Below are 45,182 nucleotides of genomic sequence, written 5' to 3'. Positions count from 1 at the left end.
CGAAGCGATAACTTCCTCGCTGCCATCAAGCTCTTCTGCACACGCCTATGGATCGCCGCTAATGAGTCTACGCCCTAGGCCTGTTCGTCATCCGGTTTCAGCAACCGGTTGATCAGATCCAGCGAGCGGTCGCGGTCATTGGCGGCGAGCGCGTCGAGGATTCCCTGCGGCGTCGGGCGGTCATCACGATCCGGCGTAATGGCATGGCCACGAAACAGCACCGGCAGCATCACGATCCGGGCCTCGGGCAGCCTGTCTTCCAGCACCAGTTGCCGCCCCAGCATCAGCCGGTATTCGAAATCCATGCCTGCGTGATCGAGCGCCTGCTCCAGCGCGAGGATGGCGCTTTCGGGGGGCTGGCCGTCCGTTTCATCGTAATAGGTGCGGTAATAGAGGATCATTGCGCGCGGATCCTCGTCATCCATCTGCACCGCCGCCGCCAGATGCCCGCGCGCCGCTGCCAGATAGGCAGGCTCGTCCTTGGCCATTTCGATCGCGGCCATCGCGCGGTAGAGCAGGGCATCCACATTGCGTGGATCGAGCGCCAGCGCGCGCGCGGCGGACTCGTCGGCTGCGGTGTAGTTCTTGGCGTCATATTCCGCTTCGGCCAGCCACCGCTGCACGGCGGCACTGTCGGGGAAGCGGCCAGCAAGATTGCGCAGATCGCGCGCGAGGGTGCGGGCCGCACTTTCGGTCACGCCTACCTGCAACCGCATTTCGTGGGTAATCAACGCCACTTCGTCCGCGCCCAGTTGACGCATGGCGACCTGCGGTTCGCTGGTCAGGTTTGGCCGCACGGTATAGCCGGGGAAGGGCCCACCCTTGTAGCGGTCAAGCTCGCGCTCCAGCGCGCGCAGATCGCCGAACATTTCGCGCGCGGTGGCCAGCGAATCCGCGCCATTGCCCAGCGCAACAAGGTAATTGCGCAGCACCTGCTCGCGTTCCGGGTTGAAGCTGAGATAATGCGTCAGCAGCCAGCCCGTGCCATATTGCTGGAACGCGTCGCGCCGGCTCATCCGGTGGTTGGAATCGAGCATTTCGTGCAGGCGAAAGCTCTGCATCTGGAAAATCTGGAATGCGCGGCTCTGCGGCGGATCGCCAATGTGGAACGCCCCGCCATCGAGGAAGCGCATGGTCGAGAGCATCTCGGCATAGCCTTCCGAATACCAGCCGGGATAGGCCGCCGGGAAATTCTGCATCATGAAATAATGCGTGTATTCGTGGAACAGCACCTCGGCCGGGTTATCGCGCACCGGGCCGCGCCGTTCGCGCGAATTGTTGGTGGTGAAGCCGCGCGTGGGCACGAATGCCACCGCGCGTCCAGCCCGGCTGATGAAGAAGCCGGCAATACCTGATCCCGGCGCGCCGGCCATGCGTGCCATGTCGTTGTAATCGCCAAAGCGGTAGATCACCGGCTTGTTCGCCCGGCTGACCTGCACGTGGTTTTCATCCAGTCCGTTCAAGAAACGCAGGCCGCGATCGAACCGTTCGACCTGCGCCGCAAATTCGCGCGTGGCCGCCTCGCTGTCGCGCGATTTGATGATGAAATGCGCCGTTTCGGCCTCCCACCATGTCTGCGCCTGGGCAGGAAGGGCAAGACAGAACAGCGCAAGGGCCGCCAGGATCAGACGCATGGAAATATGTCCTTAAAACTGCTGCGATTCGAAGCGGTGCCAGCTTGGCGGATACCGGCCGGCTTGTGAACGGGTGATTGCGGCTGAAATCATTATTCTGCGCGGGCAGGGGCCAGTTCGTCCACAAAGGCCTGCGCACTTGCCAGATAATCGGCGCGCTTGCCCGCATCCATCCGGTCCCATGTCGCATAGATGCGGCCAATGCGCGGATTCGCTTCCAGTGCAGGCCGGTTGCGGTGCAGGAAATGCCAGTAAAGCGGGTTGAACGGGCAGGCATCCGGCCCGGTCTTTGCCGACACCTTGTAACGGCATTTGCCGCAGTAATCCGACATCCGGTTGATATAGGCGCCGCTGGCGGCATAGGGCTTGGAAGCCAGCATCCCGCCATCGGCATAGAGCGCCATGGCCGCGACATTGGGCAGTTCCACCCATTCGAGCGCATCGGCATACACGGCCAGAAACCATTCCTGCACGTGCTGAGGGCGGATGCCGGCCAGAAGGGCGAAATTGCCCAGCACCATCAGCCGCTGTATATGGTGCGCGTGCGCGTTGTCATGCGTGGATCGGATGCTGTCCGCAAGGCAGCGCATATCGGTTTGGCCTGTCCACCAGAAGGCGGGAAGCGGGCGATTGGCGGCCAGTTCGTTCGCCTGCGCCAGCCCCGGCATTGTCAGCCAGTAGAAGCCGCGCACATATTCGCGCCAGCCGATCAACTGGCGGATGAACCCCTCCACCGAATTGAGCGGGGCGCGCCCGGCGCGGTATTCGGCTTCCGCCCGGCGGCACAATGCCAGCGGGTCGAGCAGGCCGAGATTGATGCTGGTCGACAACATGGAGTGGAACAGATCGTCCTGCCCGTGCAGCATCGCGTCCTGATACTGCCCGAAATCGGCCAGCCGCTCGGCAAAGAAGGCGTGGGCGGCGGTTTGCGCCTGTGCGGCTGTCACCGGCCAGTGGAAGCTGCCCAGATTGCCGAAATTGCCGGGAAAGCGCGCTTCGACAAGCGCGATAACTTCGCGCGTGATGGTATCGGGCGCGAATAGCGGGCGGGGCGGGGCGGAAAGACCATTCTTCGGCGGTTCGCGGTTGTCGTGGTCGTAATTCCACTGCCCGCCCACCGGCTCCCCGTCGTCCATCAACAGGCCGGTCTTGCGGCGCATTTCGCGGTAGAAATATTCCATGCGCAGCGCTTTGCGCCCATCGGCCCAGTCGCGGAATTCGGTCAGGCTGGCGATGAAGCGGTCGTCGGGAAGGATTTCCACCGGGCAGGCGAACTTGTCTGCCCATTTCTCCATCGCGGCCCGCACGCGCCATTCGCCCGGTTCCACGACGCGGATCGCGCTGGGGTTGTGCCGCTCCACCGCGCGCGCCACTTCGCCGGTAAAGCTGCCTGCATTTGCGGGATCGTCCAGCTTCACATAATCCACCTGCCAGCCATCGGCGCGCAGTTCGGCGGCGAAGTGGCGCATGGCGGAAAAGAACAGCACCAGCTTCTGCTTGTGATGGGGGACATAGGTCGCCTCCTCGGCCACCTCCATCATCAGCACGCGCGTGTGCGCCTTGTCACGGCCGCGCAAGCTGGCAAGCGAATGGCTGAGCTGGTCGCCCAGCACGGGAACGAGAACGGTTCCGGTCATGGCACGCGGCTCTAAGTGCACCCTCACACGAAGCTATACGGATCAATGTCCACGCTCACCCGCACGCCTTGCGGATGGCTCAGCGCGCCCAGCCATTGGCGGATCACCTCCTGCACCTTCGCGCTGCGCCGGGCGTTGAGCAGCAGGCGGTAGCGGTAGCGCCCGCGCAGCAGCGCCATGGGGGCGGGCGCAGGGCCAAGGATCTGCACGTCTGCCAGCATGGGGCGGGTTGCGCCGATCCGGTTTGCCGCCTCGCGCGCTTCGGCATCATCCTCGCTCGATACGATGATCGCGGCCCAGCGGCCAAAGGGCGGCGCGCCTGCATCGCGGCGCGCCTCAGTTTCGGCGGCATAGAAGGCGTCGCGGTCCCCCGCAGCAAGCGCGGCGATCACGGGCGCTTGCGGATGGCGCGTCTGGATCAGCACTTCGCCCGGCTTGGCCCCGCGACCCGCGCGGCCCGCGACCTGCGCCACTTGCTGATAGGTCCGCTCCGCTGCGCGCAGATCGCCGCCTTCCAGCCCCAGATCCGCATCGATCACGCCCACCAGCGTCAGTTCGGGGAAGTGGAACCCCTTGGTTACAAGCTGCGTGCCCACGATCACGTCGATCGCGCCGCTTGTCGCCATCGCGATGAACTCCGCCGCCTTTTCGGGTGAGTTGATCGTGTCGGATGTGACCACGGCAATGCGCGCATCGGGCAGGATTTCGGCCACTTCATCCGCAATCCGCTCCACGCCGGGGCCACACGCGACCAGGCAATCGCCTTCGCCGCATTCGGGGCAAGTGTCGGGCGTGGCGGTTTCCAGCCCGCAATGGTGGCAGGCCAGCCGCGCGGAGAGGCGATGCTCCACCAGCCATGCGCTGCAATTGGGGCATTTGAAGCGGTGGCCGCAATGCCGGCACAGCGTCAGCGGGGCATAGCCGCGCCGGTTGAGGAACAAGAGCGATTGCTCGCCCTTGGCCAGCCGATCCTTCAGCGCCTCCACCAGCGGCGGGGCCAGCCAGTGCTGGCGCGGCGGCTTCTCCTTGGTCAGATCGACCGTGGCGATGGCGGGCATCTGCGCCCCGCCAAAGCGGGCATCGAGCACCAGCCTTTCGTAAACGCCCTGTTCGGCCATCGCCAGGCTTTCCAGCGCCGGCGTGGCGCTGGCCAGCACCACGGGCAGGCTTTCGAACCGCGCGCGCATCACCGCCACATCGCGCGCGTTGTAGCGCACCCCGTCATCCTGCTTGAAGCTGACTTCGTGCGCTTCGTCCACCACGATCAGGCCGAGGTCGGCGTAGGGCAGGAACAGGGCGGAGCGCGCCCCCACCACCACCTGCGCCCCACCATCTCTTGGCCCGCTGGCAATTGCCCGCCACGCCCGCCGCCGCTCGGTGCTCTTGAGCGAGGAATGCCACAAGACGGGCGGCGCACCGAACCGGCCCTCAAAGCGCTTGAGGAAGGCTTCGGTCAGCGCGATTTCGGGCAGCAGGACCAGAACCTGCCGTCCGGCCTGCAACGCCGCAGCGACCGCCTCGAAATAGGTCTCGGTCTTGCCCGATCCGGTTACACCATCAAGCAGGAAGGGCTGGAACTGCCTAGCCCGAACCGCTCCTGCCAAGCGCTTCGCAACTTCGGCCTGCTGCGGGTTCAATTCAGGCGGAGCGAAGGCCGGGTTGGCACGAGGGTAGGGGCGGTCGCAATCGACCTCCACCGGTTCCAGCACGCCCTGATTCACAAGGCCGCGCAGCACGCCTTCGGACACTCCGGCTATTCCCGCCAGTTCGCGGATCGTCGCCTGTTCGCCTTCCAGTGCCTCCATCGCGGCCTGCCTTTGCGGAGTCAGCCGTTCGGGCAGCCCGCCCGACAGGCGGTATTCGGTAAGGGTGGACGGGCCGCGCAGCGCGCCGCCGCTGGCGATCACCATCCGCGCGACCGATGCAAGCGGGGCGCAATAATAATCCGCCGTCCATTCGATCAGCCGCATCAGTTCCGGCTTCAGCGGCGGCACCGGAACCAGCCCCAGCAGCGGGCGCAGCTTGGCATCGGGCACCGATTCGGCCGGCAGGCGTTCGGGTTCCCAGACAATGCCCAGCACTTGCCGAGGGCCCAGCGGGGCAATTACGACCGAGCCGGGGCGCACAATCATGCCATCGGGCACGCGGTAATCCAGCGGGCCCAGCGCGGCATTGAAGATGAGCAGGCGAACACGGTTCATGGTAAGGCCAGCTATGAACGGCGATGTGGGTGGGCCGCAAGGATGGGGAAGGAGAAAAGGCGATGACGAATCGGGAAAATGGGGCTCTGGAAAAGATCGGCCTTGATCGCCGCAGGATGATTGGCGGCCTGTTGGCGGGCGGCGCCGTGCTGACCTTGCCCGCCTGCGCCACCACGCAGAGGTGGAGCCTTGTTGATGCGATCCGCCAGCTTCTGTTCTTGTCCAGCATGAACGCCTTTGCCCGGCTGACCGCGCCGGGCGGGTACTGGGATGCCAATGTCGCGCAGCTGGGCCTTGAAGGGTTCCTGGGCAATCGCGGCAATGTGCTGACTTCGATCCTCACCTCCGCCCTGTTCAAGACCCGGCTGGAACGCGCCTTTGCCGGATTTGCCCGCGATGCCAGCGATCGCGCTGCGCCACTGGTCACAGACGCGGTGCGCGTGATCGGGTTCGAAAACGCGGTGGCGCTGGTGCGCGGCGGACCAACGGCGGCCACCGGCTTCCTGCGGCAGCAAATGGGCAACGCGCTGATTGAAGCGATGGTGCCCGAAGTGGGGCGGGCCATGCGCATCGCCCAGGAACCGCTGGTGGGCCAGATGCTCTCCGCGCTGACCGGTGTCGATGTGCCGGGGGTGGCCACCACCTTCTCCACCCGCGTGAACGATGTGATCTGGCAGGAAATCGGGGTGGAGGAAGCCGCGATCCGCGCCAATCCGCGCGCCACCAACGATCCGCTGCTGATCGGGGTGTTCGGGGCGGCCAGCTACCTTTGATCGCCTCAGCGCAAGGTCAGCCGGATCTGGGGCACGTGCGACAGGCGGTCAGCACCGGCAGGTCCGGGGCCGGGGCGCGGGGCATAGATCGCCAGATAACCTGCGCCCAGTTCGGCACGGGGTGAAAGGCGGTAATTGGCCATCAGATTAAGCCGCCAGCTGTCCACCCGTGCCGATTGCACGCGGTTTTCCGGAACCGCGATATAAAACAGCTCGGCATTGGCAACGCCCCGCAGGCGCGCTGCCACCGGCAAAGTCAACTGCACGCGCTGACGCAGGCGCAATTGGGCACGGTCTGCGCCGGCGAAAAAGCGCTGCTCCACGCGTGTGCGCAATTGCAGCGGGCCGTCCGTCCATTGCATCTGCTGGTGGACGCGGAATTCGTGCCCGCCTGCCTGTTCGACCCATGCGGCGCCTCCACCTGCATCCAGCCCTTGGGCCACGCGCACATCCACATGGCCGCGAAGCAGAAGCTGGTCGGCATTCTCGCGCAGCCGGGGTGATGCCTCCAGCGTGGCGCTCACCCCGTCATCCAGCGGCACCACGCCCGACAGAATGAACCAGAGCTGGCCGTCATCCCGCGTCGCCAGCGCAGGTGCAGGATAAAGCAGGGCAAGCAGCCCCGCGGCGATGCGGGCGAGCGATCGAGTGAACACGGGCCGGATTGTCCCCCATGTGGCGACGGGAAATCCGGCCCATAATGGCAGGCACCCGCAATGGCAATCTGCAAGCGGAGGCAGTCATGCCTTGCACCGCGCCTGCTGCGTCCTCTACGGACAAGCGCGTTGTCATGAGCCAAGAATCACCCCTCGACCGTTTCAAGCAGGCGCTTACCGGTGCCGCCCGCGCGATCGGGCGTGACGCGGAGACCGAGGTGACATGGACGGCCGAAGCGCCCAATCTGCAAGGCAACACGATCCGTGTGCCGATGCCGCCGCGCACTCTGCCCGCCGCCGAAGCGCAGGAGGCGCGCGGCTTTGCCGACAGCTTCGCGCTGCGCCAGCGGCACCATAATGAGCGGTTGCACGCGCGCAACGCGCCCGCTGAACCTGCCGCGCGCGCCTGTTACGACGCGGTGGAAACAGTCCGCTACGAAGCGCTGGGGGCCAATAACTACGCCGGGATGCGGGGGAATCTGGATGCCGCCATGCAAATGCGCGTGGCCGCCGATCCCATCACGCGCGCAACCAATGCCGACGAGGTCCCGGTGCAGTCCGCGCTGGCCCTGCTGCTGCGTGAAAAGCTGACCGGGCAGCCCGTGCCCGAACCCGCGCGCGCCGGCGTGGAGATGCTGCGCGACTGGATCGAGGAAAAGGCGGGCGGCGATTTCGAACGGCTGGCCCATTCGCTCGATGATCAGCGGGCGTTCCAGACGCTCAGTCTCGATATGCTGCGCCATCTCGAACTGGTGCAGACCCAAGACGATCACGACCATGACGAACCCGAAGGCCACGAGGACAAGACCGACGATGGCGAGGAGCAGGACAGCCCCGATGCCAACGAAGGCTCTGACCAGCAGCAGACGCAGGTAGCCGCGGAACAGACCGAGGGCGAAGGCGAGACCGAGGAGAGCGAAGCCGCAGGGCAAGAACAGGAAATGACCGAGGGCGATCCCGGCGACGAGGGCGAGGAGGGCATGATGCCCGTGCGCCCCAACCGCCCGTGGACCGATCTGCCCGATACCTTCGACTATCGCATATACACCACCGCCTTTGACGAAGTGGTGGAGGCGCAGGATCTGTGCGATTTCGAGGAACTCGATCGGCTGCGTGCCTATCTCGACAGCCAGCTTGCCGGGCTTGGCGCGGTGGTAACGCGGCTGGCCAACCGGCTGCAACGCCGCCTGATGGCGCAGCAGAACCGCAGTTGGGATTTCGATCAGGAAGAAGGGTTGCTGGATGCCGCGCGGCTGGCGCGCGTGGTCGTGTCGCCCGGCCATTCGCTGTCCTACAAGGTCGAACAGGATATCGAGTTCAAGGACACGGTCGTCACGCTGCTGATCGACAATTCCGGTTCGATGCGCGGGCGCCCCATTTCCATCGCCGCGATCAGCGCGGACATTCTGGCGCGCACGCTGGAGCGGTGCGGGGTGAAGGTGGAAATCCTGGGCTTCACCACCCGCGCGTGGAAAGGCGGGCAGAGCCGCGAACGCTGGCTGGCCGATGGCAAGCCGCCCGATCCCGGCCGCCTGAACGATCTGCGCCACATCATCTACAAGAAGGCGGACGAACCCTATCGCCGTGCGCGCAAGAATCTGGGCCTGATGATGCGCGAGGGATTGCTCAAGGAAAACATCGACGGCGAGGCGCTGCTCTGGGCGCATGAGCGGATGCTGGGGAGGCGCGAGGATCGCCGCATCCTGATGGTGATTTCCGATGGCGCGCCGGTGGATGATTCAACGCTGAGCGTGAATAATGCAGGCTACCTCGAAACGCATTTGCGCAAGGTGATCGACTGGATCGAGAAGCAATCGCCGGTGCAACTGGTCGCCATCGGCATCGGCCATGATGTGACGCGCTATTACAAGCGCGCGGTCACGATCATGGATGTGGAGCAGCTGGGCGGCACCATCATCGAACAACTGGCGGGCCTGTTCGAGGTAGAGTGATGCGTGGACTGCTCAAACTGGCGCTGCTTGCCGCGCTCCTCCTTGGCGGCTGGTATGCCGCATCGCCGTGGTATGCGATGTGGCGCATCGTCAATGCGGCACAGGACGGCAATGGCGACGAACTGCGCGCCCGGATCGATTTTGACCGTGTGCGCGGCCAGATGAAGGCCGATCTTTCCGCCAGCCGCGACGATGGCGATACCGGCCTGTTCGACCGGATTGGCGACGGCATCGTCAAAAATATCGGCGGCGCGGCGATCGATACGCTGGTGACGCCGGGCGGCATGGCCGTGCTGCTCGATGTCAGCCCCGCCATGCCGGGGCAGGATTTGTCATGGGGCGTTGCCTATGACGGGCCGAACCAGGTGCGCGGCGTCTCCACATACGAGGACGGGACGCCGGGGCCGCAACTGGTGTTCGAGCGGCAGGGGCTTGGCTGGCAGATGGTGGGCCTGAGGCTCTAATTGCGTCTTTAGCGCCCGCCGCTTGACCGGGGCGCGGCTTGTCCCCCAAAGGCCTATGCCATGACCACGCCGCTTCACCTGTTCAATTCGCTCACCCGCCAGCGGGAAATGTTCCAGCCTGTCCATCCGGGGGAAGCGCGCGTCTATTCCTGCGGGCCGACCGTGTATAATTACCCGCATATCGGCAATATGCGCGCCTATGTCTTTGCCGATCTGCTGGGCCGGACGCTGAGCTGGAAGGGCTATAAGCTCACCCACATCATCAACATCACCGATGTCGGGCACCTGACCGATGATGCCGACGCGGGTGAGGACAAGATGGAGAAGATGGCCGCCGAAAAGGCGCAATCCATCTGGGACATCGCGCAGCATTATACGCAAGCCTATTGGGCCGATGTAAAGGCGCTCAATATCCGCCAGCCCAAAGAATGGACAATCGCCACCAAGTTCGTGCCGCAAATGATTGAATTTGCGCAAAGCATTGCGGACAAGCACTGCTACGAACTCGACAGCGGGCTGTATTTCGATGTTTCGACCGTGGCCGATTACGGCCGTCTTGCCCGCGCGCAGACCGAAGAAGGGGAGGGCCGGATCGAGGCGGTGGAAGGCAAGCGCAACGCGGCTGATTTCGCGATCTGGCGCAAGACACCGCCGGGCGAGACGCGGCAGATGGAATGGGACAGCCCCTGGGGCCGCGGCGCGCCGGGCTGGCATCTGGAATGCAGCGTGATGAGCGGGGCGCTGCTGGGCTTCCCCTTCGACATTCACACCGGCGGCATTGACCACCGCGAAATCCACCACCCCAACGAAATCGCGCAGAACCAGGCGTTCTGCGGCTGCGGCAGCCTAGCCGAACCCAGCAATTCGGGCGCGAAGCTGTGGATGCACAACAACTTCCTCGTCGAACGCTCTGGCAAGATGAGCAAATCTTCGGGCGAGTTCCTGCGCCTGCAATTGCTGATCGACAAGGGCTTCCACCCGCTCGCCTACCGGCTGATGTGCCTTCAGGCGCATTACCGCAGCGAGCTGGAATTCAGCTGGGAAGGGCTGGAAGCGGCGCTGACGCGGCTCAAGCGGATGCTGATCGCGGTGGAGAATGCCAAGGCGCGCGCCGAAACCCTGCCCGCCGAGCCGGAAGGCGGCTGGACGCTGGACGGCGCGCGGGGCGAAATCGGCGGTGCGCTGCTGCCGCTGCTTGCCCGGTTTGACGAGGCGATTTCGGATGACTTGAACTCGCCCCAGGCGCTGACCGTGCTGGAGGAGGTGCTGGGCATGAAGAAGCTCGATCCGGAGCATCGCCTGCAAGCCATTGCGGCGATGGATGCGGTGTTGGGGCTGGGGCTGCTCTCACTGGATCGCGCCGACTTGCGGATTCGGCCCAAGGCTGCCGTGATGGATGCCGATGAGGTCGAAGCCATAATTGCCCAGCGCAAGGATGCGCGCGCCGCCAAGGACTTTTCCCGCTCCGATGCTTTGCGCGATGAACTGGCCGCGAAGGGCGTGGAAGTGATGGACGGCGATCCGCTGGGGTGGGAATGGAAATTGTGACTACCGCCCTTATCACCGCGCAGGCGCGCCCTCTGCTTGAAGGACGCTTGCCGCCGCAGATCACCCCGCTGTGGTGGGAGACCGGCGAGGAACTGGTGGCGCTCGCCCCGCAGGCGGAGATCGGCTGGTTCGATATGTTCGACAAATCCGCGCCGCTGGAAGCCATCCGCCGTGCGCGCGACCTCAAATGGCTCAATTCCTTCTTTGCCGGGGTGGACTGGCTGCCGCTGGATGATCTCAAGGCGCGCGGCGTGCGGCTCACCAACGGGTCGGGTCTCAACGCCAATACCGTGGCCGAATTCGCGGTGATGGCGATGCTCGCCTTTGCGCGCGGCCATGCCGATATTGTCCGCGCGGGCGACCGGCACGAATGGCTCGCCCCGCGGATGGAGGGCAACCGTGAACTGGCAGGAGCCAAGGTCCTGATCCTGGGCTATGGCGAAATCGGGCAGGCGATTGCGCGGATGCTTTCGGGCTTTCGGGTGGAAGTGGTGCCGGTGCGCCGGTCGGGCGCAGATGGCGCGCTGGGGCCGCAGGAATGGCAGGCGCGCGTGGGCGAATTTGACTGGGTGGTCATGGCCATGCCCGGCACACCCGAAACGCGCGGGGTCGTCAGCGCCGATGTGCTCGCCCGCATGAAGCCCGGCGCTGTGCTGGTGAATATGGGGCGGGCCGATGCGCTGGATCAGGGCGCGCTGATTGCCGCGCTTAATGCCCGCAAGCTGGGCGGGGCGATCCTCGATCTGACCGATCCCGAACCGCTGCCACCCGATCACCCGCTGTGGGATGCGCCCGGCGCGCAGATTACCATGCACATGGCGGGTCTGCCCACGCTGGCCAGCAAGGTTGCCGCCGCCCAGCGCTTCCTCGCCAATTGCGAGGCCTATCTGAGCGGTGCGCCGCTGGTGTCCGAGGTTGATCTGGCGCTGGGCTATTGAATGCGGGCCAGCCCCCCTCCCGCAATCGGGAAGGGGGCAAATGGGGTCAGCTTTCTTCCAGCAGCAGCAATTCGCACGTGACACGCAGCAGCGGCGGATGGGCGCTGTGATCGACTTCCACCACCGCCGCATCGGCTACCAATTGCCCTGGAATGGCAAATTCGTGTTCGGGCAGGAAGGCCAGGAAACATTCGCCCGCTTCCACGGCGGCATCGCCGGCAAATTCCAGTTCCACCCGGTGCCGCGTGCCGGCAAAGGTGATGCTGGCCCAACCCGCCTCGCTGTGCCGGGTGACGGTGGCGTGTCCGCCTGCCAGCGCCAGCAGGGCCTCGTTCAGGCGGTCCGCCGTGCTGCGCCGCTTCTTGGGAGCGGTGCGCGGGGCAAGGGGGGCGCTTTTCACTTCAATATGCATGGGTCCGCTCCCGGTATTCGTTCATGAAATGTTCCACCTTTTTTTCGGTCTCGGATCGGGGTGTGCGCCCGTTGCGCAGATCCAGCACAAAGCGCGGATCCTGCGTGGCAAGGCGGCCGAAGCGCGTGGCGGGCATCCCCGTCCTTCGCAGGAAGACTTCGATTTTGCGGATCAGCATCGCGGGTTCCCCTTCTCGTGTTCGTTCATGCTGCAGGCCAGACTGGCGGTGCGCCAGGTGAGCCGGAGGCGCCGAATCGCCCCTCTCTCTTTGCTGTCGCTGGAAATCCTACTTGTCTAGGAAAAATACATTATGTAGGATGCTGAACGACGCCACAGCGGGGACACAGACCATGGAAGCACGCGAGACATTGGCGCGATTGGCGCGCGAGAGGGGCAGCAGCCTCGCTTCGCTTTCCAGGATGTTGGGCCGTAATACTACCTATTTGCAGCAATATATCTCGAAAGGCAGCCCGCGAAAGCTGGAGGAGGACGACCGGCGCAAACTGGCCCGTTTCTTTGGTGTGTCCGAAATCCTGCTCGGGGCGGTGGAGGAAAAATCCTATACCGACACGGGTGACTGGGTCGATGTGCCGCGCCTTCTGGTGGAAGCTTCGGCTGGGCCGGGCGCGGCGGCGGCCGCGGAAACCGCGTTCGACGCCTTCCGCTTCAGCCGGAAATGGCTGCGTGAGCAGGGGCTGGAAGCAGGTAAGCTGTCCGCTGTCCGCGTGATCGGCGATTCGATGGAGCCTTTGCTGCGGGAAGGGGACGATCTGCTGGTTGATACCCGCGCGCAGCCGTTCCGCGATGGCATCTATGTCCTGCGGCTGGATGGCAATCTGCTGGTCAAGCGGGTGACCGCGCAGGGGGCGGGCCGCTTCTCCCTCCTCAGCCAGAATCTTGCTTATCCTCCCTTGTCGGTGGAGGCACAGGATTTCGAACTGCTGGGCCGCGTGGTGTGGAAGAGCGGGCGGGTCTAGGCCAGAGGTTGCCTTTGGCCGCAGCGCTTGCCACTTAACCCCCATGCAGGAATCCCCGCTCAAGGCCGCCATCATCCCCGTGACCGCGTTCGAGCAGAATTGCTCGCTCGTCTGGTGTTCCAAAACGATGAAAGGGGCGCTGATCGATCCGGGCGGCGATCTGGCGCGGCTGAAGGATGCGGTTGCCCGCGCAGGCGTGACGCTGGAAAGGATTTTCCTCACCCACGGCCATGCCGATCATTGCGGGCAGGCAGGTATGCTGGCCGAAGAACTGGGCCTTCCGATCGAAGGCCCGCACGAAGCGGACCGGTTCTGGATTGCGCGTCTTGACGAGGATGGCCCCCGCTTTGGCATGGAAGCGCGCGTGTTCGAGCCGACGCGCTGGCTGAAGGATGGCGACAGCGTTTCCTTTGGCGAAATCACGCTGGAGGTGATCCATTGCCCTGGCCACACGCCGGGCCATGTGGTGTTTTTCCATGCCCCCACACGCTTTGCCTTTGTGGGTGATGTGCTGTTTGCCGGCAGCATCGGCCGCACCGATTTCCCGATGGGCAATCATCAGGATCTGCTCGACGCGATTACCGGCAAATTGTGGCCGCTGGGCAATGATGTCACCTTTGTGCCCGGCCATGGCCCTACCAGCACATTCGGGCAGGAGCGGCGCACCAACGCCTTTGTCAGCGATGCGGCGCTGGCGCGCGGCTAGACCACGCCGAACGCGGCCAGCGCCGCCCAGATCGCCCACAGCAGAAGCAGCGGAAAGGTCAGCATCATGCCAATCATGCGCGGTTTCACCGGCCCTTCGGCATCCATGCCCAGCGCGTGCAGCACGCGCCCGGCCATGAAGGCCAGCGCGGTAAGGCCCAGCAGCCACCCGTCCTGATCGGCCAGATCGAGCACGAGAATCAGCACCAGCGCGATCGGGGTATATTCGGTGAAATTGCTTTGCGCCCGCATCCGGCGGTGCAGCAGCGCATGGCCGCCGTCGCCGTGGACGATCTTTTCGGAGATGCGCACCTTGCCGCAGCGCCACCCCAGCCATCCGGCGATCAGGGCGGCCAGTGCCGCGGACAGAAGCGAAATATGCAGGTCGTCCATAATGCTGTCCCCTCGTTCCCGCGATTGGCATAGGGCCAAGCATCTTGGCTTGCAACGCGGGCAGAATGGTCTATAGCGCGCGCCTTCGCCGCATCCCCGAGGGACAGCAAACGGCGCGCTTGCGCCGGTGTTGTGCTTGCCCTAGGGCGGCTGCCAACAGGTCTTATTGATTTCAAGGAACAGGTGCCGAGATGGCTGTCCCTAAGAGAAAAACGTCGCCGCATCGTCGCGGCAACCGCCGTGCCCACGATGCGCTGAAGGTGGAAGCTTTCCACGAATGCGGCAATTGCGGCGAATTGAAGCGCCCGCACAATCTGTGTCCGGCGTGCGGCCACTATAACGGCCGCCAGATTCTCGAGCCCAAGGGCATCTAAGCTCTAGGGCTTCCGGGGGAAATGCGCTTATGAGCCTGCCGCGTATCGCGATCGATGCGATGGGCGGCGATGAAGGCGTGCGCGTGATGGTATCAGGCGCGGCGCTCGCTCGCCGTCGGCACGACCGGTTCAAGTTCCTGCTTGTGGGTGACGAAACGCGGATCAAGTCCGCGCTCGACAGTCATCCCAATATGCGCGGCGCATCCGAAATCCTGCATTGCGATGATGTGGTGGCGGGCGATGAAAAGCCCACTGCTGCGCTGCGCCGTGCCAAGACCACCAGCATGGGCCTTGCCATCAACGCCGTGAAAACCGGCGATTGCGGCGCGGCTGTCAGCGCGGGGAATACCGGTGCACTGATGGCGATGAGCAAGCTGGCGCTGCGCACCATGCCGGGAATCGACCGGCCGGCGCTCGCTGCGCTGATGCCCAGCCTTGGCGACAACGATGTCGTCATGCTGGATCTGGGCGCCAATACCGAATGCGATACGCGCAATCTGGTGCAGTTTGCCATCATGGGCGCGGCCTATTCGCGCATCGTGACCGGCAAGGAAGCGCCGCGCGTGCGCCTGCTCAATATCGGCACCGAAGACATCAAGGGCACTGACAGCGTGCAGGAAGCGGCCCGCGCGTTGCGCGCGGCGACGGGTCTTGCCATGTCGTTCGAAGGTTTTGTGGAAGCCGACAAGATCAACCGCGGCGAAGTGGACGTGGTGGTGACCGACGGCTTTTCGGGCAATATCGCGCTCAAGGCCATCGAGGGATCGGCGCGTTTCGTCACCGACCTCCTGCGCAACGCCTTCACCTCCTCCTTGCGGTCGAAAATCGGGTTTCTGGTCTCGCGCCCGGCGACCGAGCTGCTGCGCCATCACCTCGATCCAAACAACCACAATGGCGGCGTCTTTCTGGGCCTCAACGGCGTGATCGTGAAATCGCATGGCAGCGCCAATACGCAGGGCGTTGCCAATGCTGTGGCCGTGGCCGCGCGCCTGCTGGAAGAAAGCCTGACCGAGCGGATCACCGCTGATCTCGCTGAACTGGGCACCGAAAAGCTGCGCGACAAGGGAAGCGCCACCAAATGATCCGTTCCGTCTTTCTCGGCTCCGGCTCCGCCCTGCCGTCGCGCTGCGTGACCAATGACGATCTGGCACAGACGGTGGATACCAGCGACGAATGGATTCGCGAGCGCACCGGCATCGGCCAGCGCTATTTCGCGGGCGAGGGCGAAACCACCTCCACGCTGGCAATTGCTGCCGCCCGCGCCGCGCTGGAAAATGCCGGTATCACGATTGCCGACATCGACCTGATCGTGCTGGGCACCTGCACGCCCGATCTGACCTTTCCCTCCACCGCCACGATCGTGCAGCACGCGCTGGGCGGGAGCGGTTTTCCCGCTTTTGATGTGGCGGCGGTGTGTTCGGGCTTCCTCTATGCGCTGACCACGGCCGATGCGATGATCCGCGCAGGCATGGCGAAAAAGGCACTGGTGATCGGCGCCGAGACCCTCAGCCGGCTGATCGATTGGGAAGACCGCACCACCTGCGTGCTGTTTGGCGACGGGGCGGGAGCTTTCGTGCTGGGCGCGGAAGATGCCACAGAAGGCGAAGAGCGCGGAATCCTGTTCAGCCAGCTCCACGCCGATGGGTCGCACCGCGATTTGCTGTATACGGATGGCGGCCCCTCCACCACGCAGACTGTGGGATTGATGCGGATGAAGGGGCGCGAAGTGTTCCGCCATGCCGTGAACAACCTCGCGCAAGTGCTTGAAGATGTGCTGGAAAAATCCGGCCATGTGCCCGCCGATATTGATTGGGTGGTGCCGCACCAGGCCAATTTCCGCATACTGGATGCCACCGCGCGCAAGCTGGGCCTGCCGATGGAGCGGGTGATCGTGACGGTGGACCGGCACGCCAACACATCTGCCGCGTCGGTGCCGCTTGCCTTTGATGCCGCCTGGCGCGACGGGCGCATCAAGCGCGGCGATCTGGTGGTGCTGGAAGCGATGGGCGGCGGCTTCACCTGGGGTGCCAGCCTGATGCGGGTCTGACGCTTGTGCAAATTATCCGGACAAACCTGCGCGCAACAAATTTGTAATCCTTGTCAAGCTGCTCTTATTGCTGCAATAAGAGGCATGGGTCGCGCCATATTGCAAGGGGAGAGGACGCATGGACGCTATGCGATCCGTGGGCACGCTGACACGTGCCGATCTGGCTGAAACCATCAACCGCAAGCTGGGGTTTTCGCGCGCCGAAAGCCTTGACCTTGTCGAGGCTGTCCTCGCCAAGATGAGCGACGCGCTGGCCGCCGGCGAGAATGTGAAGATTTCCGGCTTCGGCAGCTTTGTCCTGCGTGACAAGAAGCAGCGCATCGGTCGCAATCCCAAGACCGGCGTCGAAGTGCCGATCACGCCGCGCCGGGTGATGACGTTCCGCGCCAGCCACAAGCTGAAGGACCGGATCGCCCAAGGCTCCTGACATGACCACGCCGCCCGCTTCCCCGTTTGCTGACAGCAAGGCACCCGGTGCCATGCGCACCATCGGGGAAGTGGCGGCTGCTCTTGGCATTCGCCAGCACATCCTGCGCTATTGGGAACAGCAATTCCCTATGCTGAAGCCGCTCAAGCGGAGCGGGGGACGCCGGCTTTACCGGCCTGAGGATGTGGCGCTGGTTGCTACGATTGACCGGTTGGTCAACCGCGAAGGCTATACGCTGAAAGGGGCGCGCACGGTGCTGGAAGGCAAGGCGCAGGCGCCATCTGCGGACCATCGGCAGGAAAATGCGGCGGATGCCGCGCCATCCCCTGCCACCGAAACCGTGGCCGAAGTGCGCAGTCGCCTGCGGCAATTGCGCCAGCGTCTGGCCAGCGCGCTCGACGCTGCCTGACCTCAATCGCGCCCCTGCGGCCCCAATGCGGGATCGAGATCGCGTGGCCGCACAAAATGGGTCAGCCTGCCGCAGCCCGGCGTGATACCGGCCCAATCGGCTGTATCCAGTTCGAACACCGCCAGCGCGGCCGTGGGAAACTTGGCCATCACCTCGTCAAACAGCGCGTTTTCCCCTTCGGGCGGGACGAGTTTGAGCGCCAGTTCCTGCAAGCCGGGATTGTGTGCGGCCAGCAGTAGCGCCTCATCCTTGCCGCCTTGGCTGCGCAGCAGTTCCAGCAGCGTATCCGCATCGGCCATATAGGCGTTGTCGCACCAGCTTACCGGCAGGCCCAGCCCTGATGCCTCCAGCGTGCAGCGCACCCGCTCCGCCGGGCTGGCGATGATCCGCTGCCAGGGCAGGCCCAAAGCGGAAATATGCGCACCCATCAGCGCCGCGCCCTTGCGCCCGCGATTGTTGAGGCCGCGGTCGAAATCGCGCAGCGATAGGTCGTCCCAATCGGACTTGGCATGACGCAACAGACCCAGGAGTTTCATTGGGCAGGGTCTCCCTGCGCCACAGCGGCGCTTTCTGCCTCTAGCAGATTCGGGCGCGCCACGCGATGCAAAGCCTCCTCCAGCGTGACGCGCAAAACCGGCGTGCCGGGCGGGAAGGCACTGGCGAGGCGGGTGGGGAAGGCGGGCGAAAGGACGATGAAATGGCCCCGGTCATCCTTGCTGCGGATCAGGCGGCCAAAGGCCTGCGCCAGCCGCGCACGGATGATCCGGTCATCATGCGCCGATCCGCCGTTTGCCGCCCGCCGCGCGCGGTGCAGGATGGATGGCTTGGGCCAGGGAACCTGCTCCATCACCACGCAGCGCAGGCTTTCGCCGGGCACATCCACACCGTCGCGCAGGGCATCGGTGCCCAGCAGGCTGGCGGCAGGATCGTCGCGGAAGATATCGACCAGCGTGCCGGTATCGATGGGATCGACGTGCTGGGCGTAAAGCGGCAATCCGGCACGCGACAGCCGGTCGGCAATGCGGCCATGGACGGCCCGCAGTCGGCGAATCGCGGTGAACAGGCCGAGCACGCCGCCACCGCAGGCATCGATTATCGCGGCATAGGCCCCCGCCAGCGCGGCCAGATCGCCCTTGGGCACATCGGTCACGATCAGAACTTCGGCGGCTTTTGCGTAATCGAAGGGGCTGGCCGCTTGCGCCAGTTGCGGCGCGATGTCGAGGTGCGCGGCGCCCGACCGGGCAATCGCGCCTGCCCAATCGGGCCCCTCCGTGCCGCGATCGCACAGGGTGGCGCTGGTCAACATCACGCCGTGAGTGCCCGCCAGCACGGTATGGGCAAAGGGCTTCATCGGGTCGAGGTAATGGCGGTGCAGCCCCACATCGTAATCGCGCGCCTCCGACCGGTCGACCGCCAGCCAATCGACAAAGTCGGGATCGGCTGGCCCGCCCATCCGGCCCAGCAAGGCTTCCCATGCGGCCAGCAGATCGATGCGCCAGGCGAGCGATCCGCGCGCGCCCTCGATCCGGGCGCGGCCTTGCCGGTCGAGCCAGTCCGGCCCTTCCGCCAGCAGCGCTTCCAGCCGCATACCCAGCCGGATCAGCGGCAGGCGGATTTCGGCAAGGGCCGCCGCCGCGCTTCCCGCCAGCTCCACGAAGGCGCCGTCAAGCTGCGCGGCCTCCGTCTCTATGGCATAGCCTGCATCCTGCCCGCTCTCGTCGCGCGCATAGGTGAGGGCGCGCACGGCCGCGAACAATTCCTCCAGCGGGCCGGAGGGTTGCCCTTCCGCCAGCCGTTGCAGCCAGCCTTGCGAGGGGAGGGCTTCGGCAGCGTGGCAGGCCGCAGCCACGGCCTTGCCGCCCGCTTCATCATAACTCGCCACATCGGCCAGCCGTGCAGCGAGGCCCCGGCGGCGCCCTTTTGATCCGCGTTCCGGCCCCAGCAGCCAGCGTTTCAGTTCCACCGCCTCCGCGCCCGTGAGCGCGGCCGAAAAGGTGCTGTCGGCCGCATCGAACACGTGGTGGCCTTCGTCGAAGATGATGCGTGTGGGGCGCTGCGCGTGATCTCTGCCTCTGGCGGCGTTCACCATGACCAGCGCGTGGTTGGCGATCACCAGATCGGCCCCGGCGCTGGCGCGGGCAGCGCGCTCGATGAAGCATTTGCGGTAATGCGGGCAGCCGGCATAGATGCATTCGCCGCGCTGGTCGGTCAGGCTGCGGATGGCACGTTGGCGGAACAGCGTTCCCAGCCAGCCGGGCAGGTCGCCGCCGATCATGTCGCCATCCTGCGAATAGGCGGCCCAGCGCGCGACCAATTGCGCCAGAATGGCCGCCCGCCCGCCAAAGCCGCCTTGCAGCGCGTCTTCCAGATTGAGGAGGCACAGATAATTTTCACGCCCCTTGCGGATCACCACCGGGCGGCTGCCATCGGCGCGCCTTTCGGGCCAGGCGCGGGCGCTTTCGGCGCGCAGCTGGCGTTGCAGGTTCTTGGTATAGGTTGACACCCATACCGTGCCGCCGGATGCCTCGGCCCATAGCGAGGCAGGTGCGAGATAGCCCAGCGTCTTGCCGATGCCCGTGCCCGCCTGCGCCAGCAGCATATTGGGCGCATCGCGCCGGGTGCGGGGTGCAAAGATCTGCGCGGCGGCGCGGGCAAAGGCGCGCTGCCCTTCGCGCCGTTCGGCCCCGTCGCCCGTCAGCGCGGCGAGGCGCGCATCCACCGCGGCATCCTCCAGCCTTATCTGCGCAGGCTGGGGCCGTTCGCCTGCCTCCTCCCATTCGGGCAGCCGGGAAAACAGCCATTTTTCGGCGCGGTCAGGCCGGGCCAGATGCGGGGCGATCACGCCCGCCCAGCTCCAGCGCAAGCGGGCGAGCGATTGCAGCGCGCTCCACGCCCCCTCACGTTCCGGCCAGCCCGCATCGCTGAGCCGCGCGAGCAGTGCAGCGCCAGCCATTTGCAGGAAGCGCGGAACATCATCGTCGCCCGCCGGCTCTTCCAGATCAAGCGCATGGGCAAGGCCGCGCGGCGTGGGGACGCAAAAGCGCGCCGGATGGATGAAGGCGAACAGTTCCAGCAGATCCAGACCCGACAGATCGGGATAGCCCAGCCGCGTTGCCAGCAGGGGCGCATTGCACATCAGCAGCGGGGAGTCGGCGGCTGCCATCACCGCCTCGCCTTTGCCCACGCCCTCGGTGCGGTCGGTGCGGCGCAGCCAGCATCCGGCATGGCTGGCATGGATCGCCGGCAGGGCAAGCGGCGGGGGGCAGGGGGCGGTTTCGGCCATTACGCCCCACTATCGCCAGCCGGAACGAAAAGTAAACGCAGCGCGGGCGGCATTTTGCACGGGAACCGGGGGCGGCTTTTGGCGTTGGCGAAGTATTCCTCGCGTCCATTCCACTGTTATCCCCGGTGGGGGGAAGGCGAGGTGGGGCAGCGTTTCCTTGTGGAGCGCTGCCCCTTCACCTGCCGATCAACTGCGCGCCACGCATTGCCAGCTTGCCGGATCGTTCGCATCGCCCGACCCGGAAAAGCGCGCGACATTGGGCCAGGCGCAATGCGGGCGGGTGAGCGATCCGTCCTGCTTCGTGCCGATCAGCCGATCGGGTGCGCGGCCGCTTTCCACCCAATCATCCATGGCCGATACGTAATCCACCAGATCGGCGCCCGGCCCGCCGCGGCAATGGCCGACGCCCGGCAGCGTGACATAGCGGAACTGGTTCGCCGCAGCCGGATTGGCCGCCATCACGGCTTGGGCATAATCGAGCGAGAGCACCGGGCTGGGGCCGGCATCGTTTTCGCCATGCCACAGCAGCAGCCGCCCGCCATTGCCGAAAAAGGCGGAGAGGTCGGGGTTCTTCGCCTCATACATCTCGGCAAAGGGGCTGGAGCGAACGGTCAGGTAATTGGCATCGTTGAAATTGGCCAATGTCACCGCATTGCCCGGCCCGAAGAACAGCGGGAACAGATTGCCGAGGCCGCCTCCGCCCGTGGGATCGGCCCCTGTGCCGCTGGTGCCGACAAAGAAGCCCCAGCTTGCCTCGCCCCCGCGCCGCATCGGGTGCATGGCCCAGCTGCCATCGGAGGCGCGTATGCCGTCATAAGCGGTTTGCAGCGCGGTCACTTGCGGCGCGGAAAGGCACTGGTCGGTCTTGGCGCCGGTGCATTGCAGGCTACGCGGTTGCCAGCTGCACGCGGCCGGATCGTTCACGATGCCATCGGCCAACCCGTCCGCTGCATCGCATTGCGCCAGAACCGCCGCCTGCACCAGTTGCAAATCGCCTTCGGAAAAGCCCGCCGCGCCGCCATTGGCGGCAAAGGTCTGATTGCGGAACACCGCGCTGGTCTGCACTTGCAGCGTGTAAACGGGTGCGCCTGCGATAATCGCGTCGTAATCGGTGGGGTAACGCTGCGCTTCCATCAACGCCATGCGCCCGCCGGTGGAACAGCCCTGGAAATAGGCACGGCGGTGCGGCTGGCCGTAGAAGGCGGCAGCCAGCGCCTTGCCCGCCACGGTCATTTCGTGGATCGCGCGGTGGCTGAAATCGGCCGCGCTTTCGGGCCGTTCGACCACCCAGCTGTTGGCCCAGACATCGGTGCCCGGATTGCCGCCATCGGTTTGCAGCGTGGCATAGCCTTTGGCGAGGCCGTCGCTGGCGGCCTGAATGGTCACATTGCCAGCCCAGCCGCCGCCGCCCAGGCCCAACAACTTGCCGTTCCATGTCGCTGGCAGGCGGTAGACCACGCCGATGGCGGAACCTTCCACAGGGGTCAGTGTGGCGGTGATTTCGCAATAGGCTGGCGCACCCTCCGCCGCTTCCACCCAGCGCGTGCTGGCATCCTGCGCGCCCAGGATGGCTGTGTCGAAATCGGCGCATTGCTGCGGCGTTGCGGCAAGCGTTGCGGGGGCATTGCTGCCCTCGCTGGTGCAGGCGGCCAGCGCCCCGGTGGCAAGAATCGCTGTCAGGCTGACAGCGGCAAGGCTTTTCATATGTCTCTCCCGGATCGTTGTTCTGTCAGGCCAGATGGAGGCGGCGGATTGTCCAGCTATCCGCCGTGCGCCGCATCTCGGCCACCAGTGTCACCGCGCTTTCGCTCTGCACGGCGGGGTTCCCTTGAAAGCGGGCCATGCGTTCCGCCGTGCTGTCGCCGTCAAAGGCGTATTCGCGCACCGCTGTGGCCGGGTGCGACCAGTGCGCGGTGACCTGATCATCGGCAAGCGCGACCTCAGGCTCGGCCTCTCCGGCAAGGCGCAAGGCGCGGATATCGCCGGGCAGGTCGAGGACGCCGCCGCAGCTTGTGAGGCCCGCACAGGCAGCGACACCGCCCGCGTTGTAGCGGCGCACCGCCTCGCGCATCAGTGCGGCGATCTGCGCCTGTTCTGCCGCGGGATTGGCCGCAGCCTGCGCCGCCAGAGCCCCTGCCGGAGCCAGCGCGGCGAGCGGAACCGCCGCCAGCGCGCCCAGCTTCAGCATATCGCGCCGATTTGTCGCCAGGGTGCTCATACCGCGTATCCTCCCCGCTTGGTGCCCAGATATTTCGCGACGTCCCAGCGCCCCGCAAGCCGGGCATAGGCGCCCACCGGGCTCATGCTGAGGCCGTTCTTGCCGCAATGATAGCCAATGCCGCTATCATGCATGGTGCGCATATTGATGAGGATTGTGCCCAGCGTGCCGTTGCACGCCTCCTCCTGCCAGCGCACGAAATAGAGCTGGTCGCGGATCTTCACGTAATCGCCGCTGCCGCTCCATTGCGCACCGCCGTGGCCCGACGGGGTGAAGATCACCCAGCTCACCGTATTGGGGCTGGAATAGACGTGCATCGAAGTAAGCCCCGGCGAATAGGACCAGGTAAAGGCGCTGCCCAAGAGGTCGGTTGTGCGTTCGTGCCGCGCGCTGCCGGGGTCGGGGATGCCGTCGCCTACCAGCTTTCCGAACATGGTCTGCGCGCCGGCCTCATTGGCGAAGTAGGGCGTGTTGAGATAGCCGCGAAAGCAGGTGGCCTTGCCGCTGTCCAGATCAGCCACGACCACGTGCCCGTCATGATCGGGCTTGCCCGCCAGCAAATGCCCGAAGATGAAAACGCCCGGCATATTCTCCCACGCGTTGTAGCGCGCCGTTGTCCATTCGCCGCCGCCTTCGCGCCATTGCAGTTCATCATGCGCGGTAAAGCGATATGCGATCACCGGCCCGCCATCGTAATGCACGGCAAAGGCTTTGCCGGCCAGCGCGGCGGTGGGGGGCAGGCCGTGCCCCGCCATCGCGCTGGCCCGGTCGAATATATGCGTGCTGGCGGCGACTGCTTCGTTCACCTCGGCAGGCGTCATCTTGTCCATGGTTTCGAGCGGGCGATAGACCCGCCGCGCCCCCTTCGGCCCATCGGGCATGGCGAGCGGATCGCCGCTCACATCCTCGAACTTCATGAAATTGGCAATCTGGCCCAGCCATTCACCCGTGCCGCGGAACATATAATATTCGAGGTTGTCGAGCCCGTCGAAACCCAGCCGCAGACCGGCACATTGCAACCGGTTCGCGTCCATCACCAGCATATGCCACAGTCCCGAAAATTCGGCTTCGGTGCGGGTGTAGAGATACAGATCCTCGGTCAGCTTGATGTAATCGGACGGGCCGGAATAGCCGCGCCCCTCGTCACTGCGGTCCAGTTCCACCCAGTGCGAGAAGGCGGAGGAGGCGTAATAATCGACCGTGCGGTTGCCGGTATCCTCCGCCCACATGATCGCGCGGCCCTGCACCCTTCCGGTGGGGGCGTGCAGTTCGCCTGTCGGCGGCGTGCCGCCCTCGATATGTCCGTGCCAGATCGCACGATTGACCTCGCGCGGCTGCGGGGCCGGGCCGGGCGCGCCGAACCACAGTTCGAACACCGTGGCGCGGTTGTCGTGCCGGTCCCACGCCAGCGCATAGCCGCGCCGTGTGCCGGGAACGAGATGCGCAATCAGCGTGATGTGATCGACTGTCAGCGCGCCATATCCGCTGCCGCGCTCCCCCTGCAGCGCCACTTGCCGGCCTTCGCTGAACTGCCAGTCAAGGCGTGTTCCATCGCTCGCCACGAAGGAGAGGCGTTGCGGCGGCAATTCCTCCAGCGCGCCGATGCTTTGCGGCCCCGCCATGGCGGCCGGCGCCAGCTTCTGTGCCACGTCTGCCTCGCTCAGCGCCGTGTAGGCATACCGAAACAGCGGTATGTCGGGATAGGCTTTGCGCGCCATCCTCCTTGTCTCCCCCCAGTTCTCTCCACTGCGCAGACTGCCACAGATGCGGGGGAAGGCAACCGGCGAAAATGTCGCAAACTGCACCTTGCGCGCGCAGGCGGCGCTTGCAAGCTTCCCGCTTTGGCGCAATAGCCCCGGCCCATGTTCGATGAAGCGCTGATCTCTGCCGCCCGTGTGTCCAAGGCCTGGCCGATGCAGGAGGCGATGAAACTGGTGAAACGCTTCGGCGGGGCCAAGCCGAACGGTGTGCCTGCCCTGTTCGAAACCGGTTACGGCCCCAGCGGCCTGCCGCATATCGGCACCTTTCAGGAAGTGCTGCGCACCACGCTGGTGCGGCGCGCCTACGAAATCGTGGCAAGCGAGGGCGGGGCACCTGCCCCCACGCGCCTGGTCGCGTTCAGCGACGATATGGACGGCCTGCGCAAGGTGCCCGACAATGTGCCCGACAAGGATATGCTGGCAAGCCATCTGGGCAAGCCGTTGAGCCGCATCCCCGACCCCTTCGGCACGCATGAAAGCTTTGCCCACCACAACAATGCGCGGCTGCGCGAATTTCTCGACCAGTTCGGCTTCGATTACGAATTCGTTTCGGCCTCCGACCGCTACAATTCGGGCGCGTTTGACGAGGCGCTGCGGCAGGTTCTGCGCAAGTATGATGCAATCATGGCGATCATGCTGCCCACCTTGCGCGAGGAGCGCCGCCGCACCTATTCGCCCGTCCTGCCGGTAAGCCCCACCAGCGGCGTGGTGCTGCAAGTGCCGGTGGTCGTGGTCGATGCCGAGGCCGGGATCGTTCGTTTCACCGATGAACACGGCGACACGGTTGAACAGTGCATCTTCGGCGGGCAGGCCAAGCTGCAATGGAAGGTCGACTGGGCCATGCGCTGGTATGCGCTGGGTGTCGATTACGAAATGTGCGGCAAGGATCTTACCGACAGCGTCACCCAGTCGGGCCGCATTGTCGAGGTGCTGGGCGGGAAGAAGCCCGAAGGCATGATCTACGAGCTGTTCCTCGACGCCAATGGCGAGAAAATCTCCAAGTCCAAGGGCAATGGCCTCAGCATTGAGGAATGGCTGACCTATGGCAGCGAGGAGAGCCTGGGCCATTACCTCTACGCCAATCCCAAGAGCGCGAAGCAGCTTCACGTGGGCGTGATCCCGCGCGCGGTGGACGAATACTGGCAGTTCCGCGCCGCCATTCCGGGGCAGGAATGGGACAAGCGGCTGGGCAATCCGGCCTGGCACCTGCTCCACGCAATGGGCCATGATGATGGGGCAGGTGACAGCCTGCCGGTCAGCTTTGGCCTGCTGCTCAATCTGGTGGGCGTGCTGGGGGCAGGGGCCACCCACGCGCAGGTCTGGAATTATCTCGGCAATTACATCGGTGATGCCGACCCGGACGATCATCCTGACCTTTACCGGCTGGTGGAAAAGGCGCTCGCCTATAACCGTGACTTCGTGGCCCCCACGCTGAAGCGCCGCGCGCCTTCGGCTAACGAGGCGGCGGCCCTGCGCGAATTGGATGCATGGCTGGCAAGTGTGCCCGAAGATACCAGTGCCGAGGATTTGCAGACGCAGGTCTACGAAATCGGCAAGAAGCCAGAATATGGCTTTGAATCGCTGCGCGACTGGTTCCGCGCCCTGTATGAGACGCTGCTGGGCAGCGAGCAGGGGCCGCGCATGGGCAGCTTCATCGCCTTGTATGGCATCGCCAACACCCGCCGCCTGATCGCCGAGGCGTTGGCAGGGTGATGTGCCGCCGCTGATCGACCAGGACGGCTCCGCCGCGCAGCCGCCATCATGGCGGGCGCGGCTGGGGCGGCTGATGGGACCGGGCCTCATAACCGGCGCGGCGGACGATGATCCCAGCGGGATTGCCACCTACAGCCAGGCGGGCGCACAATTCGGCTTTGGCATTGGCTGGACGATGCTGTTCACCTATCCGCTGATGGCGGCGATCCAGATGATCAGCGCGCGGATCGGGCGCACGACGGGACAGGGCATCGCGGCCAATCTGCGCCAGCATTATTCCCGCTGGCTGGTTGTCGTCGCGGTCTTGCTGCTGCTGGTGGCGAACACGGTGAATATCGGGGCCGACCTGGGCGCAATGGCCGATGCGACTGCGCTGGTGTTCGGCGGGCCGAGCCTTGCCTATCTGATCCTCTATGCAGCTTTCTGCGTGGTTGCGCAGACGCTGATCCCGTTTCGCCGCTATATCCAGGTTCTCAAATGGCTGACACTGGCCTTGCTGGCTTATGTCGCCACGCTGTTCATTGTTTCGGTTCCGTGGGCAACGGCGCTGCGCGATCTGCTCTTGCCGCAGATTTCGTGGGATGTGGAATATTTCGCCATCATCGTCGCCGTGTTCGGCACCACGATCAGCCCCTATCTGTTTTTCTGGCAGGCGTCCGAGGAAGCCGAAGAAGCCAGCCCGTCCGCTGGCGGCGAAGCTTTGGCCGATCCGGCGGAAATGGGAGATGCGGAAATCGCCCGCATCCGGTTCGACACGCTTGGCGGGATGGGGCTTTCCAATCTTGTAGCGCTCGCCATCATCTTCACCGCTGCCGCCACGCTCAATCCGGCGGGCATCACCAATATCCAGACATCGGCCGATGCCGCTGAAGCGCTGCGGCCGCTGGCGGGAGAGCTGGCATCGCTGATCTTTGCGCTGGGCATTGTGGGCACGGGTCTGCTGGCGGTGCCCGTGCTGGCGGGATCTGCCGCCTATGCGCTGGGCGAGGCCTTTGGCTGGCCCGTGGGCCTATCGCGCAAGCCGGCGGCGGCGAAGGCGTTTTACGGCACGATCCTGGTGGCGACCGTCGTGGGCATTGCCATTACCTTTGCCCCTGTCCAGCCCATCGCCGCGCTGTATTGGGCGGCTGTGCTCAACGGGGTGGTGGCGGTGCCGGTGATGGCGGTGATGATGCTGATCTGCGTGCGGCCAGATATCATGGGCCGTTTTGCCGTGCGCGGGCCGCTGAGATGGGCCGGGTGGCTGGCAACCGCGATGATGGCGCTGGCGGTGGCGGGGATGGCGGTTACATCGCTTTAGACGGCGAACGGCAGGCCGTTGGTGTCAGCGCCATTTTTTGGCGCGATACCACTTGGTGATGACGTATTTGACGCCCTGCACCACCGGACGACCTGCATGGATCGTGGCGGGGTTGGGCAGCCCGCTCTCATCGGCATTGTTCCACAGCAAGAGCACGCCCTGTTTCGGTTCGATCGACATACCAAGATCGGTGAAATCGGTGCTGCCGCCTTCCTCGACATTGTTGAGATAGACCATCGCCGTCCACGCGCGTTGCCCCCCGCGCGACGTTTCGATTTCCCAATAGCTGGTGTTGGGGTGGAACCAGTCGTGATGCGGCTTGAATTCCTGCCCCGGCATATAGCGCTGGCCCTGGATCGTCTCGCCAAAGCTGGGTTCGATGCCCATGAGATCGTCGATCCGCCGGTCGAGCATTTTCACAAAGGGGTGATAGGGATCGACATCGCCCGAATAGGAGGTGCGAAAGCCATCCTTGTAGCTGAGATCGAACACGGTCGAGGGGCGCGCCACCTCGTCGATCATGGTGATCATCCGCGCGCATTCCTCCGCCGTCATGAAATCGGCCACGGCAAAGATCTCCGCCTTGTCGGTGGGCACTTTCCAGACGAGCGGGTTATCCGCCAGCCGCTGGCGCACCTGCTTGCCCACCCGTCGCAGGTTGGGCTGATCCTTCAGGAATTCGGGCTTGGTGGCAGTGGTCATGGCCCCGTCCTTTTTCCAAAGCCTTGGCATTCGCGCAACACAAAACCCCCGCCCCTTTGACAGGGCGGGGGCTCCGGGTGCCGGCCACTCTTCCGGCAGCGGTCCGTCAGATCGTGGGCGCTACCAGAAGAAGTCGTAGATCACGTCCACCACTTCACCGGTATAGGTGTCCACCAGCAGCACATCGTCATAATACCGGACCCAGCGATACGGGCCGTAGACGGCGGGCAGGCGATATTGCCACGGTTCGTTGATCCAGTAGCGGCTGCCGAAGAACAGGCTGTCGAGATACAGGCCGACGCTCAGGCGACGGTAGCTGTAGTTGCGGTAAGGCGCGTAATAGACGCCCAGCCGATAGATATTCCGGTTGCTGTACCGGTAATTGTACCAGTCATAGCGCCGGTCGTTGCGCCAGCGCTGGCGATCCCACCGGTGGTAATCGCGCCGCGCATCGCGGTAACCGTCGCGATAGGAACCGTTGCGATCCCGGTCGCGGTAGTCGCGGTTGCGGTCATTGTCGCGGTAATCGCGGTCGCGCCCGTTCCAATTGCCGCCGTTCCAATTCCCGTTGTCCCGATCCCGGTCACGATCCCGTTCGCGGTCACGATCCCGGTTCTGGTCACGCGTGCGGTCGGTATCAATCCGGCGCCGCCCATCGGTCTGCACGACATAGGGATTGGTCTGGCGCGCCGGGGTGCGGGCCTGTTCGGGCTGACGTTGCGGAGATGTTGCGGGGGGCGGTGGCGGAGGCGTGTTCTGTGCCTGGCCGCGGTCTGCACGGCCACGGTCGCCGTTCCAGTTTCCTCCATTCCCCCTGTCGCCGCCGCGATCGCCGTTCCATCCACCCTGATTGCCGCGCTGGTCGCCGCGATTGTCGGGCTGCGGGCGAGGCTCCGGCCGGGCTTGTGCCACGGGGCCCGGCTGCGGCTGAGATTGGGCTTGCGGTTGGGCCCGGCTTTCGCTGCGCGCGGGGCGTTCGCCACCACCGCTGCGGCCCTGCGGTGCGGCCCGCTCACTATTGCCCCGATCACCCCCGCGCCATTCGCCGCGTTGCGGGCGATCCTGCGCAAAGGCTGTGGCGGGAATGGCGGGCGCGGCAATGGCAATGGCCAGCGCTGCAATTCCACTCGACTTCAAGAGCGAAGAAAATTTGTACATGGCGTCCTCCACAAACGACCCGCCGAGTGGAAGCGGTGTTTATAGTGAGGCGTTTAGGCGAGTCGGCCTGTCGCCTGTCTGAACCGGGCTGACAGCCATTTGTTCATTTTTTGAAATGCGTCCATGAACGAAGGTCCATGTTGCCGATGACCCTGCACAAGCCGAAAGCGCGGTTCATGTTCGAAACGCTGGACCAGATCGAGGAGGACATCCGCAAGAGCCTTGCGGAAGCCGCTTCCAACCGCCGTTCCCCCATGCACACGCCGGTGGTGGGCACGCCCGATGCCGATGTGCGCATGATGGTGCTGCGCGGCTGGGATGCGCGCGCCGGCACGCTGCGGCTGCATACCGATGCGCGTTCGGCCAAGGTGGCGCAGATTGGGGATGGCGCACGCGTGGGCCTGCTATTCCACGATCCTGACGCCCGCATCCAGATCCGCGCCAAGGGGCAGGGACGAATCCTGACGGACGGCGCGCAGGTGGAAGCCGCCTGGGCCGCCTCCAGCGAATATGCGCGCCGCTGCTACCTTGCCGTGGCGGCACCGGGCAGCGCGGTCGACGCGCCCACCAGCGGCCTGCCACCCCAAGTCGAAGGCATCCGCCCCAGTGAGGAGCAATTGCTGCCCGCGCGCGAAAACTTCGCGCTGCTGATGGTGGAAGTCGACGCCTTCGACTGGCTGCTGCTGGCCCATGACGGCCACCGCCGCGCACAATTTGTGCGCGATGGGGCCGGGTGGCAGGGCGTGTGGGTGGTGCCCTAGTGTCAAGCGGCACTTGACAGCTGTAGTGTCATGCGATACATGACAACCAATGGAAATCGCGAGCATCCGGCACAAGGCGTTGCGCAGGCTTTTCCTTGAAAACCGGACTGCGGGTGTGATCGAGCCAGCTCGGCTTGTGCGCATCCTGCAATTTCTTGTCGATGCGCACGAATTTGACGAATTGCGTGAGCCACCCAATTTCGGATTCCATCCGCTGACGGGTGACCGGGCGGGCAGCTATGCCATTGTTGTCACCCGCAATTGGCGGCTGACCTTTGCAAAGGTTGATGAGCGTACCATCGCCGATCTTGATTTGGAGGATTATCATTGATGGGACTGGAAATGCACCCCGCCTTGCGCATCCATCCCGGCGAATGGCTGATGCACGAGATTGTCGAAGCATACGGACTCAGCGTCAGCGACTGCGCCGCGCATTTGGGCGTCAGCCGCCAGAATATGAGCGCGCTTTTAAATGGCCGCGCCGCGCTCAGCGCGATGATGGCCTTGCGGTTCGAAAAGGCCTTCGGGATCAAGGCAGAAACGCTGCTGCGGATGCAGGTGGCCTATGATCTGGCGCAGTTGAAGCTGAAGGGGCTAGAGCCGGATGTGAAGCGGTTGGAGGCGGCATAGTAACGGGGCATGCACTGCATGCGGAGGGGCGCTTGTAATGTACAAGAAGGCAAGTCGCGGAACTGGAGGCACAGGGGGAGGCGGTCGAGCGAAGGTTGCGAAGATACAATCCCGTTATGCGTATGAACGAGCTGCTGCCCAAACTCCGTTAGGGAGGTCAATCATCCTCGATCCGACATTCGAAACTGTCGAATCTATAACCGACCTTGGATACAAGCGCGTTGCGGAAATATTGATCGAGCTTTCCGCAGGATACACGACCGACCGGACAATTGTTCGTCTCGCAAATCGCCTGACAGAAAGCGGGACTTCACTTTCATCAGGCGAATTGGCTGCCGCTGCAGTTGCATTGCGAGACCTTGTCCAGCGATTGACGAAATACCGCGTACGGTCAGGCTAGTCGTTCGCTCGCTCAGGCATTGATCGTTCTTTCGCTACCTAGTCAGCTTCTTATACGCCAACCGCGTAGGCCGGTCCGCCGCATCGCCCAGACGGCGGCGCTTGTCTTCTTCGTACGCCGCGAAGTTGCCTTCGAACCATTCGACATGGCTGTCGCCTTCGAACGCCAGAATGTGCGTGGCGAGGCGATCGAGGAAGAAGCGGTCGTGGCTGATGACCACGGCGCAGCCTGCGAAATTCTCGATCGCGTCTTCCAGCGCGCCCAGCGTTTCGACGTCAAGGTCGTTGGTCGGTTCGTCCAGCAGCAGCACATTGCCGCCCTGCTTCAGCATCTTGGCCATGTGCACGCGGTTGCGTTCACCGCCGGACAGCTTGCCGACATTCTTCTGCTGGTCCTGCCCCTTGAAATTGAACGCGCCGACATAGGCACGGGTGGAGACATCCTGGCCGTTGACCTTCATGTAATCGAGACCGTCGCTGATTTCCTGCCACACATTGTTGGCCGGGTTCAGATGGTCGCGGCTCTGGTCGACATAGCCCAGATGGACGGTGGAGCCGATTTCGATTGTCCCGCTGTCGGGCTGTTCCTTGCCGGTGATGATCTTGAACAGCGTCGATTTGCCCGCGCCGTTCGGCCCGATCACGCCGACAATGCCGCCCGGCGGCAGGGTGAAAGACAGGTTCTCGAACAGCAGCTTGTCGCCGTAAGCCTTCGAGATGTTCTTCGCCTCGATCACCTTGCCGCCGAGGCGCTCGGGCACCTGGATGACGATCTGCGCCTTGCCCACGCTGCGGTTTTCCTGCGCGTTCTGCAATTCCTCGAACTTGCGGATACGCGCCTTGCTCTTGGTCTGGCGCGCGGCGGGGGTCTGCCGGATCCATTCCAGTTCGCGTTGCAGCGCCTTCTGCTTGCCGCTTTCCTCGCGGCTTTCCTGCTCCAGACGCTTGGCCTTCTTCTCCAGATAGGTCGAATAATTGCCTTCGTAGGGGTAGTAGGAACCGCGATCGAGTTCGAGGATCCAGCCCACCACATTGTCGAGGAAATAGCGATCGTGCGTGATCATCAGCACGGCGCCGGCATAGTCCTTGAGGTGGTTTTCCAGCCACTGCACGCTTTCGGCATCGAGGTGGTTGGTGGGTTCGTCCAGCAGCAGGATGGAAGGCTTCTGGATCAGCAGGCGGGTGAGCGCCACGCGGCGCTTTTCCCCGCCCGACAGGCTTTCCACGCCCATGTCGCCCGGCGGGCAGCGCAGCGCTTCCATCGCGACTTCGAGCTGGTTGTCGAGCGTCCAGCCATCGACGGCGTCGATCTTGTCCTGCAGCTCGCTCATTTCCGCGCCCAAGGCTTCGAAATCGGCGTCCTCCTCGCCCATTTCCATGCCGATGGCGTTAAACCGTTCGACCATGTCGGCAATGTGGCGCGCGCCGTCCTTGACGTTTTCGAGCACGGTCTTGTTCGGGTCGAGTTCCGGTTCCTGCTCCAGATAGCCGACGGTGATGTTCTCGCCCGGCCATGCTTCGCCGGTGAAATCCTTGTCCACCCCGGCCATGATCTTCATCAGCGTGGACTTGCCCGCGCCGTTGGGGCCGACAATGCCGATCTTGGCGCCCTGATAGAATTGCAGGTTGATGTTCGACAGCACCGGCTTTTGCGCACCGGGGAAAGTCTTGGTCATGTCCTTCATGACATAGGCGTATTGGGCGGCCATGCGTCGTCCTTCGGGAAAGCTGGTGTGTGGGTGATTTGCCCGCGCAGATAGGGGTTAAGGCGCAAGGCGGCAAGCCTGTTGGCACGCGTGCTCCAAACGAAAATGCATGGCTCCAACTGGCCTGATTTGCGCCGGGGCGATGTGATCTGCCTGACAATTCGGGGAACAGCGGCGCTTCTGGCTGGTTGGAATGGCGGACGGGAAACGCGTTTGATTGATTGAAAGGTTACCATGACCGCCAAATATCTTCTTATTGCAGGCGCAGCCCTGGCGGGCACTGCCACTGCCTCTCCCGCTGCTGCACAGGATGCCTTTCAGGGCCCCTATGTGTCCGTTTTCGGCGGCTTGAATGCCGTGCGCGATCGCGCTGCGGACAGCCTCGTTTTCGACACCGACCGCGATGGCGCGTTCGACGACACCGTGCGCACAGCGACGGACGAGAACGCCTTCGGACCCGGTTTCTGCAACAGCGGAGTGGATGGGGCAACGCGGCCTTGCCTCAGGGAAGGGCGCGGGGCCGAATATGGCGCACGCCTGGGTTACGATATGCGCCTCGGCGGAGGCCCGTTCCTCGTCGGCGGCATTGCCGAAATCAGCCGCAGCGAAGTGACCGACAGCACCACGGGCTTTTCCACCACGCCGGCCAGCTACACTGTCTCGCGCGAGATGGATTACGCCCTGAGCGCGCGCGCCAGAGCCGGGCTTGTGCTGGAGGAAAGCGTGTTGGTCTATGGTACGGGCGGCGTATCCTGGGCCAGGATCGACCACAGCTTTGCCACCACCAACACCGCCAACAGCTTCACCGAGGTGAATGACGACAAGCTGCGGCGCGGCTGGCAATATGGCGGGGGCGTGGAATTTGCCCTTTCGCCGGGCTTTACACTGGGCGCGGAATATCTGCGTTCGTCCTACCGCGACCGGAACTATCTGGTCGAAGTGGGGCCGGGCACGGCTGGGCCGACCAACCCCTTCCTGCTCGACAATCCCGAAGGCACCGATCTGCGGCCCAGCAGCACCAATCTGCGGACGCAGGGCTTCCGGGTGACAGGCTCGCTGCGCTTCTGACAGGGGCTGCCCAACAGATGACGGCATACGGGCCGCTTCCTGCTGAGTAAGGGGGCGGCCCGTTTAGTCGAGCATTTTGCAAAATGGTCGGGGAGACAGGATTCGAACCTGCGACCCTCTGCTCCCAAAGCAGATGCGCTACCAGGCTGCGCTACTCCCCGACACGGGATATTCGCCTTGCCGTGCGCCATCCCGTTACCTGGGTGGATGGCGCCCGATGTGCGGCGGTGGTGGGCCCGGCAGGATTCGAACCCGCGACCTAGCCGTTATGAGCGGCCAGCTCTAACCGCTGAGCTACAGGCCCGGCACCATGTCCGGAAGGCTTGCCCCCGGTCCGCGCGGCGTGGACTAGCCGCCAATCGGGCAAGTGGCAAGTTAGTCCCGCACAACCTGCGCCATCACATCGCGCAGCGATGCGGGCGCTACGCCGCGCCGATCGAGATAGGCAAACACCGTGCGCCACCAGTCATACAGCCGGTCGAGATCGCTTTCGCTGCGCACATAGGGCGTGTGGCCGGGGCGAAGCGAGGGAGAGTGGAAGGAAAAGACCAGCAGCGGCAACCCGTCATCCAGCGCAATGTCGATGCCGCGGATCGCTTCTTCGGCGCTGATCCCTTCGGGCGTCAGCGGTATGCGTTCGAGCAGGCCCAGCCGCGCCAGCACGCCGCGCAATTGCGGCAGGCGCCACAGCCGGGGGAAGATCGCGTCCCCCTGCCGCCGCAGAAGCCCCCAGTAGATCGTGGTGAGGGGAAGTTCGAGCAGCGAGCGCTCGTCATCCAGCCAATAGGGGTGCAGCGGGAAGCCGCGAAAATCCGGGCCGCCCGTGCTGGAATAATCGAACAACGGGCGCACCGAGGTATCGATGGCGATGCCATGGCGCGCCAGCATTGCCGCGCTTGCCGGCCCCACGCCGTAACGCCCGGCGCGGTAGCTGAGCGGAGCCACGCCAAAATTGCGCTCGATGGCATCGCGCAGGGCGGTGAACTTCGCCTCCTCCAGATCGGCGGGCAGATTGCCCGAATAGCTGTTGGCCTGCGTCAGATCCTCGGCAAAGGGCGGGTTGACCCAGGGGTGCAATTGCACGCCCACTTCGGCCAGCCCGGCCGCCAGAGCGGGCTTGAGGATTTCGGCCGCACGCGGCGAGTTGGCGACCGGCCAGTCGATCAGCCAGACAGGCGGCACGCCGTTGTTTTCGCAGAATTGCTGGAACTTGGCGAGGCGCGGCATATGATCAAGGCCATAGGTGTCGCGGCCCAACGGCTGGTCCCAGTCAAACTCCTCCTCGGTATCGATGGTGAGCACGAAGCGCGTGCCGAACCCGTCCCGAAAGCGGGCACGCGCACGGCTTGGCGGTCGTTCGACCAGACTGCGCAAGGTCCATTCCCCTTGTTCGCGCGCGCTGAGGCAGGATCAGGCCGCGTCTTCACCCCTGTCGGCGGTGCTATGGGCCTGCTCCGATGCGGTCAATAGGGGCAGGGTTAACGCCAGATTATCCGCGCAAATTTCCAGGGAACCGCCCGCCGCTTCGGCTTCTGCTCTGGCAAGGCGGAGCGCGAATCCGCTGCCGAACATCGTGGCGCTGAGCAATTGGCCCTTGTCCTTTCGCATCGGGGCAAAGGGATCGTCCTGCGCGGCGATGAGGCGGGGCAGATTGCAGCTGAGCATCATGGCGGGCGAGGAGGCCTGCGTTGCTGGCCCCAGCTGCGCGTGCAGATGCTCGCCCGGCGCCACAGCGCCCGCCAGCGTTGCCAATATGCGCCACACCAGCAGCAGCAATTCCTCGCGCGCCAGCGGGGTTGGGAAAGCGTCACCCGCTGCATAAAGGGCAATGGCCGCGCCGCGCGGGCGCAGCACCCCTTCCAGCCGCCGCAGCGTTTCGGCCACCGCTTCGTGCAGATCGGCATCGCCCTGCGCCAGCGCCAGCGTCCCCGATTCAAGGCGAGCGAGCCGATCGACTTCCTCGAACGCGGCGAGCAGCTTGGCCGCGTCCACCGCGATTCCGGCGGCCAGTGCGCGATAGGCGTTGGGTGCGGGGCCGAACACCTGCTGCTGGATGACCTCGGCAAAACCCTGAATGGCGTTTACCGGCGTGCGCAATTCGTGCAGCGTCTGGCGGATGCGGTCTTCGCCGCTGTCGGGGGGCAGGTCTGCCTCCGCATCCGGCGCCGCGGCAAGCGGCTGCGGTTCCTGCCAGCGCCGTGCGCGCCCGCGATAGCCGGCGAAATGGCCCGTGACCGGCGCAAACTCAGGCTCCGCATCGATTCGCCATGTGCCGGTAACCGCGCTGGCGGCGTTGATTTCCAGTCGCGCAGCGCGCAGCGGCTGGCGCTGGTCGAAAGCAACGGCAGCGCGTTTATCGAGCGCGGCCAGCACGCCCGGCCCCTGGCGGCCCAGCAGCATCCCCACCAGCAGCGGGGCGATGTCGGCATCGGCCGAGGCAATCCTTCCGTCGGCACCCGTCTGGAAATCGAAGCGGTCGATCACGGGGGTGTCGGATGCGGAAGCTGGCCCGCCTTCCTCGCCTTCCAGATCGCCCAGGGGCAGACGGCTTTCCTCGGCGCTGCGCAGGCGGCCTTCACGAAAGGCCTCGATCCGGTGCAGCAGCGCGCGGATGCCGTCGCGTTCGCCGGATGGAAAGGCGGCGGGCTGCGGGGAGGGGGGCAAGGTTTCGTGCAGCGCCCGCTCGCCATCGGGTGCGGGCAGCGTCATGTCGGTGACGCCGAGCGACCCCAGCAAGCGAGCGACCGATGGCGGCAGATCGCGCCGGTGCCGCAAGAAGCCGCGCGCCATCACCGGCAGGCGCGGCACCAGATCAAGCCATTCGGCCTCGTCCAGCTGCGCCATGGCCATTGCGGCAGCGGCGCTGCGCGGATCGCCTGCCGCCAGATGCGCCGCAAGGTGCCGGTTGCGCAGGCGCTGGCCCGGTTCGCGCAGGATCCGGGCACGTTCCACATCGGGGATCAGCCGCGCGAGTTCGTCCAGCCGCCGCCAGCCGAGATAGACCAGCAATTGCAGATTCTGCCCCGCCAGCGCCGGTTCGATTACGCGCCGTTGCCATTCATCGGCAGGAACCAGTTCCACCCGTGCGGCAAGGCTGCGGTATTGGGCGGGTGACATATCGCCCTGCGCGGCAGGGCGGCTGCCCAGAAGATCGATCAGCTGCCGATATTGGGTGCGCGTGGCCCTGTCTCCCGAAGGGGAGGCACGCAGCACCGTGGCAAGGCGATCATCAACCTGCATGGACATAAGACAGCGTGGCGCGCGAATCCGGTTTGGGCGCGGGCGTGATTGCCCGCAGTCTTGCCATAGACGGCAGAAGGTTAAGGCGCATGACCGCTTCGACCTGCGTTGCAAAGCGGGACAATTGCGGCCATACACAATAATGTTTCCACAATCGGACCGATTGCGCGCCTATCATGTCGCGCCAAGGCCTGATTGCACCGATTCGATACAGGAAAACCCCATGCCGACAATGGACGCGATTGACCGGAAGATCCTCGCTGTATTGCAGGCGGAGGGGCGCGTCACCAATGTGGAACTGGCCAGCCGCGTGGATCTGACCGCGCCGCCCTGCCTGCGCCGTGTGCGCGCGCTGGAAGAAGCAGGCGTGATCCGCGGCTATCACGCTGATCTTGATCCTTCCAAACTGGGCTTTGCCATCACCGTTTTCGCCATGGTCTCGCTGCGCAGCCAGGCGGAGGAGGATCTGCGCGCGTTTGAAAACCACATCAGATCGCTGCCGCAGGTGCGCGAATGCCATATGTTGAATGGCGAGATCGACTTCATCCTGAAAATCGTGGCGCATGATCTGCAAAGCTTTCAGGAATTCCTCACCAGCCACCTGACGCCCGCGCCCAATGTCGCCAGCGTCAAGACCAGCCTTACGATCCGCACGGCCAAGCACGAACCGGGCGTGCCGCTGGATTGACGCGCCCGCCGCTGCCCTGATAGTTACCGCCCGTAACGAATTGGGAGAGGTCGGGTGAGAGTCAGAGCCATCGGGCTTGCGTTAACGGTTGCGGCATTGGCCGCGCCCTTTGCGGCAGCCGCGCATCATTCCTTTGCCGTGTTCTTCGACGAGACGCGCCAGATCCGTATCGAAGGCACGGTGGCCTCGTTCCGCTTTACCAATCCGCACGCGACCATCGTGCTGAATGTGCGCGGAGAAGACGGGCGCGCGCAGGAATGGCGGGTGGAAACCAACGCGCCCGTCGTGCTGCAACGCCGCGGCTGGACGCGCGACAGCCTGAAAGCCGGTGACCGCGTGGTGATCGACGGCTGGCCCAGCCGCGACGGGCGCAACTATATGCGCCTGCGCAGCGCCACGGGGGCAGACGGGCGCGCGATTGGCGCGGCGCCGTTCAGCACGAACGATGATTAAGGTTGCCCTTTCTGCCGCTGCGCTGGTGCTGGCCATGCCGGTGGCCGCGCAGGATGCCGTGCCCGATCTCTCAGGCTTCTGGGGGCCGGACTTCGTCACCGATACCTCGATCCGGATGCCTGATCTGCTGGCAAAACTGCCTGCCGACGCCGTCCTGATCGAGGATGCGGGCGCGGCCGAGTTTCCGCGCGGCGAATTTGGCGGGTTGGTGCTGACGCCCGACGCCGCCGCGCACGCTGAAACATGGAATGCCGAACAGGACATGGCGATTGACCGCGTCTGCCTGCCGCCCAGCATCGTCTATGGCGTGCAGGGGCCATTCCCGTTCGAGGTGCACCAGACGCCGACGCTGATCGTGTTCAAATACGAATATTTCGATCAGGTGCGGCTGATCCATATGGATGGGCGGGCGGTGCCGGAAAATGTCCCGCTGTCCAAGGTCGGCTATTCGGTGGGCCATTGGGAGGGCGAGGACCTGGTGATCGAGACCAGCCGCATCGCCGCCAGCACGATCACCAATAACGGCCTCGACCATACCGACGGCATCGTGATGGTCGAACGTTACCGCAAATCGGAAGACGGCACGCGGCTGCACGCAACGCAATGGTTCCGCGACCGTGCCGTGCTGGAAACCGACGGCGCGCGCTACCTCACCTGGACCGCGCGGCCGGGGCAGTATGTCTACCCCTACGAATGCGACCCCAGCTTTGCGCTGGAATATGCGCAGGTGGACGGGGAATAAGCTGCCTTGCGAAAGTGACGAAATTGACATCGTGACGATGGCAGGATTGCGCCTTAACCTGCTGCAATCACGACATTTTTACGCCTTTGGCGAAGTTGACAGCTGGCGCGCCAACTTCACCGCCGGGACTGACATTGGGAAAGAGCCACGCCCGGCCTAACCGCCGGGCGCGGCTGTAGGACAGTCCGCGCGGCAGGCCGCCTTATTCGGCGCTGCCTTCCGCGCTCCGCTTGGCCAGATATTCCTCCAGCCACTTGATCGAATAATCCCCGCTCAGGATATCGGGCTGCCGGATCAGTTCGGCGTGCAAGGGGATCGAGGTCTTGACTCCTTCGACCACCATTTCTTCCAGCGCGCGCTTCAGGCGCATGATGCAGCCTTCGCGCGTGCGGCCATAAACGATCAGCTTGGCAATCATGCTGTCGTAATAGGGGGGGATCGAATAGCCCGCATACAGCCCGCTATCCACGCGCACGTGCATCCCGCCCGCCGGGTGGTAGGCGGTGATCTTGCCGGGGCTGGGGGTGAAGTTGAACGGGTCTTCGGCGTTGATGCGGCATTCGATGGCGTGGCCGGTAAAGCGCAGCTCGTCCTGCGTCACGGAAAGCGGCTTGCCTTCGGCAATGCGGATCTGTTCGCGCACCAGATCGACGCCGGTAATCGCTTCGGTAACGGGGTGTTCCACCTGCAGGCGGGTGTTCATTTCGATGAAGTAGAAATGCCCGTCTTCCCACAGAAATTCGATCGTGCCCGCCCCGCGATAGCCCATATCGGCCATGGCCTTTGCCACGATGCCGCCCATCCGGTCGCGCTCTTCGGGGGTGATGACAGGACTGGGCGCTTCTTCCAGCACCTTCTGGTGGCGGCGTTGCAGCGAGCAATCGCGTTCACCCAGATGGATGGCGTTGCCATTGCCGTCGCCAAAGATCTGGAATTCGATATGGCGCGGATTGCCGAGGTATTTTTCCAGATACATCCGGTCATCGCCAAAGGCGGCCTTGGCTTCGGACATCGCCTGCTTGACCAGCGCTTCCAGTTCGCCTTCGCTGGGGATCACCTTCATCCCGCGCCCGCCGCCGCCTGCGGCCGCCTTGGCCAGCACCGGATAGCCGATTTCGGCGGCCACGCGGCGCATCTCGTCAAAGTCGGACACCGCGCCGTCAGACCCCGGCACCAGCGGCAGGCCCAGCGCGCCCGCGGTGCGCTTGGCTTCCACCTTGTCGCCCATGGTGCGGATATGTTCGGGCTTCGGCCCGATCCAGGTGATGCCGTGCGCTTCGACGATTTCGGCAAATTGCGCGTTTTCCGACAGGAAGCCGTAACCGGGGTGGATCGCGTCCGCGCCGGTAATCTCGGCGGCGGAAATGATCGCGGCGGTGTTGAGATAGCTGTCGGTGGCAGAGGGCGGGCCGATGCACACGGCATGGTCGGCCAGCCGCACGTGCATGGCATCGGCATCGGCGGTGGAATGGACCGCCACCGTCTCTATCCCCATTTCATGCGCCGCGCGGTGGATGCGCAGGGCGATTTCGCCGCGATTGGCGATCAGGATGCGGCTGATACCCATGGCTGTTCCCTCTCCCGTCGCGGCCTCAGGCGATCACGATCAGCGGCTGGTCGTATTCGACCGGCTGGCCGTTTTCGATCAGCACATCGGTAATGGTGCCGTCGCGCGGGGCGGTGATCGGGTTCATCACCTTCATTGCCTCGACAATCAGCAGGGTGGCCCCGGCCTTCACCGTGTCGCCCACTGCAACAAAGGCAGGTGCGCCGGGTTCGGGGGTGAGATAGGCGGTGCCGACCATGGGAGACTTGACTGCCTTGGACATATCCGGGGCAGCGGGGGCGGGCGCGGCGGCAGGAGCAGGTGCGGCGGCGGCGGGTGCGGGTGCGGCGGCAGCAGCCGGGGCAGCCACGGCCACCGGGGCAGCGGCGGCAATTGTGCCCCCGCGCGACACGCGGATCTTGCGGTCGCCGTCCTCCACCTCGATTTCGGTGAGACCGGTTTCGGCCAGCATATCCGCCAGCTCGCGCACCAGTGCAGCGTCAATGTTCATCGCGCCCTTGCGCGCGGTGGAGCCCCTGTTCTCGGCCATGCGAACCTCTTGCTGGGTTGATCTGTTGGCTTCCCGCTAGAAGCAGCGGGCCATCATGGCAAGAGTTACGGCTTTATGACTTACAGCTGCGCGGCTGCTTCCAGCGCCACAAGGTAGCTGTTGGGGCCAAGCCCCTTTACCGTCTGCACGCATCCCATGCCGATATAGGAGTGGTGGCGAAACGCCTCGCGCGTCAACGGATCGGACAGGTGCACCTCGATCACCGGGGTGGTGATGGACTTGGCCGCATCGAGCAGCGCGATCGAGGTGTGGGTATAGGCGCCGGGGTTTATCAGCACGGCTTTCGCGCCCACGGCCTGCGCCTCGTGCATCCAGTCGATCAGATGGCCTTCGTGGTTGGACTGGCGCACATCAACTTCCAGCCCCAGTTCGCGGCCCCGGTCTTCCAGCATGGCGGCGATATCGTCCAGCGTGGCCGAGCCGTAGATTTCCGGCTCGCGCGTGCCGAGGAGGTTGAGGTTGGGGCCGTTGAGGACAAAGACGATATTGCTCATGGGCGCAGGTGGTAGCGGGGGCGCGGCCCGCTTGGCAAGCCGCGCCGCCGTTTCGGGCGGTTACTCCACGCCCTTGACCTTGCCCCATTGCCGCGCGGCGGTGTAGCCGAGATATCCAGTGCCGAAGAGCGCATAGAGCGGTTCGGGCAGGCCGTTGAGATACGCGTTCATGCCCGCTGCAATATCGAGCGCGGCCTGCGGGCGAAAGGCGGACAGCACGCCCATCGGCATGGCGAACAGGATCATCGCGTAAATGACATAAAGGAAGCTGGGCCGCGCGCGGCTGGTCCACGGATCGGGCGATTGGGCCTCTGCCAGAATGGCGGACATCCGCGTTTCGATCAGCTTCAGTTCCTGCGTGGCTTCCAGATTGAGAAGTTCCAGCTTGGCGCGGTCGCGCGCGGCCTTGTCGGGGATGACCTTGTCGATGATCGACGCGATGGGGCCGATGAGGGATTCGATGAGGGCCATGGGGGAGGTGTCCTTGTGCTGCGATTGGGACAGCGCGGATGATCCATTCCTGCTTCTGTAGGAAAGAGGTCTTGCGACAGGGGCGGCACCATTTTGCGAGAATCAAAATCCTTGCTTATTGAATTTATCAAAATAGGATCACCCCGTGGCCGGCAATCGCCTTTGCCGCCACGCCAGCGGGGATACGAAACCCTGCCGGGAAAAATATGGGGCGAAACGGCAAGGGGAGGATATGCCGATGAAGAGGGGGTTCTGGAGCGGCCGCAAGGTTGCGCTTTCGCTGTCGTGCGCAGTCATGGCAATCGCGGTGCCCGGTCAGGCACAGCAATCCACCGAGGACGAGGAAACGCGCGATGCGCGCGGCATGGGCACCATCGTGGTGACGGCCGAGCGGCGGGCGACCAACCTGCAGGAAACGCCGCTGTCGATCATCGCGATCACCAATGAAATGGTCGAGGCCAAGGGCATTGAGGATTTGCAGGACATGGCGCGCTTCACGCCCAACCTGTCGATCACCCCGGCGCGCGGCGCGGGCAACAACAATGCCAGTTTTGTCATCCGCGGGATTGCCGGCGGTGGCGGCTCCACAGGCGAGCGCGGCGTGGGCCTGTATATCGACGGCATCTATATGCCGCGCACATCGGGTGCCGTGCTGCGGATGCTCGATATCGAGCGGGTCGAGGTGCTGCGCGGCCCGCAGGGAACGCTGTTCGGGCGCAATTCCACCGGCGGCGCGATCCGCGTGTTCAGCCAGCAGCCGACCGATGATTTCGAAGGCTACGGCAAGCTGACGCTTGGCACGATGGGGCGTTTCGATCTGGTCGGGATGCTCAATGTTCCGGTCAGCGACACGCTGTCCGTGCGGATGCAGGGGGCCTATCTCAGCCAGGACGGCTTCGTGACGCGCGGCACCGAAAGCCTTGGCGAGAATTCGGACTCGATCGGCCGCTTTCAGGCCCGGTTCGAGCCGTCCGACAGGTTCCGGGCCACGCTTGGCCTTTCCTATTCCGCGTCGCGCAGCAACGGCGCGGCTCATGTCATGACCGAATTCGATATGCGGCCGGGCATTGAGGGCGTGATCCAGGGCAATTATGCCGACTGGGTGAACGACGCGTTCAAGCTGGCCGGACAGGCCCCGCTCGCCGCGCTTAACGATTCCCGCATTGTCACCGGCGATCCGTTCCGCGCCACCAGCCTGTGCCTGATCGACGATTTCCATCCGGATTACGATCGGGCGTGCAACCAGTTCAGCAATGACAATTTCTTCCAGGCTGATCTGAATATGTCGTACGACCTGTCGGACACGCTCACGGTCACATCGGTTACCGGCTATTCCGATCTGGCACATACCGGCCTGACCGATTTCCAGATGCTGGGCACCGAACGGCGCACCGACAATGTGAGCTCGCAGGTGTTCTATCAGGAGCTCCAGCTCAATGCCGAACTGTTTGGCGGGCTGCTCGATCTGGTCACGGGCGGCAGCTATTTCTGGGAAGATGCCATCGCATCCAACGAGAACCTGACCCGCCGCGGCACCAGCGCCTACCCGGCGAACCCCGGCAATCCGCCCAATGGCGATGCGGGCCTGTTCCGCACGGCGGTCAGCGATGTGGGGCAGGTGGTCAATTCCTATGGCCTGTTCGCCAGCGGCACCCTGCATCCGTTTGAAGGGTTCAACCTGACCGGCGGGGTTCGCCGCGCGTGGGACAAGAAGCACTATTTCCAGGAGCGCTTCCGCGCTTCGGACTTCAATCCCGTGATCAATTCGGTCGCGCTCAATTCGATCGTGGTCGAGAAAACGGCCGATTTCAGCGCGTGGGACTGGCGCGGCACGGCGGATTACCGGATCACTGACGACATCATGATCTATGGCACGGTGTCCAAGGCCTACAAGGCAGGCACCTTCAGCTATACCGTGCTGGCAACGGCATCCGGTGCGGATCAGAGCGTGGGCCTCAATCCGATCCCCAACGAAAAGGTCATCAATTACGAAGCTGGCCTGCGCATGGAGCTGTTCGACGGCGTTGTGCGGCTTAACCCGACGATTTTCCGCATGGATTTCACCAATCGTCAGGCAGCCGTGCAGGTGGCGTGCGGGCAGGGGCCGCTGGCCTCGATTTCCCCGGGCAGCCCGCAGTGCCCGGTCGGCTTCCTGATCCAGACGACCAATCAGGGCGATGTGAAGATCGAGGGCGTGGAAATCGACGGCCAGCTGGCTTTCAGCCGCAATCTGGTGCTCGATGGCAGCTTCGCCGCCTTCAAGCCGACGCTGATCAATCCGCCCGCCGGAACGGTCAATCTGTTCCCCGATGCCCCTTCGCCCACCTTCAATGTGGGCCTGACCTGGATGGAGGATATCGCGGCGGGCGCATTCACCTTCAACGCCAGCTACGCCTGGCTGGGGAAGATGGAAACGCATCCGTCCACCGGAACCGATTCCTCCTACACCCTGCCGTCCTACGGCCTGCTCAACGCGCGTGTGCAGCTGGCGCTTGAGGATTATCCGCTCACCTTCACGCTCTATTCCAACAATCTGTTGAACGAGACCTATGCGGTCTATGCTCAGCGCTTTGGCGGGGGGTTCTGGGATGCAGGCAGCGGTGTGGGCCCCGCCGCTCCGCCGCGCAGCGCATTGTCCGAAGTGCGCGGGCGTCCGCGCGAAGTGGGCCTTTCGCTGCGTTACGATTTCTGACGCTGCGGGCCGCGTGGCCCAAAGCCGACGAGGGGGGATG

At 64.5% G+C, this 45,182-nt stretch carries 43 protein-coding genes and 2 tRNA genes; 22 read left to right on the top strand and 23 right to left on the bottom strand.

Features of this window, described 5'->3' with window-relative positions:
- Window positions 1-74: 74 nt before the first annotated feature.
- The 3 genes from WFP44_RS12325 to WFP44_RS12315 form a co-directional block, all read right to left on the bottom strand.
- The gene (locus WFP44_RS12325) at window positions 75-1,634 is read right to left on the bottom strand and encodes a tetratricopeptide repeat protein (protein WP_336926854.1); all 1,560 of its coding nucleotides are present in this window, start codon (window positions 1,632-1,634) and stop codon (window positions 75-77) included.
- Window positions 1,635-1,726: 92 nt separating this feature from the next.
- Window positions 1,727-3,271, bottom strand: coding sequence for a cryptochrome/photolyase family protein (locus tag WFP44_RS12320; RefSeq protein ID WP_336926853.1), 1,545 nt, complete (start codon window positions 3,269-3,271; stop codon window positions 1,727-1,729).
- Window positions 3,272-3,294: 23 nt separating this feature from the next.
- On the bottom strand, window positions 3,295-5,472 hold the full coding sequence (locus WFP44_RS12315; RefSeq protein ID WP_336926852.1) for a primosomal protein N': 2,178 nt from the start codon (window positions 5,470-5,472) through the stop codon (window positions 3,295-3,297).
- Window positions 5,473-5,534: 62 nt separating this feature from the next.
- Here WFP44_RS12315 and WFP44_RS12310 point away from each other — a divergent pair, with 62 nt between their 5' ends.
- A complete protein-coding gene (locus WFP44_RS12310) occupies window positions 5,535-6,245 on the top strand; it encodes a DUF4197 domain-containing protein (protein WP_336926851.1) in 711 nt (236 codons plus the stop codon).
- A 5-nt stretch (window positions 6,246-6,250) separates the two neighbouring features.
- Here WFP44_RS12310 and WFP44_RS12305 read toward each other — a convergent pair whose 3' ends face one another.
- Complete coding sequence (locus WFP44_RS12305) at window positions 6,251-6,901, bottom strand: DUF2490 domain-containing protein (RefSeq protein ID WP_336926850.1); 651 nt, start codon at window positions 6,899-6,901, stop codon at window positions 6,251-6,253.
- A gap of 134 nt (window positions 6,902-7,035) precedes the next feature.
- On the opposite strand from WFP44_RS12305, the gene cobT reads away from it, so the two are divergent.
- From cobT to WFP44_RS12285, 4 genes are read left to right on the top strand one after another with little or no spacing between them, the layout of a single operon-like run.
- Window positions 7,036-8,853 (top strand): cobaltochelatase subunit CobT, encoded by a 1,818-nt coding sequence (gene cobT, locus WFP44_RS12300; RefSeq protein WP_336926849.1) that lies wholly within the window; start codon window positions 7,036-7,038, stop codon window positions 8,851-8,853.
- Window positions 8,853-9,317, top strand: a complete 465-nt coding sequence (locus WFP44_RS12295) for a DUF2939 domain-containing protein (protein ID WP_336926848.1) — start codon at window positions 8,853-8,855, stop codon at window positions 9,315-9,317. Before cobT ends, WFP44_RS12295 begins: the two co-directional genes overlap by 1 nt.
- Before the next feature lie 60 nt (window positions 9,318-9,377).
- Window positions 9,378-10,865: a cysteine--tRNA ligase gene (gene cysS / locus WFP44_RS12290; RefSeq protein ID WP_336926847.1), complete on the top strand. Its 1,488-nt coding sequence runs from the start codon at window positions 9,378-9,380 to the stop codon at window positions 10,863-10,865.
- Window positions 10,862-11,803: a D-2-hydroxyacid dehydrogenase gene (locus tag WFP44_RS12285; RefSeq protein ID WP_336926846.1), complete on the top strand. Its 942-nt coding sequence runs from the start codon at window positions 10,862-10,864 to the stop codon at window positions 11,801-11,803. Before cysS ends, WFP44_RS12285 begins: the two co-directional genes overlap by 4 nt.
- 46 nt (window positions 11,804-11,849) lie before the next feature.
- Here the strand turns inward: WFP44_RS12285 and WFP44_RS12280 are convergent, their stop codons facing one another.
- Window positions 11,850-12,203, bottom strand: coding sequence for a hypothetical protein (locus tag WFP44_RS12280; protein ID WP_336926845.1), 354 nt, complete (start codon window positions 12,201-12,203; stop codon window positions 11,850-11,852).
- A gap of 1 nt (window position 12,204) precedes the next feature.
- Window positions 12,205-12,393: a hypothetical protein gene (locus WFP44_RS12275; RefSeq protein ID WP_336926844.1), complete on the bottom strand. Its 189-nt coding sequence runs from the start codon at window positions 12,391-12,393 to the stop codon at window positions 12,205-12,207.
- Window positions 12,394-12,532: 139 nt separating this feature from the next.
- On the opposite strand from WFP44_RS12275, the gene WFP44_RS12270 reads away from it, so the two are divergent.
- Both WFP44_RS12270 and WFP44_RS12265 read left to right on the top strand, forming a co-directional pair.
- Window positions 12,533-13,192, top strand: a complete 660-nt coding sequence (locus WFP44_RS12270; protein WP_336926843.1) for a S24 family peptidase — start codon at window positions 12,533-12,535, stop codon at window positions 13,190-13,192.
- 43 nt (window positions 13,193-13,235) lie between these two features.
- Entirely contained in the window at window positions 13,236-13,898 is a 663-nt protein-coding gene (locus tag WFP44_RS12265) for an MBL fold metallo-hydrolase (RefSeq protein WP_336926842.1), read from the top strand.
- Here WFP44_RS12265 and WFP44_RS12260 read toward each other — a convergent pair.
- Complete coding sequence (locus WFP44_RS12260; protein WP_336926841.1) at window positions 13,895-14,290, bottom strand: MAPEG family protein; 396 nt, start codon at window positions 14,288-14,290, stop codon at window positions 13,895-13,897. The two genes, WFP44_RS12265 and WFP44_RS12260, sit on opposite strands and share 4 nt — an antisense overlap.
- A 191-nt stretch (window positions 14,291-14,481) precedes the next feature.
- On the opposite strand from WFP44_RS12260, the gene rpmF reads away from it, so the two are divergent.
- The 5 genes from rpmF (at window position 14,482) to WFP44_RS12235 (ending at window position 17,547) form a co-directional block, all read left to right on the top strand.
- Window positions 14,482-14,664, top strand: a complete 183-nt coding sequence (gene rpmF / locus WFP44_RS12255) for a 50S ribosomal protein L32 (protein WP_336919992.1) — start codon at window positions 14,482-14,484, stop codon at window positions 14,662-14,664.
- Window positions 14,665-14,693: 29 nt separating this feature from the next.
- Window positions 14,694-15,746: a phosphate acyltransferase PlsX gene (gene plsX / locus WFP44_RS12250; protein ID WP_336926840.1), complete on the top strand. Its 1,053-nt coding sequence runs from the start codon at window positions 14,694-14,696 to the stop codon at window positions 15,744-15,746.
- On the top strand, window positions 15,743-16,711 hold the full coding sequence (locus WFP44_RS12245; protein ID WP_336926839.1) for a beta-ketoacyl-ACP synthase III: 969 nt from the start codon (window positions 15,743-15,745) through the stop codon (window positions 16,709-16,711). Before plsX ends, WFP44_RS12245 begins: the two co-directional genes overlap by 4 nt.
- Before the next feature lie 127 nt (window positions 16,712-16,838).
- Window positions 16,839-17,138 carry an integration host factor subunit alpha gene (locus WFP44_RS12240; protein WP_336926862.1) on the top strand — a complete coding sequence of 100 codons (300 nt, stop codon included), beginning with the start codon at window positions 16,839-16,841 and terminating at the stop codon, window positions 17,136-17,138.
- A 1-nt stretch (window position 17,139) separates the two neighbouring features.
- Window positions 17,140-17,547, top strand: coding sequence for a MerR family transcriptional regulator (locus WFP44_RS12235; protein ID WP_336926838.1), 408 nt, complete (start codon window positions 17,140-17,142; stop codon window positions 17,545-17,547).
- A 2-nt stretch (window positions 17,548-17,549) separates the two neighbouring features.
- On the opposite strand, the gene WFP44_RS12230 is transcribed toward WFP44_RS12235, so the two are convergent.
- From WFP44_RS12230 to WFP44_RS12210, 5 genes are all read right to left on the bottom strand, one after another.
- The gene (locus WFP44_RS12230) at window positions 17,550-18,083 is read right to left on the bottom strand and encodes a SixA phosphatase family protein (RefSeq protein WP_336926837.1); all 534 of its coding nucleotides are present in this window, start codon (window positions 18,081-18,083) and stop codon (window positions 17,550-17,552) included.
- Window positions 18,080-20,830 carry an ATP-dependent DNA helicase gene (locus WFP44_RS12225; RefSeq protein WP_336926836.1) on the bottom strand — a complete coding sequence of 917 codons (2,751 nt, stop codon included), beginning with the start codon at window positions 20,828-20,830 and terminating at the stop codon, window positions 18,080-18,082. Before WFP44_RS12225 ends, WFP44_RS12230 begins: the two co-directional genes overlap by 4 nt.
- A gap of 186 nt (window positions 20,831-21,016) precedes the next feature.
- Window positions 21,017-22,534 carry a tannase/feruloyl esterase family alpha/beta hydrolase gene (locus WFP44_RS12220; protein WP_336926835.1) on the bottom strand — a complete coding sequence of 506 codons (1,518 nt, stop codon included), beginning with the start codon at window positions 22,532-22,534 and terminating at the stop codon, window positions 21,017-21,019.
- Between the two features lie 25 nt (window positions 22,535-22,559).
- Window positions 22,560-23,048 carry a hypothetical protein gene (locus WFP44_RS12215; RefSeq protein WP_336926834.1) on the bottom strand — a complete coding sequence of 163 codons (489 nt, stop codon included), beginning with the start codon at window positions 23,046-23,048 and terminating at the stop codon, window positions 22,560-22,562.
- Complete coding sequence (locus tag WFP44_RS12210) at window positions 23,045-24,766, bottom strand: MoaF N-terminal domain-containing protein (protein ID WP_336926833.1); 1,722 nt, start codon at window positions 24,764-24,766, stop codon at window positions 23,045-23,047. The genes WFP44_RS12215 and WFP44_RS12210 overlap by 4 nt, the downstream gene beginning before the upstream one ends.
- Before the next feature lie 144 nt (window positions 24,767-24,910).
- Here WFP44_RS12210 and WFP44_RS12205 point away from each other — a divergent pair, with 144 nt between their 5' ends.
- Together WFP44_RS12205 and WFP44_RS12200 are read left to right on the top strand one after the other, a co-directional pair.
- Window positions 24,911-26,521, top strand: a complete 1,611-nt coding sequence (locus WFP44_RS12205; RefSeq protein WP_336926832.1) for a lysine--tRNA ligase — start codon at window positions 24,911-24,913, stop codon at window positions 26,519-26,521.
- Between the two features lies 1 nt (window position 26,522).
- The gene (locus WFP44_RS12200; RefSeq protein WP_336926831.1) at window positions 26,523-27,821 is read left to right on the top strand and encodes an NRAMP family divalent metal transporter; all 1,299 of its coding nucleotides are present in this window, start codon (window positions 26,523-26,525) and stop codon (window positions 27,819-27,821) included.
- A gap of 24 nt (window positions 27,822-27,845) precedes the next feature.
- On the opposite strand, the gene WFP44_RS12195 is transcribed toward WFP44_RS12200, so the two are convergent.
- Window positions 27,846-28,523: a prolyl hydroxylase family protein gene (locus WFP44_RS12195; RefSeq protein ID WP_336926830.1), complete on the bottom strand. Its 678-nt coding sequence runs from the start codon at window positions 28,521-28,523 to the stop codon at window positions 27,846-27,848.
- Window positions 28,524-28,643: 120 nt separating this feature from the next.
- Window positions 28,644-29,681: an RcnB family protein gene (locus WFP44_RS12190; RefSeq protein WP_336926829.1), complete on the bottom strand. Its 1,038-nt coding sequence runs from the start codon at window positions 29,679-29,681 to the stop codon at window positions 28,644-28,646.
- A 146-nt stretch (window positions 29,682-29,827) separates the two neighbouring features.
- Here WFP44_RS12190 and WFP44_RS12185 point away from each other — a divergent pair, with 146 nt between their 5' ends.
- From WFP44_RS12185 to WFP44_RS12175, 3 genes are read left to right on the top strand one after another with little or no spacing between them, the layout of a single operon-like run.
- Entirely contained in the window at window positions 29,828-30,442 is a 615-nt protein-coding gene (locus WFP44_RS12185; RefSeq protein ID WP_336926828.1) for a pyridoxamine 5'-phosphate oxidase family protein, read from the top strand.
- Between the two features lie 49 nt (window positions 30,443-30,491).
- Window positions 30,492-30,773: a type II toxin-antitoxin system RelE/ParE family toxin gene (locus WFP44_RS12180; protein ID WP_336926827.1), complete on the top strand. Its 282-nt coding sequence runs from the start codon at window positions 30,492-30,494 to the stop codon at window positions 30,771-30,773.
- Window positions 30,773-31,072, top strand: a complete 300-nt coding sequence (locus tag WFP44_RS12175) for a HigA family addiction module antitoxin (protein WP_336926826.1) — start codon at window positions 30,773-30,775, stop codon at window positions 31,070-31,072. Before WFP44_RS12180 ends, WFP44_RS12175 begins: the two co-directional genes overlap by 1 nt.
- Window positions 31,073-31,506: 434 nt before the next feature.
- Here the strand turns inward: WFP44_RS12175 and ettA are convergent, their stop codons facing one another.
- Complete coding sequence (ettA, locus tag WFP44_RS12170) at window positions 31,507-33,180, bottom strand: energy-dependent translational throttle protein EttA (protein WP_336926825.1); 1,674 nt, start codon at window positions 33,178-33,180, stop codon at window positions 31,507-31,509.
- Between the two features lie 231 nt (window positions 33,181-33,411).
- Here ettA and WFP44_RS12165 point away from each other — a divergent pair, with 231 nt between their 5' ends.
- Window positions 33,412-34,245 (top strand): outer membrane protein, encoded by an 834-nt coding sequence (locus WFP44_RS12165; RefSeq protein WP_336926824.1) that lies wholly within the window; start codon window positions 33,412-33,414, stop codon window positions 34,243-34,245.
- Between the two features lie 84 nt (window positions 34,246-34,329).
- Here WFP44_RS12165 and WFP44_RS12160 read toward each other — a convergent pair.
- The 4 genes from WFP44_RS12160 to WFP44_RS12145 form a co-directional block, all read right to left on the bottom strand.
- Window positions 34,330-34,406, bottom strand: a tRNA-Pro gene (locus WFP44_RS12160).
- Window positions 34,407-34,473: 67 nt separating this feature from the next.
- Window positions 34,474-34,549 (bottom strand) — tRNA-Ile (locus tag WFP44_RS12155).
- Window positions 34,550-34,620: 71 nt separating this feature from the next.
- A complete protein-coding gene (locus WFP44_RS12150; RefSeq protein WP_336926823.1) occupies window positions 34,621-35,619 on the bottom strand; it encodes a polysaccharide deacetylase family protein in 999 nt (332 codons plus the stop codon).
- A gap of 36 nt (window positions 35,620-35,655) precedes the next feature.
- Window positions 35,656-37,491: a histidine kinase dimerization/phospho-acceptor domain-containing protein gene (locus tag WFP44_RS12145; RefSeq protein ID WP_336926822.1), complete on the bottom strand. Its 1,836-nt coding sequence runs from the start codon at window positions 37,489-37,491 to the stop codon at window positions 35,656-35,658.
- 217 nt (window positions 37,492-37,708) lie between these two features.
- On the opposite strand from WFP44_RS12145, the gene WFP44_RS12140 reads away from it, so the two are divergent.
- From WFP44_RS12140 to WFP44_RS12130, 3 genes are all read left to right on the top strand, one after another.
- Complete coding sequence (locus WFP44_RS12140) at window positions 37,709-38,173, top strand: Lrp/AsnC family transcriptional regulator (RefSeq protein ID WP_336926821.1); 465 nt, start codon at window positions 37,709-37,711, stop codon at window positions 38,171-38,173.
- Window positions 38,174-38,269: 96 nt separating this feature from the next.
- On the top strand, window positions 38,270-38,626 hold the full coding sequence (locus WFP44_RS12135; RefSeq protein WP_336926820.1) for a DUF6152 family protein: 357 nt from the start codon (window positions 38,270-38,272) through the stop codon (window positions 38,624-38,626).
- Complete coding sequence (locus tag WFP44_RS12130; RefSeq protein ID WP_336926819.1) at window positions 38,619-39,368, top strand: hypothetical protein; 750 nt, start codon at window positions 38,619-38,621, stop codon at window positions 39,366-39,368. The genes WFP44_RS12135 and WFP44_RS12130 overlap by 8 nt, the downstream gene beginning before the upstream one ends.
- A 202-nt stretch (window positions 39,369-39,570) precedes the next feature.
- Here WFP44_RS12130 and accC read toward each other — a convergent pair whose 3' ends face one another.
- The 4 genes from accC to WFP44_RS12110 all read right to left on the bottom strand — a co-directional run bounded on the left by accC (window position 39,571) and on the right by WFP44_RS12110 (window position 42,450).
- A complete protein-coding gene (accC, locus tag WFP44_RS12125; protein WP_336926818.1) occupies window positions 39,571-40,935 on the bottom strand; it encodes an acetyl-CoA carboxylase biotin carboxylase subunit in 1,365 nt (454 codons plus the stop codon).
- Between the two features lie 25 nt (window positions 40,936-40,960).
- The gene (gene accB, locus WFP44_RS12120) at window positions 40,961-41,464 is read right to left on the bottom strand and encodes an acetyl-CoA carboxylase biotin carboxyl carrier protein (protein ID WP_336926817.1); all 504 of its coding nucleotides are present in this window, start codon (window positions 41,462-41,464) and stop codon (window positions 40,961-40,963) included.
- Window positions 41,465-41,544: 80 nt separating this feature from the next.
- A complete protein-coding gene (gene aroQ / locus WFP44_RS12115; RefSeq protein WP_336926816.1) occupies window positions 41,545-41,979 on the bottom strand; it encodes a type II 3-dehydroquinate dehydratase in 435 nt (144 codons plus the stop codon).
- A gap of 60 nt (window positions 41,980-42,039) precedes the next feature.
- Complete coding sequence (locus tag WFP44_RS12110; RefSeq protein ID WP_336926815.1) at window positions 42,040-42,450, bottom strand: holin family protein; 411 nt, start codon at window positions 42,448-42,450, stop codon at window positions 42,040-42,042.
- Between the two features lie 238 nt (window positions 42,451-42,688).
- Between WFP44_RS12110 and WFP44_RS12105 the strand changes: the two genes are divergently transcribed.
- The gene (locus WFP44_RS12105; RefSeq protein WP_336926814.1) at window positions 42,689-45,142 is read left to right on the top strand and encodes a TonB-dependent receptor; all 2,454 of its coding nucleotides are present in this window, start codon (window positions 42,689-42,691) and stop codon (window positions 45,140-45,142) included.
- Window positions 45,143-45,182 lie beyond the last annotated feature (40 nt).

It is taken from the genome of Alteraurantiacibacter palmitatis (assembly GCF_037154115.1).
In the GTDB taxonomy this organism is placed as follows: Bacteria; Pseudomonadota; Alphaproteobacteria; order Sphingomonadales; family Sphingomonadaceae; genus Alteraurantiacibacter; species Alteraurantiacibacter palmitatis.
Note: the sequence above shows the minus strand (reverse complement) of the source record. Positions and strands in the feature narration are given on the sequence as shown.

Bases quoted from the DNA above. Each gene is read 5' to 3' on its own strand.
- WFP44_RS12325 (WP_336926854.1), bottom strand. From the start codon at position 1,634: ATGCGTCTGATCCTGGCGGCCCTTGCGCTGTTCTGTCTTGCCCTTCCT.
- WFP44_RS12320 (WP_336926853.1), bottom strand. From the start codon at position 3,271: ATGACCGGAACCGTTCTCGTTCCCGTGCTGGGCGACCAGCTCAGCCAT.
- WFP44_RS12315 (WP_336926852.1), bottom strand. From the start codon at position 5,472: ATGAACCGTGTTCGCCTGCTCATCTTCAATGCCGCGCTGGGCCCGCTG.
- WFP44_RS12310 (WP_336926851.1), top strand. From the start codon at position 5,535: ATGACGAATCGGGAAAATGGGGCTCTGGAAAAGATCGGCCTTGATCGC.
- cobT (WP_336926849.1), top strand. From the start codon at position 7,036: ATGAGCCAAGAATCACCCCTCGACCGTTTCAAGCAGGCGCTTACCGGT.
- WFP44_RS12295 (WP_336926848.1), top strand. From the start codon at position 8,853: ATGCGTGGACTGCTCAAACTGGCGCTGCTTGCCGCGCTCCTCCTTGGC.
- cysS (WP_336926847.1), top strand. From the start codon at position 9,378: ATGACCACGCCGCTTCACCTGTTCAATTCGCTCACCCGCCAGCGGGAA.
- WFP44_RS12275 (WP_336926844.1), bottom strand. From the start codon at position 12,393: ATGCTGATCCGCAAAATCGAAGTCTTCCTGCGAAGGACGGGGATGCCC.
- WFP44_RS12270 (WP_336926843.1), top strand. From the start codon at position 12,533: ATGCTGAACGACGCCACAGCGGGGACACAGACCATGGAAGCACGCGAG.
- WFP44_RS12265 (WP_336926842.1), top strand. From the start codon at position 13,236: ATGCAGGAATCCCCGCTCAAGGCCGCCATCATCCCCGTGACCGCGTTC.
- WFP44_RS12260 (WP_336926841.1), bottom strand. From the start codon at position 14,290: ATGGACGACCTGCATATTTCGCTTCTGTCCGCGGCACTGGCCGCCCTG.
- rpmF (WP_336919992.1), top strand. From the start codon at position 14,482: ATGGCTGTCCCTAAGAGAAAAACGTCGCCGCATCGTCGCGGCAACCGC.
- plsX (WP_336926840.1), top strand. From the start codon at position 14,694: ATGAGCCTGCCGCGTATCGCGATCGATGCGATGGGCGGCGATGAAGGC.
- WFP44_RS12245 (WP_336926839.1), top strand. From the start codon at position 15,743: ATGATCCGTTCCGTCTTTCTCGGCTCCGGCTCCGCCCTGCCGTCGCGC.
- WFP44_RS12240 (WP_336926862.1), top strand. From the start codon at position 16,839: ATGCGATCCGTGGGCACGCTGACACGTGCCGATCTGGCTGAAACCATC.
- WFP44_RS12235 (WP_336926838.1), top strand. From the start codon at position 17,140: ATGACCACGCCGCCCGCTTCCCCGTTTGCTGACAGCAAGGCACCCGGT.
- WFP44_RS12230 (WP_336926837.1), bottom strand. From the start codon at position 18,083: ATGAAACTCCTGGGTCTGTTGCGTCATGCCAAGTCCGATTGGGACGAC.
- WFP44_RS12225 (WP_336926836.1), bottom strand. From the start codon at position 20,830: ATGGCCGAAACCGCCCCCTGCCCCCCGCCGCTTGCCCTGCCGGCGATC.
- WFP44_RS12220 (WP_336926835.1), bottom strand. From the start codon at position 22,534: ATGAAAAGCCTTGCCGCTGTCAGCCTGACAGCGATTCTTGCCACCGGG.
- WFP44_RS12215 (WP_336926834.1), bottom strand. From the start codon at position 23,048: ATGAGCACCCTGGCGACAAATCGGCGCGATATGCTGAAGCTGGGCGCG.
- WFP44_RS12210 (WP_336926833.1), bottom strand. From the start codon at position 24,766: ATGGCGCGCAAAGCCTATCCCGACATACCGCTGTTTCGGTATGCCTAC.
- WFP44_RS12205 (WP_336926832.1), top strand. From the start codon at position 24,911: ATGTTCGATGAAGCGCTGATCTCTGCCGCCCGTGTGTCCAAGGCCTGG.
- WFP44_RS12195 (WP_336926830.1), bottom strand. From the start codon at position 28,523: ATGACCACTGCCACCAAGCCCGAATTCCTGAAGGATCAGCCCAACCTG.
- WFP44_RS12190 (WP_336926829.1), bottom strand. From the start codon at position 29,681: ATGTACAAATTTTCTTCGCTCTTGAAGTCGAGTGGAATTGCAGCGCTG.
- WFP44_RS12185 (WP_336926828.1), top strand. From the start codon at position 29,828: ATGACCCTGCACAAGCCGAAAGCGCGGTTCATGTTCGAAACGCTGGAC.
- WFP44_RS12180 (WP_336926827.1), top strand. From the start codon at position 30,492: ATGGAAATCGCGAGCATCCGGCACAAGGCGTTGCGCAGGCTTTTCCTT.
- WFP44_RS12175 (WP_336926826.1), top strand. From the start codon at position 30,773: ATGGGACTGGAAATGCACCCCGCCTTGCGCATCCATCCCGGCGAATGG.
- ettA (WP_336926825.1), bottom strand. From the start codon at position 33,180: ATGGCCGCCCAATACGCCTATGTCATGAAGGACATGACCAAGACTTTC.
- WFP44_RS12165 (WP_336926824.1), top strand. From the start codon at position 33,412: ATGACCGCCAAATATCTTCTTATTGCAGGCGCAGCCCTGGCGGGCACT.
- WFP44_RS12145 (WP_336926822.1), bottom strand. From the start codon at position 37,491: ATGTCCATGCAGGTTGATGATCGCCTTGCCACGGTGCTGCGTGCCTCC.
- WFP44_RS12140 (WP_336926821.1), top strand. From the start codon at position 37,709: ATGCCGACAATGGACGCGATTGACCGGAAGATCCTCGCTGTATTGCAG.
- WFP44_RS12130 (WP_336926819.1), top strand. From the start codon at position 38,619: ATGATTAAGGTTGCCCTTTCTGCCGCTGCGCTGGTGCTGGCCATGCCG.
- accC (WP_336926818.1), bottom strand. From the start codon at position 40,935: ATGGGTATCAGCCGCATCCTGATCGCCAATCGCGGCGAAATCGCCCTG.
- accB (WP_336926817.1), bottom strand. From the start codon at position 41,464: ATGGCCGAGAACAGGGGCTCCACCGCGCGCAAGGGCGCGATGAACATT.
- aroQ (WP_336926816.1), bottom strand. From the start codon at position 41,979: ATGAGCAATATCGTCTTTGTCCTCAACGGCCCCAACCTCAACCTCCTC.
- WFP44_RS12110 (WP_336926815.1), bottom strand. From the start codon at position 42,450: ATGGCCCTCATCGAATCCCTCATCGGCCCCATCGCGTCGATCATCGAC.
- WFP44_RS12105 (WP_336926814.1), top strand. From the start codon at position 42,689: ATGAAGAGGGGGTTCTGGAGCGGCCGCAAGGTTGCGCTTTCGCTGTCG.